The 57,671-nt window shown below is 45.6% G+C and carries 57 protein-coding genes and 2 riboswitches (3 of these 59 cut by a window edge); of the genes, 26 read left to right on the forward strand and 31 right to left on the reverse strand.

Annotated elements, in window-relative coordinates; translation table 11 throughout:
* The 3 genes from ACY2IG_RS16045 to ACY2IG_RS16055 all read right to left on the reverse strand — a co-directional run.
* A protein-coding gene (locus ACY2IG_RS16045; protein ID WP_035411942.1) for a ring-cleaving dioxygenase crosses the window boundary here: on the reverse strand, positions 1 to 547 show its 5' portion. It extends 419 nt beyond the left edge of the window; only the first 547 of its 966 coding nucleotides appear in the window; its start codon is at positions 545 to 547; its stop codon lies beyond the left edge, outside the window.
* Between the two features lie 119 nt (positions 548 to 666).
* Positions 667 to 867, reverse strand: coding sequence for a cold-shock protein (locus ACY2IG_RS16050; protein ID WP_023469752.1), 201 nt, complete (start codon positions 865 to 867; stop codon positions 667 to 669).
* Between the two features lie 274 nt (positions 868 to 1,141).
* Positions 1,142 to 3,529, reverse strand: coding sequence for an immune inhibitor A domain-containing protein (locus ACY2IG_RS16055; RefSeq protein ID WP_329469537.1), 2,388 nt, complete (start codon positions 3,527 to 3,529; stop codon positions 1,142 to 1,144).
* Positions 3,530 to 3,785: 256 nt separating this feature from the next.
* Here ACY2IG_RS16055 and ACY2IG_RS16060 point away from each other — a divergent pair, with 256 nt between their 5' ends.
* The 3 genes from ACY2IG_RS16060 to ACY2IG_RS16070 all read left to right on the forward strand — a co-directional run bounded on the left by ACY2IG_RS16060 (position 3,786) and on the right by ACY2IG_RS16070 (position 7,433).
* Positions 3,786 to 5,273, forward strand: coding sequence for an HD domain-containing phosphohydrolase (locus tag ACY2IG_RS16060; RefSeq protein WP_056064808.1), 1,488 nt, complete (start codon positions 3,786 to 3,788; stop codon positions 5,271 to 5,273).
* Between the two features lie 19 nt (positions 5,274 to 5,292).
* Positions 5,293 to 5,724, forward strand: a complete 432-nt coding sequence (locus tag ACY2IG_RS16065; RefSeq protein ID WP_290774412.1) for a GyrI-like domain-containing protein — start codon at positions 5,293 to 5,295, stop codon at positions 5,722 to 5,724.
* A 173-nt stretch (positions 5,725 to 5,897) separates the two neighbouring features.
* Entirely contained in the window at positions 5,898 to 7,433 is a 1,536-nt protein-coding gene (locus tag ACY2IG_RS16070; protein ID WP_290753598.1) for a M4 family metallopeptidase, read from the forward strand.
* A gap of 108 nt (positions 7,434 to 7,541) precedes the next feature.
* Here the strand turns inward: ACY2IG_RS16070 and ACY2IG_RS16075 are convergent, their stop codons facing one another.
* From ACY2IG_RS16075 to ACY2IG_RS16090, 4 genes are all read right to left on the reverse strand, one after another.
* The gene (locus tag ACY2IG_RS16075; RefSeq protein ID WP_056064797.1) at positions 7,542 to 8,402 is read right to left on the reverse strand and encodes a hypothetical protein; all 861 of its coding nucleotides are present in this window, start codon (positions 8,400 to 8,402) and stop codon (positions 7,542 to 7,544) included.
* A 67-nt stretch (positions 8,403 to 8,469) separates the two neighbouring features.
* A complete protein-coding gene (locus ACY2IG_RS16080) occupies positions 8,470 to 9,453 on the reverse strand; it encodes a YhdH/YhfP family quinone oxidoreductase (RefSeq protein WP_462618198.1) in 984 nt (327 codons plus the stop codon).
* 255 nt (positions 9,454 to 9,708) lie between these two features.
* Positions 9,709 to 10,215 carry a hypothetical protein gene (locus ACY2IG_RS16085; protein WP_035411922.1) on the reverse strand — a complete coding sequence of 169 codons (507 nt, stop codon included), beginning with the start codon at positions 10,213 to 10,215 and terminating at the stop codon, positions 9,709 to 9,711.
* A 49-nt stretch (positions 10,216 to 10,264) separates the two neighbouring features.
* Positions 10,265 to 11,038, reverse strand: coding sequence for a hypothetical protein (locus ACY2IG_RS16090; RefSeq protein WP_462618199.1), 774 nt, complete (start codon positions 11,036 to 11,038; stop codon positions 10,265 to 10,267).
* A 141-nt stretch (positions 11,039 to 11,179) separates the two neighbouring features.
* Between ACY2IG_RS16090 and ACY2IG_RS16095 the strand changes: the two genes are divergently transcribed.
* The gene (locus ACY2IG_RS16095; protein ID WP_329469549.1) at positions 11,180 to 12,817 is read left to right on the forward strand and encodes a glycosyl hydrolase family 28-related protein; all 1,638 of its coding nucleotides are present in this window, start codon (positions 11,180 to 11,182) and stop codon (positions 12,815 to 12,817) included.
* Between the two features lie 39 nt (positions 12,818 to 12,856).
* Here the strand turns inward: ACY2IG_RS16095 and ACY2IG_RS16100 are convergent, their stop codons facing one another.
* The 3 genes from ACY2IG_RS16100 to ACY2IG_RS16110 form a co-directional block, all read right to left on the reverse strand.
* Positions 12,857 to 13,678: a DUF1028 domain-containing protein gene (locus tag ACY2IG_RS16100; RefSeq protein WP_035411914.1), complete on the reverse strand. Its 822-nt coding sequence runs from the start codon at positions 13,676 to 13,678 to the stop codon at positions 12,857 to 12,859.
* 99 nt (positions 13,679 to 13,777) lie between these two features.
* Entirely contained in the window at positions 13,778 to 15,181 is a 1,404-nt protein-coding gene (locus tag ACY2IG_RS16105) for a YfcC family protein (protein ID WP_056064783.1), read from the reverse strand.
* A gap of 237 nt (positions 15,182 to 15,418) precedes the next feature.
* Positions 15,419 to 15,700, reverse strand: a complete 282-nt coding sequence (locus tag ACY2IG_RS16110; RefSeq protein WP_035411908.1) for a putative quinol monooxygenase — start codon at positions 15,698 to 15,700, stop codon at positions 15,419 to 15,421.
* Positions 15,701 to 15,856: 156 nt separating this feature from the next.
* Here ACY2IG_RS16110 and ACY2IG_RS16115 point away from each other — a divergent pair, with 156 nt between their 5' ends.
* The 5 genes from ACY2IG_RS16115 (at position 15,857) to ACY2IG_RS16135 (ending at position 22,090) form a co-directional block, all read left to right on the forward strand.
* Entirely contained in the window at positions 15,857 to 16,342 is a 486-nt protein-coding gene (locus ACY2IG_RS16115) for a cupin domain-containing protein (RefSeq protein WP_290755279.1), read from the forward strand.
* Between the two features lie 87 nt (positions 16,343 to 16,429).
* On the forward strand, positions 16,430 to 17,320 hold the full coding sequence (locus tag ACY2IG_RS16120) for an aldo/keto reductase (RefSeq protein ID WP_329469557.1): 891 nt from the start codon (positions 16,430 to 16,432) through the stop codon (positions 17,318 to 17,320).
* 13 nt (positions 17,321 to 17,333) lie between these two features.
* Positions 17,334 to 18,266, forward strand: coding sequence for an aldo/keto reductase (locus ACY2IG_RS16125; RefSeq protein WP_462618200.1), 933 nt, complete (start codon positions 17,334 to 17,336; stop codon positions 18,264 to 18,266).
* 80 nt (positions 18,267 to 18,346) lie between these two features.
* Positions 18,347 to 18,799: an OsmC family protein gene (locus tag ACY2IG_RS16130; RefSeq protein ID WP_155960205.1), complete on the forward strand. Its 453-nt coding sequence runs from the start codon at positions 18,347 to 18,349 to the stop codon at positions 18,797 to 18,799.
* 126 nt (positions 18,800 to 18,925) lie between these two features.
* Positions 18,926 to 22,090: a DUF3427 domain-containing protein gene (locus ACY2IG_RS16135; RefSeq protein ID WP_462618201.1), complete on the forward strand. Its 3,165-nt coding sequence runs from the start codon at positions 18,926 to 18,928 to the stop codon at positions 22,088 to 22,090.
* Here the strand turns inward: ACY2IG_RS16135 and ACY2IG_RS16140 are convergent.
* Positions 22,065 to 22,469 (reverse strand): (deoxy)nucleoside triphosphate pyrophosphohydrolase, encoded by a 405-nt coding sequence (locus ACY2IG_RS16140; RefSeq protein WP_035411892.1) that lies wholly within the window; start codon positions 22,467 to 22,469, stop codon positions 22,065 to 22,067. The genes ACY2IG_RS16135 and ACY2IG_RS16140 overlap by 26 nt on opposite strands.
* Positions 22,470 to 22,655: 186 nt before the next feature.
* On the opposite strand from ACY2IG_RS16140, the gene ACY2IG_RS16145 reads away from it, so the two are divergent.
* Positions 22,656 to 23,840, forward strand: coding sequence for a class I SAM-dependent rRNA methyltransferase (locus ACY2IG_RS16145; RefSeq protein ID WP_462618202.1), 1,185 nt, complete (start codon positions 22,656 to 22,658; stop codon positions 23,838 to 23,840).
* 90 nt (positions 23,841 to 23,930) lie between these two features.
* On the opposite strand, the gene ACY2IG_RS16150 is transcribed toward ACY2IG_RS16145, so the two are convergent.
* Positions 23,931 to 24,923, reverse strand: coding sequence for a zinc-binding dehydrogenase (locus tag ACY2IG_RS16150; RefSeq protein WP_462618203.1), 993 nt, complete (start codon positions 24,921 to 24,923; stop codon positions 23,931 to 23,933).
* 109 nt (positions 24,924 to 25,032) lie between these two features.
* Between ACY2IG_RS16150 and pepT the strand changes: the two genes are divergently transcribed.
* Positions 25,033 to 26,268, forward strand: coding sequence for a peptidase T (gene pepT, locus ACY2IG_RS16155; RefSeq protein ID WP_462618204.1), 1,236 nt, complete (start codon positions 25,033 to 25,035; stop codon positions 26,266 to 26,268).
* Positions 26,269 to 26,356: 88 nt separating this feature from the next.
* Here the strand turns inward: pepT and ACY2IG_RS16160 are convergent, their stop codons facing one another.
* Positions 26,357 to 27,226, reverse strand: a complete 870-nt coding sequence (locus ACY2IG_RS16160) for a prohibitin family protein (protein WP_058713675.1) — start codon at positions 27,224 to 27,226, stop codon at positions 26,357 to 26,359.
* 299 nt (positions 27,227 to 27,525) lie between these two features.
* Between ACY2IG_RS16160 and ACY2IG_RS16165 the strand changes: the two genes are divergently transcribed.
* Positions 27,526 to 29,148 (forward strand): ABC-F family ATP-binding cassette domain-containing protein, encoded by a 1,623-nt coding sequence (locus ACY2IG_RS16165; protein ID WP_035411871.1) that lies wholly within the window; start codon positions 27,526 to 27,528, stop codon positions 29,146 to 29,148.
* Positions 29,149 to 29,213: 65 nt separating this feature from the next.
* On the forward strand, positions 29,214 to 29,594 hold the full coding sequence (locus ACY2IG_RS16170) for an NUDIX domain-containing protein (RefSeq protein ID WP_052019147.1): 381 nt from the start codon (positions 29,214 to 29,216) through the stop codon (positions 29,592 to 29,594).
* 224 nt (positions 29,595 to 29,818) lie between these two features.
* Here the strand turns inward: ACY2IG_RS16170 and ACY2IG_RS16175 are convergent, their stop codons facing one another.
* From ACY2IG_RS16175 to ACY2IG_RS16195, 5 genes are all read right to left on the reverse strand, one after another.
* A complete protein-coding gene (locus ACY2IG_RS16175) occupies positions 29,819 to 30,286 on the reverse strand; it encodes an SRPBCC family protein (protein WP_056064751.1) in 468 nt (155 codons plus the stop codon).
* 75 nt (positions 30,287 to 30,361) lie between these two features.
* Positions 30,362 to 31,309, reverse strand: coding sequence for an ATP-grasp domain-containing protein (locus ACY2IG_RS16180; protein WP_035411865.1), 948 nt, complete (start codon positions 31,307 to 31,309; stop codon positions 30,362 to 30,364).
* Positions 31,310 to 31,311: 2 nt separating this feature from the next.
* The gene (locus ACY2IG_RS16185; protein WP_462618205.1) at positions 31,312 to 32,364 is read right to left on the reverse strand and encodes an LLM class flavin-dependent oxidoreductase; all 1,053 of its coding nucleotides are present in this window, start codon (positions 32,362 to 32,364) and stop codon (positions 31,312 to 31,314) included.
* Positions 32,365 to 32,439: 75 nt separating this feature from the next.
* A riboswitch (SAM riboswitch) is annotated at positions 32,440 to 32,542 on the reverse strand.
* A 109-nt stretch (positions 32,543 to 32,651) separates the two neighbouring features.
* Complete coding sequence (locus ACY2IG_RS16190) at positions 32,652 to 33,290, reverse strand: DUF975 family protein (RefSeq protein WP_035411859.1); 639 nt, start codon at positions 33,288 to 33,290, stop codon at positions 32,652 to 32,654.
* Between the two features lie 193 nt (positions 33,291 to 33,483).
* Positions 33,484 to 34,269, reverse strand: coding sequence for a DUF817 domain-containing protein (locus ACY2IG_RS16195; RefSeq protein WP_308102313.1), 786 nt, complete (start codon positions 34,267 to 34,269; stop codon positions 33,484 to 33,486).
* Between the two features lie 153 nt (positions 34,270 to 34,422).
* Between ACY2IG_RS16195 and ACY2IG_RS16200 the strand changes: the two genes are divergently transcribed.
* The 5 genes from ACY2IG_RS16200 to ACY2IG_RS16220 all read left to right on the forward strand — a co-directional run bounded on the left by ACY2IG_RS16200 (position 34,423) and on the right by ACY2IG_RS16220 (position 38,416).
* A complete protein-coding gene (locus ACY2IG_RS16200; RefSeq protein ID WP_035411857.1) occupies positions 34,423 to 35,088 on the forward strand; it encodes a YczE/YyaS/YitT family protein in 666 nt (221 codons plus the stop codon).
* Between the two features lie 154 nt (positions 35,089 to 35,242).
* A complete protein-coding gene (locus tag ACY2IG_RS16205; RefSeq protein ID WP_035411854.1) occupies positions 35,243 to 35,698 on the forward strand; it encodes a MarR family winged helix-turn-helix transcriptional regulator in 456 nt (151 codons plus the stop codon).
* Position 35,699: 1 nt separating this feature from the next.
* On the forward strand, positions 35,700 to 36,335 hold the full coding sequence (locus ACY2IG_RS16210) for a nitroreductase family protein (RefSeq protein ID WP_462618206.1): 636 nt from the start codon (positions 35,700 to 35,702) through the stop codon (positions 36,333 to 36,335).
* Between the two features lie 52 nt (positions 36,336 to 36,387).
* A complete protein-coding gene (locus ACY2IG_RS16215; RefSeq protein WP_023469790.1) occupies positions 36,388 to 37,023 on the forward strand; it encodes a nitroreductase family protein in 636 nt (211 codons plus the stop codon).
* 76 nt (positions 37,024 to 37,099) lie between these two features.
* Positions 37,100 to 38,416: an NAD(P)/FAD-dependent oxidoreductase gene (locus ACY2IG_RS16220; protein ID WP_462618207.1), complete on the forward strand. Its 1,317-nt coding sequence runs from the start codon at positions 37,100 to 37,102 to the stop codon at positions 38,414 to 38,416.
* Positions 38,417 to 38,437: 21 nt separating this feature from the next.
* Here the strand turns inward: ACY2IG_RS16220 and ACY2IG_RS16225 are convergent, their stop codons facing one another.
* From ACY2IG_RS16225 to ACY2IG_RS16245, 5 genes are all read right to left on the reverse strand, one after another.
* Positions 38,438 to 39,874: a DEAD/DEAH box helicase gene (locus ACY2IG_RS16225; RefSeq protein ID WP_035411845.1), complete on the reverse strand. Its 1,437-nt coding sequence runs from the start codon at positions 39,872 to 39,874 to the stop codon at positions 38,438 to 38,440.
* A gap of 63 nt (positions 39,875 to 39,937) precedes the next feature.
* Positions 39,938 to 41,011 carry a dual-specificity RNA methyltransferase RlmN gene (rlmN, locus tag ACY2IG_RS16230; RefSeq protein WP_023469793.1) on the reverse strand — a complete coding sequence of 358 codons (1,074 nt, stop codon included), beginning with the start codon at positions 41,009 to 41,011 and terminating at the stop codon, positions 39,938 to 39,940.
* A gap of 124 nt (positions 41,012 to 41,135) precedes the next feature.
* The gene (locus tag ACY2IG_RS16235; protein WP_462618727.1) at positions 41,136 to 41,939 is read right to left on the reverse strand and encodes an ABC transporter permease subunit; all 804 of its coding nucleotides are present in this window, start codon (positions 41,937 to 41,939) and stop codon (positions 41,136 to 41,138) included.
* A complete protein-coding gene (locus ACY2IG_RS16240) occupies positions 41,939 to 42,820 on the reverse strand; it encodes an ABC transporter ATP-binding protein (protein ID WP_462618208.1) in 882 nt (293 codons plus the stop codon). Before ACY2IG_RS16240 ends, ACY2IG_RS16235 begins: the two co-directional genes overlap by 1 nt.
* A gap of 12 nt (positions 42,821 to 42,832) precedes the next feature.
* The gene (locus ACY2IG_RS16245) at positions 42,833 to 43,492 is read right to left on the reverse strand and encodes a methyltransferase (RefSeq protein WP_462618209.1); all 660 of its coding nucleotides are present in this window, start codon (positions 43,490 to 43,492) and stop codon (positions 42,833 to 42,835) included.
* 86 nt (positions 43,493 to 43,578) lie between these two features.
* Here ACY2IG_RS16245 and ACY2IG_RS16250 point away from each other — a divergent pair, with 86 nt between their 5' ends.
* Together ACY2IG_RS16250 and ACY2IG_RS16255 are read left to right on the forward strand one after the other, a co-directional pair.
* Positions 43,579 to 43,902, forward strand: a complete 324-nt coding sequence (locus ACY2IG_RS16250) for a heme oxygenase (protein ID WP_462618210.1) — start codon at positions 43,579 to 43,581, stop codon at positions 43,900 to 43,902.
* A gap of 122 nt (positions 43,903 to 44,024) precedes the next feature.
* Positions 44,025 to 44,798, forward strand: a complete 774-nt coding sequence (locus tag ACY2IG_RS16255) for a uracil-DNA glycosylase family protein (RefSeq protein ID WP_462618211.1) — start codon at positions 44,025 to 44,027, stop codon at positions 44,796 to 44,798.
* Between the two features lie 55 nt (positions 44,799 to 44,853).
* Here the strand turns inward: ACY2IG_RS16255 and htpG are convergent, their stop codons facing one another.
* Both htpG and ACY2IG_RS16265 read right to left on the reverse strand, forming a co-directional pair.
* Positions 44,854 to 46,716 (reverse strand): molecular chaperone HtpG, encoded by a 1,863-nt coding sequence (gene htpG, locus ACY2IG_RS16260; protein WP_462618212.1) that lies wholly within the window; start codon positions 46,714 to 46,716, stop codon positions 44,854 to 44,856.
* Positions 46,717 to 46,798: 82 nt separating this feature from the next.
* Positions 46,799 to 47,668, reverse strand: coding sequence for a hypothetical protein (locus tag ACY2IG_RS16265; protein WP_462618213.1), 870 nt, complete (start codon positions 47,666 to 47,668; stop codon positions 46,799 to 46,801).
* A 135-nt stretch (positions 47,669 to 47,803) separates the two neighbouring features.
* Between ACY2IG_RS16265 and ACY2IG_RS16270 the strand changes: the two genes are divergently transcribed.
* The gene (locus ACY2IG_RS16270) at positions 47,804 to 48,634 is read left to right on the forward strand and encodes an SDR family oxidoreductase (RefSeq protein WP_056064722.1); all 831 of its coding nucleotides are present in this window, start codon (positions 47,804 to 47,806) and stop codon (positions 48,632 to 48,634) included.
* A gap of 140 nt (positions 48,635 to 48,774) precedes the next feature.
* Entirely contained in the window at positions 48,775 to 49,947 is a 1,173-nt protein-coding gene (locus ACY2IG_RS16275; RefSeq protein WP_462618214.1) for a M20 family metallopeptidase, read from the forward strand.
* Positions 49,948 to 50,024: 77 nt separating this feature from the next.
* On the opposite strand, the gene ACY2IG_RS16280 is transcribed toward ACY2IG_RS16275, so the two are convergent.
* Complete coding sequence (locus ACY2IG_RS16280; RefSeq protein WP_462618215.1) at positions 50,025 to 50,372, reverse strand: hypothetical protein; 348 nt, start codon at positions 50,370 to 50,372, stop codon at positions 50,025 to 50,027.
* 85 nt (positions 50,373 to 50,457) lie between these two features.
* On the opposite strand from ACY2IG_RS16280, the gene ACY2IG_RS16285 reads away from it, so the two are divergent.
* Complete coding sequence (locus ACY2IG_RS16285) at positions 50,458 to 50,883, forward strand: DUF1801 domain-containing protein (RefSeq protein WP_462618216.1); 426 nt, start codon at positions 50,458 to 50,460, stop codon at positions 50,881 to 50,883.
* A 52-nt stretch (positions 50,884 to 50,935) separates the two neighbouring features.
* Here ACY2IG_RS16285 and ACY2IG_RS16290 read toward each other — a convergent pair whose 3' ends face one another.
* A complete protein-coding gene (locus tag ACY2IG_RS16290) occupies positions 50,936 to 52,174 on the reverse strand; it encodes an MFS transporter (protein WP_035411817.1) in 1,239 nt (412 codons plus the stop codon).
* 26 nt (positions 52,175 to 52,200) lie between these two features.
* Positions 52,201 to 52,656 (reverse strand): CBS domain-containing protein, encoded by a 456-nt coding sequence (locus tag ACY2IG_RS16295; RefSeq protein WP_035411814.1) that lies wholly within the window; start codon positions 52,654 to 52,656, stop codon positions 52,201 to 52,203.
* Positions 52,657 to 52,838: 182 nt separating this feature from the next.
* Between ACY2IG_RS16295 and ACY2IG_RS16300 the strand changes: the two genes are divergently transcribed.
* Positions 52,839 to 53,261 carry a MarR family winged helix-turn-helix transcriptional regulator gene (locus ACY2IG_RS16300; RefSeq protein WP_035411811.1) on the forward strand — a complete coding sequence of 141 codons (423 nt, stop codon included), beginning with the start codon at positions 52,839 to 52,841 and terminating at the stop codon, positions 53,259 to 53,261.
* A gap of 70 nt (positions 53,262 to 53,331) precedes the next feature.
* On the opposite strand, the gene mmuM is transcribed toward ACY2IG_RS16300, so the two are convergent.
* The 3 genes from mmuM to ACY2IG_RS16315 all read right to left on the reverse strand — a co-directional run bounded on the left by mmuM (position 53,332) and on the right by ACY2IG_RS16315 (position 56,775).
* Positions 53,332 to 54,264 carry a homocysteine S-methyltransferase gene (gene mmuM, locus ACY2IG_RS16305; RefSeq protein ID WP_462618217.1) on the reverse strand — a complete coding sequence of 311 codons (933 nt, stop codon included), beginning with the start codon at positions 54,262 to 54,264 and terminating at the stop codon, positions 53,332 to 53,334.
* On the reverse strand, positions 54,239 to 55,642 hold the full coding sequence (locus ACY2IG_RS16310) for an amino acid permease (RefSeq protein ID WP_290753703.1): 1,404 nt from the start codon (positions 55,640 to 55,642) through the stop codon (positions 54,239 to 54,241). The genes mmuM and ACY2IG_RS16310 overlap by 26 nt, the downstream gene beginning before the upstream one ends.
* Before the next feature lie 77 nt (positions 55,643 to 55,719).
* Positions 55,720 to 55,821, reverse strand: a riboswitch (SAM riboswitch).
* A 36-nt stretch (positions 55,822 to 55,857) separates the two neighbouring features.
* Complete coding sequence (locus ACY2IG_RS16315) at positions 55,858 to 56,775, reverse strand: ketopantoate reductase family protein (RefSeq protein ID WP_462618218.1); 918 nt, start codon at positions 56,773 to 56,775, stop codon at positions 55,858 to 55,860.
* Positions 56,776 to 56,957: 182 nt separating this feature from the next.
* Between ACY2IG_RS16315 and ACY2IG_RS16320 the strand changes: the two genes are divergently transcribed.
* A protein-coding gene (locus ACY2IG_RS16320; RefSeq protein WP_462618219.1) for a GntR family transcriptional regulator crosses the window boundary here: on the forward strand, positions 56,958 to 57,671 show its 5' portion. Its footprint extends 3 nt past the window's final position; only the first 714 of its 717 coding nucleotides appear in the window; its start codon is at positions 56,958 to 56,960; its stop codon lies off the right edge, out of view.
* A protein-coding gene (gene gntK, locus ACY2IG_RS16325; protein ID WP_462618220.1) for a gluconokinase crosses the window boundary here: on the forward strand, positions 57,667 to 57,671 show its start. 1,537 nt of this gene lie beyond the right edge of the window; the window shows 5 of its 1,542 coding nt (coding positions 1–5); the start codon lies at positions 57,667 to 57,669; the stop codon falls past the right edge of the window. Before ACY2IG_RS16320 ends, gntK begins: the two co-directional genes overlap by 8 nt.

Here is a 57,671-nt window from a genome sequence, read left to right on the forward strand (position 1 = left end):
CGTTCCGGAAACCCATCACTTCCGTCAGCACGCGGACCGTTAGTGTCGGATCGTTAACCGTCAATGTCACGGCTCCAAGTCCAACAATGGCATGTTCAGAAGGAATCTCTTCTTGCGGCCATGGGACACCGCCTGCGACACCTACTTCGCCATCTTCCGCGACAAGAATCAAACGCGTTCCTTCCTGATCACGAAACGCCAGTGTCTGTCGTCCAGCACGCTCAATGATTTCGTCATGCTCAACGTCCTTTTCCTCAAACCGTTTTTTCCAAAATTGAAGAGCGGCTGTTGTTTTGACACGAAGAGATGTCGAAGAAATACTCGATGCTCCTGGTACACCCGTTCCAAGATGTGGAATATCGAAAAACGTCAAATCTGTTCCAGGATTCCCTTCCGCATCTCCATAAAACAAATGATACGATGTCGTGTCATCTTGATTTACTGTCTTTTTAATCAAACGCATTCCGAGTACTTTCGTATAAAATTGATAATTTCGCTCTGCCATGCCTGTTAAGATTGATACATGATGAATTCCAAGTAGCTCCATCTTCGTCACTCCCTGTAAATGATTTGGTAATTGAAGTATAACGCACTAATATCTTGAATTCAAGATATTAGTCTAATAAAAAACCGCCCCTCCGAAAAGGGACGATTGAATAGTTGAAATTAAAGTTTTACGACGTTAGCAGCTTGTGCTCCACGTGCGCCTTCAGTGATTTCGAACTCAACTTCTTGACCTTCGTCAAGTGTTTTGAAGCCTTCACCAGTGATTGCTGAGAAATGTACGAATACGTCTTCTCCGCCTTCAACTTCGATGAAACCGAAACCTTTTTCTGCGTTAAACCATTTTACTTTACCTGTGTTCATGGGAACAACCTCCAAAAATAAATTACTTAATACATATGCTGAGCATATGAAAAGAATTCATTATTGTCCCGAAATACATGGAGCAACGAAAAGATTGTTCGTGACACGATGTGAATCCGTAATGACAATAACAATATTAAGCTAACGTAAGTATAAAATGGATGCGCTTTAAAAGTCAAGTTGCCAGACCAATGTTTTTCCAATTGATTCCACTTATTCTACGTAACTCAAACAAAAAACAGGTTCAGCTGAAACTGAACCTGTTCTTCTGTTTTTAACGGTGGATCCAGACTGCTCCAGCAGAGTTATCTTTTGCTTCACCGATGACTTGAATTTTCAATCCATTGTTCGGAAGCAATTTCCCTGCATCCGGAATCAACTGGTTGATATACGATTTTGAATCATCAAACTTCGTCACACCTGGAAGACCTTTATAGTCGTAAAGTCCACGTGATGGCGAATCGATGAGCCATGCAGGTGCTTTATCATAACTGAAAGCAGCATCTGCGATTTGGTAACGTGTGCTTCCTGTCGTGACTGGCTTACCATTAAGTGTTCCAACGATTGCTTCAGGATGCGAGTCAACGACTCCGAGGAATCCTTCACCTGGGTGAATGCCAACCCAGTTATCGTCAAAGCTTGAGTCACCATACCAAACGACAAGACCTGTGTTGTACTTGACGCCACGTGCATGCTCAAGTGCTTTATCCGAGCCTGCATAGTTACGCCATTCGAGGTAGTACGCGTTATCAGCATAAGAGAAACCGTCTGAAGCGATGAAACCATCAAGCGTGAACTTCGGTGTACCTTCAGCATCGTCTTCAAAGACGACTTTTCCGTCAACTGTCAATTTCGCGTTATCTAATGCGAAGCCGTCAAGAGCAAGTCCAGCATCTGTAACATATTCGAATTTCAACGTGACTTTCTTACCAGCAAATTCGCTCAGGTCATATGATTTATCGACCCATGCGCCTTTTGTTGATTCGGCACGTTTGTCGCCATCTGTATCTTGATCACCAATCGTATCGATGACTTTCGATTGACCACCAGCAGTCGCTGTGACTGTCAAGAAGTCATAATCGAATTCAACATCATAGAGTGCTTTGAAGTCGAACTTCGCTTCTTTTGCATTCGTCAAATCGAACTCTGGAGATGTCATTGACGTATGCAAATCATTGCCTTTCGTGCTGTAGTAATACTTTTTACCGAATGCTGGATCGATTCCTTTTACCGGTTTTTTCGGTAAGTTCACTTTAATGATCCCTGGATTTTTTGATTTCGTGACACTCTGATCGAGGTACGAAGCTGTTCCAGCTTTCGTGAGCGAATCAAAATCAATTGTTTGGATGTTTGCCCAGTTTCCACCCATTACATTTTGGAAGAACTCTTTATTTTGTGGCGAGAAACTTGTTGGTTCTGTTCCTGCGACGTTACCGTTCCAGCTACCGCCACTCATGATGGACCATGAAGCAACTGGCTCGCCTTGACCTGTGTACTGTGTATCATACTCATCCGGTAATCCAAGATCATGACCGAATTCATGCGCGAATACACCGACTGCTCCATCTTCCGGTTGGACCGTGTAGTCATAAGCAGCCATTTTTCCGCCCCAGTAATCTACACTTGCTGTCGTATTAGCTACAGGATAAACGCCTCCAAGTGTCCAGCGGTGTGACCAGATCGCGTCATCACCAAGTGTTCCGCCACCCGCTTCTTGTCCAGTACCCGCGTGAATGATCATCAAGTGATCGACGAGACCATCTGGTTCATTTAAGTTACCGTCACCATCCATATCATACTGATCAAATTGATCATATTCTGCTAAGTTAATGCCTGATTTGACAGCAGCATTCAATGCATCTTTAACGAGCCCGCGTGGTCCTTTTGCTCCCGGTAGATTATCGTTCCCGCCTTTTGGATCATCTGAACCGTAATCCTTAGCAGTTCCTGGAACCGTTAGCCAGTTCGAAACCTTCCCGTCAACGGAATAACTTCCACCTGATTGCTCTTCGTAATATTGTTTGAATGTCTTTACTTTTTCACCGTTGAAGAGTTCGAATTCCTTATCTCCGAACATGAGATCTTGATAATGTTTTTGGTTAAAATCATTTGAGTACATATATCCAGGTTCTTGCACGACGTTGTTGTGCTTGAAGTCGCTATACTCGACGAGGAGAACGAGGACTTTATCTGTCCGCGTTGCTCCGTTATAGGCTGCCTGTTTTGCTTTATCAACTTTGACGAAGCCATTCGGATTGCCTTTTTTGTAGTTGTCATGCTTTTTCTTTAATTGTTTAGCCAATTGATCTTTCTGTTTCGACAAGAAATCCTTTGTTTTCTTATCAAACGCTGCTTCCTTACTTGATTCATGATGATCATGATCGGCTGCCGGTTTCCCATTTGCCTTCTTATCAAGATACTTTTGAACAGCTTGTTGCTTCGTCGCAGCTGAAGCTGCTTTTGAAATGACCCCACGTTTTTCAAGCACTTTGACTAAACGATCCTGATCGACCGTATTTAAGTCCATTGGTGCACCAGAGGCTGCTTTTTCTGCTGCTTGTACGGATTTTACCTGCCCACCAGGTAAGACCGGACCGACAGCAAAAGCAGCTGCCGTAATTCCAGACAGTACGGCTAAGCTAAGCTGTTTCTTTTTTCCCACGTGAATTGACCCCCTATGTAGTAGTGAAAAGTAAAAGATTACTATACTTTTCTGAATATTCAAATCTTAGTTTATTTTACTTCCTTAATCAATCTTTTTTAAGATAATTAGTGCTTTATGACCATACCTATTTTTGAGTATTAATTTCAAAAGATTTTCAAAAGATTCTTTCACCTTTTTTTCAAAAAAACATCCTTCCACCGTTTTAGAAAACGGTACGCTGAAAGCACTCTAATTCACTAAAGGGGAGGATACAATGAGCGCTTTACAACGTTTTGAACGCCACTTACTAAGAAACTATCTGCTCGGTTCATTCATCGCGGTGTTCGGCGTCGGGTGTCTGTTTATTTTTGAGACCCTTACCTTCACGAGGAATGAACAGTTGATTTTAATGGGTATCATGGGTTTATCTGTCAGTCTGATGTTCTTACTAGAATATATGATTTATTCTCGGCACATCGGTGCCTTACGACGCTTCTTCCAAAACGAGATTCCTTCACTCGCCTCTTTCCAAGAGGCTTATCAAACGACCCATCACTTTCCGGTTCTGACTGTTCAACGCATCATGGGACCACACTTCTTAGGTCTCTCAGTTCCCGCATCACTCCTGACAGCACTCGCAATCTCTCAAGAGTGGTTAAAGATGCCGTACTACTTGATTGGTCTCGCCTGTTTTGGTGCTGTTCTCGTCGCGATTTTACACGGTCTGATTGAATTTTTTCTAACCTACCGCGTTACGGAGCATATGCTCCTCACGTTAGAGAAGTATGCCTTCGAACATGGCTTTGATGTTCCAAGAAAAACGACGGTCGTCACGTTAAAGCAAAAAATGCTGATCAGCACATTGATTATCGGTGTTTTTCCGATCATGCTGTTCGTGCTCGCCTCAGCCGTTCAGTTAACGGAAAATGAAAGCCTCCGCTCTTATTGGAGCTGGTCGACGCTTATTTTAATCGTCATCTTGTCCGTCGCGACGTTTTGTAGTCTTCTTCTTTATGAGAACATTCGAAAACCGATTGCGATTCTTCAACAAGGCATTCAAGATGTCGAAAACAATCGTCTCGTCTCGTTACCGAATCCGTATTCTGATGAATTCTCGCACCTCGTCTCTGGTTTTAACCTGATGATGGAAGGAATCAAAAAACGCGATGAACAAAATGAGCAATTGCTGGACAGTCTATTTACGTTATTTGCCGCAACACTTGATGCCCGGGATCCTTATACGGCAGGACACTCGCTTCGTGTCGCTGCTTATTCAGTGGAAATCGCTACGGCTGCCAACCTACCTTACGAACAAATCGAGTTATTGCGCAAATCAGCACTATTGCACGATATCGGAAAAATCGGCATTCGTGACGATGTGTTATTAAAAGAAGGTCGCCTGACTGACGAAGAATTTCAGATCATTCAGCAACACCCGGTCATCGGTGTGCATATTCTATCGCAAGTTCAGCTTCCAAAGACGTTATATCCGATTCTTCCTGGGGTAAAGTATCATCACGAACGCTATGACGGAAAGGGGTATCCGGAAGGTCTCGCAGGAGAGGACATTCCACTCTTCGGTCGGATCATGGCGATTGCTGATGCCTACGATGCGATGACATCTGACCGTCCTTATCGTAAGGGAATGCCAGTGGAAAAAGCTTTATCCATTTTAGAAGAGGGCATGGGTACACAATGGGACGCCACTTTTACGCGTCTTTTTCTAGACTTGAAACGTTCGCCGATTGAAGACGTGTCGTAAGTATGGAAAGGAGTTTCTCATGCATCCTAAAATCGTGGAACGTCATGAATTTTATTTTGTTGGTCTTGGACTGACATGTGAAGAAAACGAATTGCATACGTTGATGCCGGAACTCTGGCGTGAATTTTCAAGACGCTCACATGAGATTCCTGCAAAACCAGATAGCTATCCGCTCGATATCTCACTCGAACGAAACGGAACCAAATACTCGCAATGTGTCGGGTATCCGGTCTCGTCACTCGACGATATTCCAAAAGGAATGAAAGGTCACCGTATTCCTGCTGCACGTTATATTTTTTGGAAACATGAAGGACCTGATATCGAAATTTGGAAGTCCTTCGAAAAAATTCAACGTTTTGCCTCTAAACAAGGGATTGAACTTGATCCTAATGACTTTAAGATTGATGAGACACGAGATGATGTCCACCATCTCTACCAACGGATTCGTTGAACCATTCGCTTGAATGGTTCTTTTTTTGCGTTGAAATATCTTTCATACTTAATAATTCAGTACAGGTACTACGGACTATATTCAGAAAATTCGATTTAATTCGAATGACTTATTCTCGCTTTCTTAATTCTTTGGCATAGTTAGACTCAACCCAAACAAGGAGGCGATTTATTTTGAAAAAGTTTCTCGCTACATCGCTTGTCGCAAGTGTACTTGTTGTTCCTACGGTCGTAGGTGCAGAAGGTCTTCAAGCTGGTAAACTCACGAAAGCTTCGTCAGAACCAGCTGCAACAATCGTTAAAGATTTCGTGAACAAAAAAGGTGACTTTGCTGTTCAGAATGTCGAAAAAGACGGATCTTCACAAATCGTACGTCTCCAACAAGAAGTGGATGGCGTCCCTGTCTTTGGTAGTGTCGTCGTCGGGAACGTCGCGAAAGACGGTACTTTGAAAGCAATCGTAAACGATGCGATCAACGTCAAAGGAAAACCAGGTCTCGCGAAAAAAGCAACTCTTTCTGAAAAGAAAGCAATCAAGTTATACCAAAAAGCAATCAAGGCTTCTGAATTCGAAGTCGCTCCAAAAGCAGAACTCGTCATCTATCCTGTTAAAAATGATGCAGTCTATGCGTATAAAGTGACATCGACAGTCCTCGCTGGTAAAGAACCATCACGCTGGACATATTTCATCGATGCAAACTCAGGTAAAGTACTTAATAAGTTCGACCAACTAGCACATGCGAAGCCAGTCAACACAGTTACGGGAACAAATGCAGTCGGTACAGGAACAACAGTTCTTGGCACGAGCGCATCATTTAATACAGTGAAGAGTGGCTCGTACTACTATCTTCAAGATTCAACTCGCGGTAAAGGCATCTACACATATGATGCGAAGAACCGCAACACACTTCCAGGAACACTCTGGTCTGACCTCGATAACCAGTTCAATACGACATATGACCGCGCTGCTGTCAGCGCACATGTCAACGCTGCGAAAACATATGATTTCTACAAAAACACATATGGTCGCAACAGTTATGACAACGCAGGCGCTGCCTTAAACTCATCTGTCCACTATTCAACAAGCTATAACAATGCATTCTGGGATGGAACGAAGATGGTCTACGGTGACGGAGACGGTTCAACGTTCACATACCTCTCAGGCGCACTTGACGTCGTAGCGCATGAATTGACACACGCTGTCACAGAATACACAGCTGGTCTCGTTTATCAAAATGAATCAGGTGCAATCAACGAAGCTGTTTCGGATATCATGGGTACGGTTGCTGAATACTCAGTCGGTTCGAACTTCGACTGGCTCGTAGGAGAAGACATCTACACGCCTGGTGTCAGCGGTGATGCACTCCGTTCAATGTCGAATCCAGCTGCTTACGGCGATCCAGATCACTACTCAAAACGCTACACAGGTACACAAGATAACGGTGGTGTCCACACGAACTCTGGTATCGTCAACAAAGCTGCTTACCTCCTCGGTAATGGTGGAACTCATTACAACGTGACTGTCACAGGTGTCGGCGTACCGAAACTTGGAGCAATCTACTACCGTGCTCTTAGCGTCTATTTGACTCCGAACTCGAACTTCAGCGCACTTCGCGCAGCAGTCGTTCAATCGGCGAAAGACCTTTACGGTTCAACAAGTGCAGAAGCAACAGCTGCAGCGAAATCATTTGATGCAGTAGGCGTCTACTAAGAAAATCTCCTCCCAAAGGATTTTCATATTTCCTCCCGAGTGTCGGACTCGGGAGGTTTTTTTATGCGCAAAAAAGACGGATTCGCTTGGAGCAAATCCGTCTTTCCATTAGTCTTGTCCAGGATCACGGGCAAGACGTAAGCGCATCTTTCCGTTGTCCGGGAATACTTTCAATTGTAAAGATTCTCCCTCGTACCATGTCCCGTAGCTCGTATCGACGACAGGTTCACCGAGCGTTGACAAGGCGTTCGTTGAGGCATTCGTCCAGTCGATCGCTTCAATGATTCCGTCCGAGACGACGAGCAGGTATCCGGCGTTTGAGAAGTAATACGTATTGACCGCGTCCTGTTGCGTATTACCAACAGCACCATATTTTGCTTCGAACTCAGCAATTGGTTTTCCGAGATACTGCTCCGGCTTATCAATCGGTTGGTTGGCAACTGCTTGCGAGAGTGCCGTAAGGACTGCTTTATCTGATGTTCCTTTTGGTGCTTCTAATCGGACATCGGTCTCAGGCAAATACCCTTCGATACTATCGTTTAGTTTCAAGTGGACCATTCCGTCTTTTGCATCCAATACCTCATAGACATCACCTAAATCTGCTTTATAGATGACACTACTTCGACTTGCATCGCGATAGACGTTCGCGAACGGACGTGTCACCCAAGCTGCTTGCGCATACTCTGCCGCCTTTTTCTTTGATTTCTTCTTCTCTTTTTTCGCTTCTTTTGGATCCTTTGTCGAGGCTGCCTCTTTCTTCGACTTTTCGTTTTTCGTTGCTTGATCCGTCGTTTTCGGCTTCTCAAGCGTCGATGTTGCTTGAGAGGCATCGTTATTCGTCAACATATACAACCAGCCACCTACGATGAATAGCGTTGCTAAAATACCGCCAAACGCAATCCCTCGGCGATTACGTTTCTGTTTCCGTCGTTCTTGTCGAGACTGTCGTTCTTGTTGGTGTTCACTCATGTATGGTTCCTCCTGAAAAGTCGACACAGTTTTTCCCCACTATACCACCAATGTTTACTCGAAATATTTAAATTTCGATGACAGTTCGACCACGATGACGAGAAGTCAGCAGAGCTTCTGCGATTTTAGGTAAGTCGTTCAGTGTTTTGACGTCGACTTCTGGTTCAAGATCGACACGCCACTCATCCGCCAGCCGTTGCCATAAGATCTCTCGATATGCAATCGGTGTTTGTACCGCATCGATTCCGATCAAACGAACGCCACGCAGGATGAAGGGATAGACTGTCAGTGTCATCTCTGCCCCACCGACGTTACCACACGTCGTCACGACACCACCATACTGTACGAAGCGAATGACGGATGCGAGCAATGGACCTCCTACCGTATCAATGACACCTGCATACGTTCCTTTTTTTAATGGACGGTCTGTTTCTTCTAAGAACGTAGTGCGGTCTAATACCTCCGCCACACCTTTTTTAAGTAATCGTTCTTGTTCTACTCGTTTCCCGGTTACGGCGTGTACTGTATAGCCTAATCGAATCAGTAAGGCGATCGCAATCGTACCGACACCTCCTGTCGCTCCAGTCACAAGGATGGGTCCTGTCTCCTTTGAGACAATTCGTGACAGTTCATCGACTGATTGCGCTGCTGTCAATCCTGCCGTTCCATGTCGCATCGCTTCTAATGGGCGAATGGATTCTGGAAGTGGCGTCACCCAATCGGCTGGTACGCGTATGTATTCTTGAAATCCGCCCGAGGTATTCATTCCAAAATCAAAGCCATTGACGACGACCGCTTGACCGGTTTGAAACCGTGCATCTGTCGTTTGTTCGATATATCCTGCTGCGTCAACGCCTGGTGTGTGCGGATAGGATTTCGTCACCCCTCGATTACCCGACATCGATAAGGCATCCTTATAATTGACACAGGAATGCGTGACACGAATTAAGACGTCTCCTTCCGGTAAATCATCGACTTGTTTCGCCTCAACCTTCCCTTCATAGTTCCCATCCACCTCTCGTACGACGAATGCTGAAAAAGTGTGTTTCATGATGTCTCTCCTTTCTCTTGTGCTTCTCTATACCCTGTTGTTTCCATCGACACACTAAAAATCCCTGTCGTTTCTCAAAGAAACGACAGGGAGCGGGGACGGAAAAAAACATCAGCGTTCCATAGGTGGTCAAAGGTAACAGGTCAGTCTGTCAATGGTTCATGGTCATCGGTTTGCCGTCGCCATCTCTTCTCCACAGAGGAAAATTGAGGTCCGTCCCCTCTCCTTGACGTGGAGTCTCACCACGTCAAGGAGTTACATATAACGTCCACCATCAAAGTCAATTGTCGTTTGATAGTTCGCGGCATTGATCGCATTCGATACTTTGTGTGCTTGCCGTTCCACTTCCTCCGCTTTTAAGCGATAGGCATCTGGATCGAATAAGGCATGACGAATGATCGTCGTCCCTTCAAATCCGTATTGGAACTCGCGTTTTGGTCGACTTGCGAGCATCTGATAATTTTGTGCCTTTGCCCGCAATTGGGTCGCCCACTCGATTGCTTCGACGAGCGGCATTTCTCCTTCGTCCGTCACGATGACAGTTTCTAGATTCGCCGCATAGACGAGACGATCCAAGACTCGCATATCATGACGCACGATGTCCATGGCGGCTTCGACGTCGGTTAAGCTCCGGCCTTGTTGTGCGGGGAGTGCTTCTCCCTTTTCTAAATCAATGAACGCTACGCGCTCCATTTCTTCAATCAGCTGATCAAGCTGTTTCCTCAGAATACTCTTTAATTTCACGGCATCTGCTAGGTACATCATCAACTCCCCTTTCCTATTCCATTTACGTCATTCCTTTCAAAAGGTTTCAATCAAACTGATGGACGAAGGCTCCAAATTCCCCCTGAATCGTTTGCTTGTCCATCTCCGATATCGTAGTAGCTCGGTCTGTATAGCGTTCTAAGAGATAGGCTTTTATTAGGACATGTGACGGTTGGAATCCGATACGCAGGCACCATTCCTGAAGTGTTTCTGTATCGTGTCGTCGTAAGCGGGTCGGGAGTATGTGATTGAACTGGATGAGTTGTTTACGAATCCAGGCATCTGGCAGATCAATTTGTTTCTCGATCGAAACATAATCGTTGTCTGAAGACTGCAACGGAATATCAGTTCTTATCCATACTTCATCTTGTTTCTTGATCTTTCGACGTTTCCAACAAACGATATAGCCTATTGCGATTAGAAGGAGAACAAGCAGGGGTATAAATACCATCGATGAGGAGGAATTCCCCTTTTCATTCGTACCTCGTTTAGCGTTTTCAACTCCTACAATGATGATCTTGTTCTTTTCCTTTTGGGGTTTGAGGTCTTTCTGCTTTTTGGGCTTTTCATTCGTGTCCCAAACACGTAAATCTTCGTCATTCTTCGTCTGCTTTTTAGGCAACCACGAAAGAAATGGAATGTTTAACAGCTTGCCGTTGTTCTTGCAGTTCGGTTTACACGATCCGTTCGTTTCGACTCCTGACATCTTTATCGCTTGTGGCTTCAATGCTTGAAAAGCCGCTTCCGTCAGCGGCTTACTGATCCCTAATATCAGCAAAATCAATCCGATACCAATTACGAGTCGTTTGCGAAGTGACATCAAAAGCCCTCCTTTTTATAAATCCATTATAATCCAACTGTATAGTTTTAGTGTATTTTTATGGATGTTATGAAACAAGGAATGATTGTTCAATTAGAGGGGAAAAGGTAGACAGACCTATTCAGAGAGGAGAACTATTTCATGTTGAAACTCGATCACACGCATGATCCGTATCAAAATGCGGCGCTGATTCAAGAATACGTTGAAACATCAAGCAACGAACAGGCTGTTCGACAAGCAGAACAACTACTACACGATAGTACATTTATTGCACCACGACGTGATCCTAACCTCAGTCGAACACTTCGTTCGATGATCTCACCGTTATTTTTGACAAACCGTGATAAACATATTTTACCGCTGACACCAGCTTTCGTAACGCCACACGATGAGATTCGACCGAGTTGGTTCGGGCGGCTCAATCATGAGTTCGAACGTTTGATCAGTGAAGTCGAAATCGTTGATATCACTTCCTATGGTGCGGTCGGTGATGGACAGACAGATGATACACAAGCGTTCATCGAAGCGCTCGGTGATGGACATCGACAAGTCCATGTTCCAGCCGGTACGTACATCGTTCGAGGAATTCGTTTACCTAGTTATACGATTTTAACGGGAGCTGGCAAAGGGAAAACGATTATAAAGATGCACGATGACGCACCTAAAGGACGACGTCTTGTGACGAACCAAAATTATCTCCTTGGCAATCATCACCTGCTTGTTGAGAAAATGACGCTTGATTGGAACATCAAACGAATCGGTGACGCAAAGAAAAGTAGCACATGGGGCAATCACTCCAGTTGTCTCACATACGCACATGTCACTTATGGTTGGGTCTTTGATGTCGAAGCTGTCAATCCAGGACTCCATTGTTTTGATATCTCGACACCGTATTACAATTACAACGGGGACGGTGCTCGAGCGAACTTAAGTAGTTCATTCATCTGGTTCGATGGATTAACCGGTTACGGGTTCGGAGACGACGGGATCACGACGCATCATAGTGACCATCTCTTCATCTCGAACTGCTTTATGCATGACCCGAGTGGACGTGCCCATGCAGAAGGTTTTTCCAATTCGAACGGGATTGAAATCGATGATGGGTCACGCGATGTCTGGTTATTCAATAACGCATCAAGTCGTTGCTTCGGTGGACTTGAAATCAAGGCGCATGCGACCTCTTCTGCTGCCTCAACCGTTAAAATCGTTGGTCATTTATCAATTGATGACCACCGTGCCTTTAATTTCCGCCATATCGGGCATCATCAAGCAAGTGATCCAACATCTCAGACGGCTTACAATATCATCGCAACGCGCTTGATTGCTCAGACTCCTCAATATACGGCGCTATATGCGAATTCAAAACCGCGCGCTCTCGTCGTTTCCGCTTATCGTAATGTCGTTATTCATGATTTCACGGTGCTCGGTGATCCGTATTATGACTACCAAGAACAGCCAATGATCGGAATTCAATATAAGGCACGCAATGTTACGATCAGTCAGTTAAAAATGAGTGGATTTCGCCACGCAAAAACGGATATCCAAATCTTTGGTGGAGAAAACGGAGCTGAGGATGTATGCCTTCGGGATATCCGGATCGAGGATTCTGCCAAACACGGGATTACGATCGGTCCTGACATCAATCGCGTCAAGTTAACGAATGTGGCACTAAAAGGAGAGGGGACAGTTGGCTTGAATGCTAAATCGGAACCGGAAATGGAACGGTTCATCGCGACCGGATTTAAAGTACCGATTCGTGCTCAGTCGACGCAAGCATGAACAAAACGACAGGATGGACCGTGGTCCATCCTGTCGTTTTCATTGGGATCGAATGTACGCGAGGACACGTGTATCAATCGCACGATCCGCTTGTTCGCGCATCTCAAAGTTTTCCGTATGCAGATATGTCCGGAGCGCTTCTTCGAAATCACCGCGGTAGCCAAGTGTCAATAATTTATCCATCAACTCCGACTCTAACGCATCATCGATGGGCTTGATTTCTTCCGGCTTACTCGGTTGTAGGTAAAGTGTGTGCAATTGATAGATACGTTCGAGTTCTTCAATTGGATTCGGGTGATCATCAACACGTAGATCAATATAGCGATCGTTGAATCCACCGTACCCGCCACCTTCCTTAACGACGAGCAGTGCTGCTGATTGCATCCCACGCGAGTCCCCGCCTGCTGCTTGCCCCGCAGCCAACGCACGCAACAACCGTTCTGCAAGTGGCCCTTGCGTCGATTCAAAGACACGTGCCATCTCTTTGACCGTATTGCCATCTACAAGAATATTCCCTTGCGCCGCAAAATGTTTCCCCGCAATTCCGCCTGCCCAGTCGTTACATCTCTCTCCCGTAAAAGTCGCACTTTTGCCCTGCGCATCGATGATTCCGACTTGACGATCTGCTCGCCCTTCATCCGCTTCCGTTAATCGACGGAGCACTTCATCCGCTGAAGCGCCTTGTTCGATCATCTGCAACCCTTCAGGGCCATACGTCGTATTTGCAAATGATTGTGTCGCTACAGCACCTACTCCCGCTTTCGCAAACGGAACAGCACTCCCAACAGCTAAAAATTTCGATTGGACAGCAACACCCCACGCTTGTTCTTTTTCGCAATAACCAACGATTGAATATGTCACTTCAGTTCCCCCTTTAATCACTTCTCTACCCGTTCGTGATAACGCTTCCCGATTCCTGCAACAGAAAAACCTTCCGGACAGATGTCCGAAAGGTCGACTTCATTGAATACCGAGCGTCACAGCAAGTAATAAGGCGGCACATGCTAAAGCAATCCAAATCGCGAAGAGTTTCCAGACGAAACGTAACCATTGCTCATACGGAATACCTGCGATCGCAAGAAACGCCATCAAATGCGCACTTGTCGGAAAAATCATGTTCGTCAATCCATCTCCGTATTGAAATGCTAAAACAGCTACTTGACGCTCGATACCGAGTAAGTCAGATAAAGGTGCCATGATTGGCATCGTTGTCGCGGCTTGCCCGCTCCCCGATGGAATGAAGAAATTCGTGATCAGTTGTACGATGTACATTCCGATGACAGCGAAGAACGTTGGTAAATGTCCTACGGCATTCGATAAGCCGTAAATGACCGTGTCAATGACACGACCTTCTTCAAGAATGACGACAATGGCACGGGCAAAGCCAACGATCAATGCACCGAACGTCACGGCTTTCGCCCCGTCAATCAGACTCTCAAAAGTACCGTTCACACCGAGTGTGATGATCCCAGCAATCAATCCAATGATCAAGAACGAGGCTGTCAGTTCTGTCAAATACCAGCCCCACTCGAAAATTCCGATGACGTTGAGCGTGATTCCACCGATCAAAATCAGTAAAACAAAAGCATGACGTTTCGAAAAGCGTGAAATCGTCGTTGCTGCTTCTTCCGCACGACGTTGTTCGAGATCATAAACGAGGCTACGCGTTGGATCCTGTTTGACTTTCCGTGCGTAAGTCATGACATAAAGAATCGTTACGACTAAGAAAACGATATAAACGGCGGTTCGATAACCAAGACCGCTAAAGAGTGGAACTTCCGCGATCGATTGAGCAACACCTACCGTAAACGGATTCAGCATCCCGCCAGCAAAACCAACCGCCGCTCCTAAACTAACGATTGCAGCTCCTGTCATCGCGTCATAACCGAGTGCACGCGCGAGCATGATACCAATCGGTACAAAGATGATTGTTTCCTCTGCCATCCCGATTGTTGCTCCGGCAATCGAAAAGACGAACATCGTCATCGGAATCATGATGTGTCCCTTTTGACCAAACCGACGAATCAATTGATTGATTCCTGCTTCGATGGCACCCGTTTGACGAATGATGCCAAAGACACCACCGACTAAGAAAATGTAAAAGATGATCGCAGCGCCTGCTTCCATTCCTTTCGGGATCGCTTCGAATAAACCAAAGAAATTGACAGGTGCAGACTCCACCGCGCGATAGGTACCATCGATAACGACGGTCTGACCATCCTGTTTTTCACGGTCGAATTGTCCTGCTGGAAGCGTGTACGTCAAGATGACTGAAATAATGAGAATCGCCATGATGATGGCATATGTATGAGGCATCTTGAAGAATGATTGCTTCGACTGTGTGGCATCTGTTCGATCATTCATGATAAAGGCCTCCTTTTCGTGTCTTTATAAGAATAATGCCCTATTCAGGGAAAAACTAACAGTTTTAATGAAATGTTATGTGATTGTAAAAGAAAAGTGGAACATTTTTAATCAAATCTTCATCTGAAGATAAACTAGCGAAGGAGCGCGTTGTATAAAACAAAAAAGAAAGATATCCTAGATCACAAAACCTAGAATACCTTCCTTATGTGTTACATTCGCTTCTAACTCGTTTCATTATGCTTGGAATGATTGAACGTCCAATGGTTTAGCAAGAGCTGTTTGAGCAAATGCAACGAATTGTCCGAAATGTGCACTTGTGTTATGAGCTTCGATCGCAGCTTGGTCTTCCCATTTTTCAATCATCATGAAGACATTTTCGTCTTCTGTACTTTGGAACAGATCGTAGCTGATGTTTCCAGCTTCAGCACGCGATCCTTCTACTAATGTTTTAGTTGCTGCTAAAAATTCTTCTCGTTTTGCGGGTTGTACTTCTAACTTTGCTTCGATGGCGATCATCGGAAAGCCTCCTTTGTAATTTCGTTAACTTAAGCATCGTAGCACCTCCCGATTCGTTACGCCATAAAGATGCTCGGACGATTGATGATATTTAATTACGGGTAATTATAGAGGGAATTATTACTTTGTACCACATCAGAGAAGGGAGCAACGAAGATGCGTGTTGAGGTATTTTACTTTGAGGATGACGGACATATTCCGAATAACCCTAATTTTCCGGTGTTGATTTATCGGCATGCATTTGAAGAACCGTCACGCATCGAACAGACTTTCCATTCACATGACTGGCGCAATAGCTGGGTAGATGGCATTTTTGATTTTCATCATTATCATAGCATCGCCCATGAAGTGATTGGTATTCTCGAAGGACATGCGACCGTCCAACTCGGTGGTCCACTCGGTAAGACCTTCACCTTGACGAGTGGAGATGTTCTCTTACTTCCTGCAGGCACAGGACACAAAGCACTTGATACAAGTCGACACTTCCGTGTGATCGGTGCCTATCCGAATGGTCAAGACTACGACACACTGACAGGCCAAACAAGTGAACGTCCGGAAAATCTTCAACGGATTCGTCAGGTGATACGTCCCGGTCAAGATCCTGTACTCGGTGATCACGGTCCTTTATTTGAGCATTGGTGACATCTCCTTCTTGTGAAGAAGACGTTTTTGTTCGGAGTTCGCGTGGTAAACCCTACTATTGTCTCTCTATTTAAAGGAGGAAGAACGATGAACACAACAGAAAAGACGTTGATACTTGCTGCATTAAAGCAAAAAACAGTGACGTTTCCCGATCAGACACATGTGCGCGCACTCGGACAAGGCACGTGGCGGATGGGGGAAGAGTCGGAGAAGCACGAAGCAGAAATCGAAGCACTCCGTGTCGGTCTCGATAGCGGAATGGAACTCATCGATACGGCAGAGATGTACGGGGAAGGCGCCTCTGAAGAATTAATTCGCGACGCGATCGCTGATCGACGAGAAGAAGTCTTTCTTGTCTCGAAAGTCTATCCGCATCACGCTGGTGGGGAAGCGTTAAAAAAAGCTTGTTCCAAATCGCTTGAACGTCTCGGTACGGATTATCTTGATCTCTATCTTCTTCACTGGCGTGGCGACATTCCACTAAAGGAAACCGTTGAAGGACTGGAAGCCTTAAAACAAGAGGGCAAGATTCGCCGTTGGGGTGTATCGAACTTTGACGTATCAGACATGAAAGAACTGTTGACACTACCAAACGGTGACCAGTGTGCTGTCAATCAGGTACTCTATCACCTCGGCTCACGCGGAATCGAGTATGAACTGCTCCCGTTACTACGCGAACATGGTATTCCAGTAATGGCGTATTGCCCACTAGCTGAAGGTGGTTCACTGCGTGATCAACTCCTGAATCATCCGACCGTCGAGGAACTCGCTGAGACACATGGTGTTGAACCGGCACAGATCTTACTTGCTTGGACTATGCGTGAAGGTGACGTCATCGCAATTCCTAAAGCAGGACAAGCACATCATGTCGAAGCCAACGGTCGCGCCGCACTTTTGAATTTAACAAAAGAAGAGCTAGCTGCACTTGATCAAGCGTTCCCAGCACCAACAAAAAAAGAACCACTCGATATCGTTTAAGGAGGTCATTGTCATGACAAAACATGTTCAACTCGGTCAATCTAACCTATTCGTTCACCCAATCGGTCTCGGTACGAATGCTGTCGGTGGACACAACTTGTATCCAAATCTCGATGAGCAAGCAGGACGCGATCTCGTTCGTGTCGCGTTACAGCAAGGGATCAATTTCCTCGACACAGCTTTCATCTATGGACCAGAACGTTCGGAGGAACTCGTCGGTGAAGTCTGGCACGACACGGTCGCTCGAGAAGATGTCGTCCTCGCGACGAAAGGTGCACATCAGTTCGTTGACGGAAACGTCGTCATGAACAACTCACCTGACTTTCTCCGTCAATCGGTCGAAGAGAGTTTAAAACGTCTTAAAACAGACTATATCGATTTATATTACATCCATTTCCCAGATGAATCGACACCGAAGGATGAAGCCGTCGCTGCACTTGCTGAACTGAAAAAAGAAGGAAAAATTCGCGCGATTGGTGTCTCGAATTTTTCACTCGAACAACTGAAGGAAGCGAATAAGGACGGACATGTCGACGTCTATCAAGGAGAATACAATCTGTTTAAACGGGATGCGGAAAAAGAGTTACTCCCATATATCGTTGAGAACGGTATGTCCTTCGTTCCGTACTTCCCACTCGCCGCTGGGTTATTGGCAGGGAAATATACGAAAGAGACGACGTTTGATGATTTACGAAAAAAAGACCCGTTGTTCCAAAAAGACGTCTTTGAACAAAACCTCGCAAAAGTCGATCAACTGCGTCCGATCGCAGAAGCACACGATGCGGAAGTCGCACACGTCGTACTCGCGTGGTATTTGGCACAAGATGGAATCGATGCCATCATTCCTGGTGCGAAACGCCCGGATCAGGTGACAGATACGTTGCGTACGTTAGACGTTCAGTTATCGCAAGAGGATATCGAAAAAATCGACCAAATTTTTAGCTGATCGTTCTCTTCTTATGCACATGAGCAGAATAGGCGAAAAATCATGCTGAACTTCGTATGATGGAGGCATGGAGGCGATTGATCATGAAGCACCATTTTCATTTAACTGCAGACTGGCCGGGAAATCGCAATGATGTTGGTCAGATCGAGACAGGTGAGTTAAAAACAAAAATTTCAATTCCGGACGCCATGGATGGTCCAGGGGTTGGCACGAATCCAGATGAGATGTTGCTTGGGGCAGCTGCTACATGCTATATCATCACGCTTGCCGCAATGCTTGAGCGTAGTAACATCCCAAAAGTCTCCTTAACGATGGAATCTGAAGGCATCGTTGATGTTACGAACGGCGTCTTCACATACGATGCGATTATTCATCGTCCGAAACTCTTATTACCAGCCGATCTGTCGGATCGTGATGTGGAGAAGGCGCAACGTCTCGCTGAAAAAGCAGAAGGTTCGTGTATGATTACGCGGGCACTGGCTGGTAATGTCAAAGTATCGCTTGAGGCTGTGGTAGAGAGAATCTCAAATTAACAAACAAAAATCATCGTTTAACTTTTTAGTTGAACGATGATTTTTTACTTTATTTATCTACTTATTGGTATATTATTGATGATTTAATCATTCTAAATACCATTTACTATTATTCGGAGGATAACCATGTCTTATTATGAAACATTACGTTCTTCAACTGAAACTAACTCACAATCCGATGCAATAAGTGTATCTGTACCAGCACATGACTACACAACAGAATTACTTACACACCTCAATCAAGTACTGTATCAATCTTTAGACCATTTCCAAAAACAAGATAAACCTGATCAAATGGTTGAAACGGTCAATGAATGGCTCATGCATTTAAATCAACCTCTGATCGACTTGCCACTTCATCGTGAACTCACTACTAGCACAACACATGCTTTACCTACACAATATAAAAATTCTTTGCGTGCTTGGGAACTCATTGCTCCTGGCCAACTGGAACAAGAACAGTTATTGCATCATATTAGTCAAGAATTATGGACAGCATCTGCTGCCGATTGGATGGTGAGTTTTACACGTCATTCTGGAGTACAGACGCTTGTCCCAGCTTTGAAGGAAGCAGAAGCTCAAAGCAAATCAATCCGCATTTTGACTTCATTTTATATGAATATTACAGAAGCGAAGGCTATCCGACAGTTGATGGAATTCAGAAATATTGAAGTAAAAATTTATGAACCGATAAAAAAAAATCATGCGTTCCATCCGAAAGCCTATTTATTTTCTCGTCCTGATCAGTTGGATAGTGCTATTGTTGGGTCCTCTAATTTATCAAAGTCGGCTTTAACGCACGGTATGGAATGGAATATTCGTATACCTTCTACACCCGTCACAACATTAGTCACTCAAGCGAAAAACTTATTTGAACAACTTTGGAACAGCCCAGAAGCGACTATTTGTACAGAAGAATTATTACTTCAATACGAACAGTACCAACAAGAAACACCACCTATAAAATCATTTTCTATCCGCGATACAATTGCCGAACCCGCTGTCGATTACAACGTTATTGAACCGAACCTCATGCAGATTCCGGCTTTAGAAGAACTGGATCGTTTACGCGAGCGAAAAGAAACAAAAGCAATGGTCATTGCGGCAACTGGAACTGGAAAAACGTATTTAGCAGCATTTGATGTCCGTCAAACTCAGGCTAAAAAAGTATTATTTGTTGCACATCGTGGAAAATTACTATCACAAGCTGAGCATACATTTAAACAAGTTTTTTCAAATGAAAATTATACATTTGGTAGATATTCAGGATCACAACAAATTCAAGATGCACAATTTACCTTTGCTACCGTTCAAACACTTTCAAAAGAGGTTCACCTTAATCAATTTTTACGGGATGCGTTTGACTACATCATTATTGATGAATTCCATCACGCTTCATCTGCTTCTTACCAAAACATTCTTGACTATTTTACGCCTCAATTTTTGCTTGGAGTAACAGCAACACCAGAGCGTATGGATGGTCAAAATATCTTCCAGCTTGTTGACTATAATATTGCTTACGAAGTTCGTCTGTATGATGCCTTAGCACAAGATTTACTTTCACCATTCCATTATTTTGGCATTCAAGATGATGAATCGATTGATTATTCTCTTATTCCTCAACAAAACGGCTTTTATGTAGAACAGGATCTGGTTGTTGCACTCGAACGCTCAACGCGAACAGATTATATTGTTGAAATGATTCGTAAATTTGGGTTCAGTGGTAATCAGGCTGTTGGATTAGGATTCTGTGTCAATATCAATCATGCAGAGTTTATGGAGAAGGAATTTAAACGACATCAGATTGAAGCAATGGCTGTTACAAGTAAACAGTCCGAAGAAGCACGCGAAGAAGCCATTCGCCGACTAGAGGATGATCAAGACCCACTGCAATATATTTTTACCGTTGACTTGTTTAACGAAGGAGTCGATATTCCAAAAGTCAATCTAATGCTATTTTTACGTCCAACGGAATCCCCTACTATTTTTATTCAACAATTGGGTCGAGGCTTACGTAAACACAGCTCAAAAGAATTTGTTACGATTTTAGATTTTATCGGAAATAGTCAAAAAGCTTTTGTTGCACCACTTGTGTTAGCTGGTCAACAATCGTTTCATTCTATTGATCGTTATAAAATTGCTACTGCTGTAAAACAACATTTTCCGATTCTACCCGAAGGATCTTTAGCTATTCTGGATTCAATTACAGAAAGATTTATTATTGAACAAATGAAAAAAATAGAGTTTTCAGCTAGCAAACAGCTTCGTGAAAGTTATCAACGATTGACACGTATGATCGGAAATCCTCCGAGTTTAAATGATTTAGTTACGCACAAAGACGCACCAGCTATTGAGAGTATTGTTCAGCAATGGAGAAGTACATTACGTCTTAAACAACTTGAAAAACATGCTACCGATGAAGAACTACGTTTACTGCAAGATGATACTACACGCAAAATTGTTGAACAGCTCGAAGGACTATTCCCAATTCGTGAGCCTTTCAGCTTACTGATTTTAAAACAGTTACTGCGTCATTCTTCTGCTTCAGTACAAGATATTGAACAAGAAGTTTTCAAAGAATTTGCCTTATCGACGAAGCATTCTTTTTCAAAGCGCCCTATTATTCATCATCTTTTTAAACGCTGGTCTACTGCGTTAAAAAATGATCGTATTCAATTACTAGATGCTGTATCAGAAGAGCACTATCGCTTTTCAAATACAGTCGTCCAAGCACTTCAGCAATCAACTGAATTGCGTTCATATATGATGCATTTTATCCAAGCAGGTCTACTTGCATTTCATCAACTACCAGATCGAATTAATTGGTTGATCGAAGACCAGGCGTTTCTATTACATCAAACATACAATCGTTCTGTTATCCAACGTCTTCTATGTTCACCAAGTCAGGAAGGTTCTTGGCGTGAAGGTGTAGCTCAAGCTGGTAACGACTACATTTTATTTGTGAATTTACACAAAGATGAAGCCATTGATGAGCAACTGAAATATAACGATTATTTCTTAGATCAATATCGTTTCCATTGGCAGTCTCAAAGTAATGCAACTGCTACAGGTAAAGCGGGTACTTTATATCAAAACCATGAGAGCGAAGGAATTCGTATTCATTTGTTTATGCGTAAAGCAGATAAAGAACAAGGAAAAACGCTACCGTTCACATACTTTGGCCAGTTAAAGCATCTTCAAAGTACAGGTTCTAAACCGATTAGTGTGACTTGGTCACTTCATTCTCCACTATCAATTGAACTGTTTAAGGAGTGGCAAACTCTTTCTTAATGTACTCAACTGCAGGAATATCGGCAGGAGCCCATTCAAGCTGATCAAGGTCTGAAACAGCCACCCAGCGAAGCTCTGCATGTTCTACGGCAATCGGTTCTCCTGTTACGATTTCAGCTTCAAACGTATGCAATGTAACAATAATAGCATCGTACTCGTAAGTCGTTTTTTCGATTGGTTGCTTGACCTTAATATTACATTTTAATTCTTCATTGATTTCACGAACTAACGACTGTGATGGCGTTTCATGTAACTCAATTTTCCCACCAGGAAACTCCCATAAGTTGGGCAATGACATTTGGCTACTACGAAGTGCACATAATATTTCATTATGATCGTTGCGAATGACAGCACCTACAACTTGAACTTGTTTTTTCATTTTTTATGTTTCACTCCAAATCATTATAGATTTTTTAGTTCTCTGCTTATCATAACAAAAACCGTTATTCCTTTGACTTATGCAAAGAATAGCGGTTTTATTTATATACCAGTTATCCACATGTGGATAACTCCATTTATGGTATAATTATGCCACTTATCCACAAGTAGAAATGAGGAAACTTACATGTCTCGTGAACTTTATCCGATCGTTGTCAAACCAGAATGGATTGAATCGATTCGAAGCGGGTATCCCGCGTTACGCAAGGAAATGTTCGAAGCCTTACAACATGTCAAAGAGGCAGGCGGACTGCTCCATCTGATGACAGAACATAAAGAATACCTCGCGACTGGTTATTTTGGCAAGCAAGAAAAAGGTGTCGGTTGGACTCTCTCAATGGACGAGCAAGAAGCGATTGATGTCGCTTTCTTTAAACAACTTTTTGAACAAGCGTTAGACAAACGAAACGAATTTTTTGAAGAGTATTCAGAGGCCTTCCGTATCTTTAACGGTGCAGGAGATGGTATCGGTGGTTTGACAATTGATTGTTATGATCATCATTATCTCATTACATTCGAAAATGAAGGCATCTATACATTCCGTCCACTGATTCTTGAAGCTCTTGAATCACTACTGAATTATAGAAGCATTTATGAAAAACGAAATTTCCTCGTCGATCTTCAACCGGTCAAAGGCGACGACTTTTTGAAAGGGGAACGAGGCGATTTTCCTGAAGTCGCACAAGAATACGGTGTGTTGTATGAATATGACTTGGATGCTGGTATGCGGACTGGTTTTGACATTGCCCAACGTGAACTTCGCCGAATCCTTCTCGATTCCGTCGAACGAAAAACCGTACTTAATCTCTTTTCTGATACAGGAACATTAACGGTAGCTGCCCTTTATGGTGAGGCTGCTCAAACGACAAGTGTTGATTTCTCGACACGTAGTCGAAATAAGACAAAAGATAATCTTGTGTTGAACAGTTTTACTCCTGAGAAACAGAAGATTTTAGTTCAGGATGCGTTCGATTACATCGAACAAGCGGATAAGAAGACTCGTTTTGACGTCGTCTTGTTCCATCCGCCCGTACAAGTCAATACACGAACACGTCAGTTTCGGACCGAACAGGATCTCGCTCTTTGGATCCAAAAAGTCATTCATTTGACGAATCGCGGAGGACTGCTTGCGATTACGACAGATAGTCCCGCTCTTGATGCGTCACAATTGAAAAAAGCTGTGGAGCAGGCGTTCAACAAGTTGCGTCAAAAATTTGAAGTCGTATGGGAGCAGCCGGAGCAGAAAGATTTCCCGACTCCTCCTTCCATGCCACAACTCAATCCAAAAAGTATTCTTGTTCGCCGTAAATGACGTGTTATCTAAAAAATCCGCTACTGAATTTTTCAGTAACGGATTTTTTATATTTTTAACAGGAAATGTAAAATGAATGAAGAATCATTTTTAATGGGTTGGATATACACTCACTTTACCAAAGTGTGATTTTTGATCAAATCGTTGATAGAGATCGTTCAACGCATCGCGTTCATAGGGAATCTGCTCTTCAATCCGAATCTCAATCGTTCTCTCTTTCACTAAATGAATGAGTTCTGATAAGTGACGTTGCTGTTGCTTCATCTCCTCTACTTTTCCTTTCAGCAACGGAAGCGCGACGAACACAGCTTCAAGTGACAAGGCTTTACTATGCATCATCGTTAAATCTTGTGTCGTCCGTGTCGCGATCGAAATGATGCGTCCCCGCTCTTTTGCGAGTATGAACGATTCTTGTAAATGGTCACCACCAACTGTATCAATGATGACGTCGAATCCATCCAGATCGAGTCGTTTGAGCAATGTTTCAGCTGATTCTTCCTTGTACCGGTGAACGTGAATCCCTTTTGCTTCTAGCCAAGCTGCCTTCTCGTCAGAAGAGGCGCTCGCTGTAACGTCACATCCATAATGACGAGCAAGTTGAACGGTAAGATGTCCTACTCCACCCGTTCCGCCTGCTACATATACGCGGATTCCTGGGGTAATCGCGATTCGCTCTTTTAAAATTTCCATTGCTGTCAATCCAATCACCGGTAAACAACCAGCAACCTCAGCCGATACCCCTTCCGGTCGTAAGACTGCCATTTGTTCAGGCACAAGCATTTCTTCCGCTAACGCACCGGCGCGTTTTCCAAGTCCACCGCCGAATGCGACGATGCGATCGCCGACAGAAAAAGACGTCACACCCTCCCCGATTTCAATCACTTTCCCCGTTACATCACCCTGGAGAATTCCAGTCGTTGAAGCCGCCGCCACATGTCCGAAAAACATCTTCGTATCAAGTGGATTGATGCTTGACCCCTCGATTTGAACCCGTAATTCGTACTTCCCCGCTTTTTCGGGTGTGACGTCTTTTTCTGTAAGTGATGCATTTTTTCCGTACTGATCGACTACGAATGCTCTCATGAAGAATTCCCCCTTTTTCAATATTAGTCTATCATGATTCAGAATTCTCTCACATTAGTCGTTCATGCTATGATGAAGATATCTTATGACGAGAAGGGACGTTTTTGATTTGAAACAAGAATTGATTGATCGTCTAACTACATACGTGAAAGTCGATACACAGTCGAACTATGAGAGTATGACTGTTCCAACGACAGAAGGGCAATGGACACTAGCTCGTTTGCTCGTAGAAGAATTAAAGACAATTGGCATGGAAGAAGTCACCGTTGATGATAATGGTTATGTCATGGCGACATTACCTGCCAATACAGACGCAGACATTCCAACAATCGGTTTTCTCGCTCATCTCGATACAGCGACAGACTTCACAGGTACGAATGTCCGTCCACAACTCGTGGAAGCGTATGACGGACATCCCATCACGTTAAGTGAAGTGCCGTCCGTCACTCTATCACCAACTGATTTTCCTGCACTGCACAACTATGTCGGTCACACCTTGATGACGACGGATGGGACGACATTACTCGGAGCCGATAATAAAGCCGGAATCGCAGAAATCATGACAGCCATGCACCATTTGATTTCACATCCGGAAATTAAGCATGGTCGCATTCGTGTTGCCTTCACACCTGACGAAGAGATTGGTCGTGGACCACATCACTTTAATGTCGAAGCGTTCGATGCCACGTATGCTTATACGGTCGACGGCGGTCCGCTTGGTGAGCTTGAATACGAGAGCTTTAATGCGGCGGCGGCTAAAATCGTCTTCCACGGAACAAATGTCCATCCGGGAACAGCAAAAGATAAGATGGTCAATTCGCAGAAACATGCGATGGCGTTCCACGATCGTCTTCCCGGAGAAGAGTCTCCTGAATTCACGGATGGTTTTGAAGGATTCTTCCATCTGATTTCATTTGACGGTTCGGTCGAAAAAACGACGCTTGACTACATCATTCGTGATTTTGATCGTGAAGCCTTCGAGGGACGGAAACACTTCTTGTCTGCCCTTGTCGATGAGTGGAACAAAAAGTATGGTGCTGGTAGTGTGGAAATCGACTTACACGATCAGTACTACAACATGCGTGAAAAAATCGAGCCCCACATGCACATCGTTGATATTGCTCATGCAGCGATGGAGTCGCTTGATATTACGCCAATCGTTAAACCGATTCGTGGTGGAACAGATGGATCACAACTCTCATACATGGGACTTCCGACACCGAACATTTTTACCGGCGGTGAGAACTATCATGGCAAGTTCGAGTTCATCTCTGTGGATAACATGGTGAAAGCAACACAAGTCATCATTGCCATCGCTCAAGGTTTTGAACAAGCTTCGCACTAATCAAAAAGCAGATTCTCAGCGCTGAGAATCTGCTTTTTTCACGTCTGCCGTTGTGGTCTTTAAGCGGTTTATCTTAGACATATTTCAATTAGTTTTTTTCTTGTGTCGTACCGTCAGGAATCGGTAGTTGAACCATACTCCCTGATCCACTGACAAGTGGTGATTTCCCGTCCCACTTCTTGACAGCTTCGTATTGAATCATTTCTTTCGTCAACGTCTTCTGTAATTCTTTTTGTGCTTTTGCCAACCCTTGAGCTTCGATCAAACGCGCATCGGCTGCTCCTTTTGCTTCTACGCGAAGACGTTCTGCCTCTGCTTTAGCGATTTCAAGATCCGTTTTCTTTTTATCGAGTTCCTGCGACGCTTTGACACGCGCATCGATTGCTTCCTGTGTCTTTTCATCTGGTTTTGGTGCACCGAGTGCGACATCCTCGATGATGAAACCGATGTCCTTGACGTCTTCTGCAAACTGCGTCTGAATGCTCGTCGAGACGTTTCCTGATTTTTCACCGAACAGTTCAAGGACAGTAACTTTCGAGATTTGCTCACGCGACGCATCATAGAGTCGTTGTTTCAAGTAACCTTTGGCAATCTCATCGATTTCGATCGGTCCGAACTTGTTGAAGACTTTTGTCACCTTATCCGGCGAAACGGAGAAGCTGTATGTAAAGTCGACGACGATGTTCTTTCCGTCTTTAGTCGCAAGCGTCATATTATCAAGCGATTTCGTCTGTGTACGGATCGGATACTCCGTCACCCGTGTGATTGGTGAAACGACATGCCAGCCTTGTGATAACGTCTCATCTTTGACACCGCTTGACGGGGTATAAACGACACCAACTTGTCCGGGTTCGATTTGTTCGACGACGAACGGCGTTGTAGCCAGCAGGGCTAATACAAGTACACCGGCGATGATCATCGATGGACGAATTTTTTTCTTCGGTTTGATTTCTCTCATTCTGAATCTCCTTTATCAATCTTTTCTTGGATATAGCGATAGAGTTCCATGCCAAGCAAAACGATGAGGGCGAAAAACAATAACGTGAAAAAGATGGCCATCTAACCCCTCCTCTAGCGAATTCCTTACTTTCTTCTACGCATCCATCTGGAAAATGTTTCATTATTTTAAATATCCGGTTGCTTATTTTTAATTTCTGTCCTAATATGGAAAGAACTTTGCCTGCTCTACGACAGATCATGATTTGTGGTACACTCGAATGAGCACATCACTTACTAGAAACGAGGGTTCATCTCTATATGATTACAGTACAAAACGTCGGTCTTCGCTTTGCGGACCGAAAATTATTCGAAGACGTTAACATCAAGTTCACGCCAGGTAACTGTTACGGTCTGATCGGTGCGAACGGTGCCGGTAAATCAACGTTCTTGAAAATTCTCGCTGGTGACATTGAAGCACAACAAGGCGATGTCATCATCACACCAGGCGAACGCTTAGGCGTCCTTCGCCAGAACCATTACGAATACGAAGAATTCCAAGTCATCGAAACAGTCATGATGGGACACAAACGTCTCTATGAAGTCATGAAAGAAAAAGATGCGATTTATATGAAAGAAGATTTTTCAGATGAGGACGGCATGCGTGCTGCTGAACTCGAAGGTGAATTCGCTGAAATGAACGGTTGGGAAGCGGAGTCGGAAGCAGCGATGCTTCTACAAGGACTTGGCATCAAGGAAGACCTTCACTCGAAAACGATGGCTGAGCTGACAGGATCTGAAAAAGTCAAAGTCTTGCTCGCACAAGCGTTGTTCGGTAAACCTGACATTCTTTTACTCGATGAGCCGACAAACGGACTCGACCTGAAAGCTGTCAAATGGCTTGAAGAATTCTTGATCGGATTCGAAAACACGGTCATCGTCATTTCCCACGACCGTCACTTCTTGAACAACGTCTGTACGCACATGGCGGATCTTGATTACGGTAAGATCCAACTGTATATCGGAAACTATGATTTCTGGTATGAATCAAGTCAGCTTGCTTCGCGTATGGCAAGTGACCAAAACAAGAAAAAAGAAGAGAAGATTAAAGAACTTCAAGCCTTCATCGCACGTTTCAGCTCAAACGCTTCGAAAGCGAAACAAGCGACGTCACGGAAGAAATTGCTTGATAAAATCACACTCGACGACATTCGTCCATCATCACGTCGTTATCCGTTCGTTGGCTTTACGCCAGAACGCGAAATCGGAAATGACCTCTTGATGGTCGATGGTCTCTCGAAGACGATCGATGGCGTCAAAGTCCTTGATAATGTCCGCTTCTCGTTGAACAAGACGGATAAAGTCGCGTTCATCAGCCAGAGCGATATCGCGATCACGACACTATTCAAAATCCTTATGGGTGAGATGGAACCGGACAGCGGTACATTCAAATGGGGCGTCACGACTTCCCAATCATACTTGCCGAAAGATAACTCGGAATTCTTCGAAGGCTCGGATAAGACGATCCTCGATTGGCTCCGTCAGTATTCACCGGCAGATGAGAGCGATACGTTCCTCCGTGGATTCCTCGGTCGGATGCTCTTCTCAGGAGAAGAAGTCATGAAAAAAGCATCTGTCTTATCTGGGGGGGAAAAAGTCCGTTGTATGCTTTCAAAAGCGATGCTCAGTGGTGCTAATGTCCTTGTACTCGACGATCCAACGAACCACTTGGATCTCGAATCGATCACGGCACTCAACGATGGTTTGATCGCTTATAAAGGCGCAATGCTCTTCAGCTCGCATGACCACCAGTTCGTCGAAACGATTGCGAACCGCATCATCGAGTTGACACCAAACGGTATTGTCGATAAAGAAACGACATACGATGAGTATTTGAACAACGATACGATCCAACAGCAATTAACAGCGTTATACGCACAATGATTTTAAAAGAGACCGGAACTGTCGTTTCGGTCTCTTTTTTGAACACGTTGAAGGAGGAATGCGATATGCGACATCGCGTATGCGCTGCGTTGATTGAAGAGCAACAGATTCTAATGGTCGAGTTACATACCCCTTCCCGGACATTTTGGACGTTACCCGGCGGAGGTGTCGAGAACGGTGAAACTAAAGAGCATGCCGTCGTGCGAGAAGTGTTAGAAGAAACGCATCTTCACGTCACGGTCGAACGGAAACTTTACGAGATTTCAATGGATCAAGGAACAGAGACATGTTTTCTCGTTCGCCGTGTCTTAGATAGTCCTGAACCTCGACTCGGGATCGATCCTGAACTATCGCTTGATCAACAAGAATTACGAGCTGTTCGGTTTCGACCATTAAAGGAGCTTCAAGATGATTCACAGATTTCTCGTTTGCGTCGACTATCGTAACGATATAATCTTTGATTTAAATGAAAATTTAATAACCGTATTTATACTTAAAAATAGTAGTCGGTAACTAAGCTTTTTGATAATCCAAAATCGCTCGATCCAGCGATAGAAAACGAGAACGTTATCAAGGTGTCGACTCTATCCGTTTTACCGAGTGGTCACAAATCGTATACGAATCGATAAGATATGAAAAAACGGATTCTCAGGCGCGGGAATCCGTTTTTTCATGCATTGTTCTTCTTTTGTTTCGCTGCCTCTTCTTCGACACGTTGCAACAAGCCCTGAACAATTTTCTCGTTTTCTCGTTCGCCACCGAGTGACAAGAGACTTTTCCCAACGAAGTTTGCCCCTTCATTTTTTCCTGTATAAATCAACAGACAACGAGCGTGTCCAAGTGGTTTGAGCGTAAACGTCATCTCAATCTTAAATATTTTAGCTAACGTGAATCCAATCGTATTTTGTTTAAAGTCCGGCTCATTCGTATAGGCTAAATCGGTCACGATGTAGGTTTCGAGTCGGTTGCCCTGCATGTACGTTTGACGATACGTCGAACCGACGACACCCGGTTTTCGTTCAATCACCTCATGCTGGACGACGTTCGGAATCAGACGTTGCAGCCGCGTGTGATCAAACAAGTGCCATGCTTCCTCAATAGGGATATCGAGCTGTCGTTCTTCTCTCCACGTAATCATAGATCCGCCCCCTTTCTATAGAAATACCCCGTCATCCGGTCTTTTAACGTCCGGTGACAGGGCGGGAGCCGATTCTTATTTTACTGTGCTTGTTTCAAGTGCAGCTCCGAGGAACTTTGCCAGTTCGAGCATGCCGTAGCGTCCTGCAGCTGCCTCAGCATCCGAATTGTAATTTGTATTCGTATTGACGTCATACGTATAGATCGTACCTGACGCATCCTTGATGAACTCGATACCTGCGACCGCGATCTGGTTCGCTTGGAGGAACGCTTCGTACTTTTCAATGATTGGATCATCGAAGCCTTCAACGATTTGGAACTTCATCGGTGTTTGCGGCGCTTCTTCACCAACTGGGCAAAACAAGTCATCAATCACACACGCATCAGCTGGGCAAAGTTCGAATCCTTCCGACGTATCGACTCGGACCGCATAGACGAATTTTCCACCTACGAACTCACACCGCGTGATGTAAGGTTCTGGTGCTTGGATGTACTCTTGAATCAACGTGATGCCATCGACTGGTTCGTCGAATGTCGAACCATCGAGATAAGCTTCAAGTGCTTCAATCGAATGGAATAACTGGACGCCGAGACCTTTCCCGGCACGGTTATGTTTCGTGATGAATGACGAAACACCGATTTCTTTTGCTGCTTGTACGATTTGATCACGTCCGACAGCAGCCGTTGTCTTTGGTACACGAATCCCAGCCTTACGTAACGCTGTGTATTGATTAACTTTGCTGACTTCAAGACGGAGCGCACGCGTTCCGTTAAAGACAGTCCGGTCATGCTCTTCTAACCAAGCGAGGACCCCTTCCGTCAACTCTGGCGCATAACGATGCCCCCGCGTATGCGAAGACGCACTCATACGACTGTAAAAGACACCTTCTGGCGGCAGTTCATCTAACGGTACGATTCCTTCATTCAAGTGCCACTGCTCGTACGGCAACTTGAGTTCTTCGAGACGTTTGATGAGATGATCCGTCCATTCTTGGTTTTCGTGGAGAATATGAATTTTTGTCATGATTATTGACCTACCTTTCGTTTCGCTTCGACCAGTGGCATTACGTCACGGGCAAAGCGTTCCATTTCTTCAAGTTGTGGTGAGAATTGTAACAAGAGCAACGTGACACCAACGGCTTCGAACGCTAGAATCCGTTCGGCAATCTGTTCTGGTGTTCCGATCAAGTTCGGTCGCAGACCACGGTTCGAGACGGAATAATCATTTCGTTCGACCTGTTGTTCGAGTTGCGATTTACTGATGAAATCTTGATAACCGGCATAACCGGCGCTGTCTTCCTTAACGTCCGTGATGCGTTGCCACTCAAGAAGCGCTTCTTCTTCCGTATCCCGACAAATGATGTAGGCAGCAAGACCGAAGCTCTCAAGCGGTGCGTGTCCCGTCGCTTCCCGGCGTACTTTCATATCATTGATTTTATGAGCTACTTCTTCAACAGTGCCTCCATGCATGACGTAGGCATCACAATGTTCGACGATCGTCCGTTTTCCGGCTTCACTCTCTCCACCAGCGTAGAGCTTAATCCCCGGACGCTGGACGGGTTTCGGATGGAGTTCTGCCTGTTCGATCGTGTAGTGATTGCCGGAGAAGCTGTACGGTGACGCATCTGCCCATAGTCCTTTCATGACCGTGACGAACTCTTCCGTTCGGGCATAGCGTTCATCGTGTGCAGTAAAAATACCGTTGTATTGTTTTGCTTCTTCTGCCCACCAGGCTGAGACGACATTGAGCGTAAATCGCCCTCCACTCAACTGATCGATGTTTGCCGCCATCTTCGCCGTCGTCGCTGGATTATGGAACCCGGAACGAACCGCTGTCATGATTTCAAGGCGTTCTGTTGTTGCAGCAATCGCCGCTGCCGTTGTCCATGCCTCAAGACTCGGTTCCTTGATGCCTTTGATATCGTTCAAGTTCAATTCCGCAATCAACGTCGTCGAGAAGCCGATGCGTTCAGCTGTTTGTGCGACTTGTTTCGCATAATCGAATGTCGCTGGCATCTGTTCATCCTCGACGTTACGTAACCATCCCCCAAAAATCGGTAACCAAAAACCATACTCCACTCCATCGTCCCCCTTATCATAAAAAAAACGCTCTTTTCGAAGTTCGAAAAGAGCGACGGTATCTTGTCCTGTCCGCTCTTATCTTCAGAAGGTATTCCTTCCTGGAAGTAGCACCTTCCGCCATAGCGGGGTTGCTGAAGTGTCTTCGGGCCAGTCCCTCGACTTCTCTAGATAAGATGTGTTGCATTCATCGTACAGAATTCATTGAACTAAAGCAACCATTAAACCGTCTTTTCCTATCGGATTTATTCCAAAGAAAAATCCCGACGTAGTGTCGGGATTCGGAATTAGTATGGTGCGACGAAATCTGATGTCTGCTCTGGCGCCTGCTCCCCACGAATACGATCGTAGAATTTGGCAAGCGTGACACTGAAGTATGGTCCGACCCATAGGACAGCAAGACCAAGCGTAACGATAACAAGCAACGCCCAACCGATAAACGATAAGAAGAGCAAGAATGCTTCCATCTTGTGTCCATCCATGAGTTGCCGTGAGCGTGTAATTGCTTCGAGAATACCGATTGACGGCTCATCCCGAAGGATGTAGTACGTCAACAAGTAAGAGAATGACTTGATGATACCAGGGATGATTAAGAGTAACGTCCAGAGCGCGATAAAGATGAACTGAACAATGGCCAGCCCCACCACTTTCAGGAACATACCATATGGCTCAAACAAATCCGTCACTTTCGTTTCTTCGCCACGAGCAATCGACATGGCAATCCATGTCCAACCGACTCCTACTGGAATCAATAAAATCGACACCAATGATACAACGAGATCTATACTACTAGACGGCTCATCGATATCCGATCCAAATAAATTAGGAACACCCTGAATAATACTAAACAGCAGAAAAGCTAGGACTGCAAATCCCCAACGACCGCTGAGCGACTCCTTCGCTGCTTTTTTTAATTGAGATGACATGAGTAAGGTCCTCCTTGAAAAATAAGTTCTCACCTTACTCTACGGCTTAAAACTTCTAATGTTTCACTCTTTTTTCAATAATTTCCCGTCTCGTCACTGGTTGAGCCAAACACGCTCAAGTTGTCGTCCACATGTTAGAACGAACGTTGAACATCGAAGCGCTCCATCACAAACGAAATGTCATGTTTTTTATCTATGTACGCTGATATATCTCCACAGCCGGATCCCGTTGCTTGTATTTCGCGACGATGACGATCAGGACCGTGATGATCACAAGCAGGAACCAAGAAGACAACTTTCCGAGATCAACGACTTCCCATCCTCTTTCCTGATGCGGATAGACCCACCCTTTAAAGAACGTCACGATATTCTCAGCGATCCAAATAAAGAACGCGATCAGTAAAAAAGACAGGACGAGCGGCATCCGGTAGATCGTCTGCTCGATCGTAAAATGAACCCATGACTTATAGAAGACAAGGACGACGAGGACCATCAATAGCCAGCGTGCATCGAAGATCCAGTGGTGGGTGAAGAAGTTGAGATAGACGAGACTGCCTACGCTGATCGCAAGCCAAGGTGGTGGGAATGCTGTGAAGCGTAAATGAAATCTTCGGAACGCTTGACAGACATAACTTGCGACACTTGCATACATGAATCCTGCATACAAAGGAACACCAGCCACTTTCGTTAGAGCCTGTTCCGGATAACTCCAAGACCCAACGTTCACTTTGAACAGTTCAAGTGCTAGACCAATCACGTGAAAGAGTAAGATCAGTTTGAACTCTTCCAGCGTTTCATAACGCGTGACAAGTAAGACGATTTGGACGAGAAGACACCATAGCAACAGGAGATCGTATCGAGCGACCGGTTCAGCAGGAAGATAACGTGAAAGAGCAAGCGCTGCGAAAATCATGACGGGAAAGACGCAACAGACGGCTTCTATGTATGTAAAACGAATCAGGTGTCGGATCGCTTTCATCCTGTCATCTCCTTTTTTCTTCAGTATACGTTTCTCTTTCGACCTTCCCCTCCTTCTTAAGATGGAAAAAACGGAAAATTTCGTCTTTCTTCTTCTACTTTCCTCATGATACAGTTAACGAATCAATTATTTTTAAGAAATGAGGTGTTAGACATGACGCGTCATCGTGCTTCCTGGTTATTACGCGCTACGTTAAAGTGGGGACTCTTCCTACTCGGTTTATTTTTACTCGCTCTCGGCTCATCGATGATGATCACGGCTGAACTCGGTGTCTCGACGTGGGATGTATTGCATCTCGGTCTCCAAAAGAAAACACCACTGTCCGTCGGAACGATTATTTTGCTCGTTGGTCTATTACTCGTGTTCGTTAAGTACACATTAGACCGCGTCACACCACAAATTGGAACACTCGTCAACGCGATTTTCGTCGGTGTCTTCATGAATCTTGTCCTTAATTCTCATCTCTTACCCTCTTTTGAGTCGATCTGGTTGAATACGATCTGGTTGATTTTCGGCATCTTCATCATCGGCATGGGGGCAGGTCTTTATGTTGCTGTCGGATATGGAGCCGGTCCACGCGATGGGTTGACGCTGACACTTGCAGAGCGATTTGGAACGTCGATTCGTCTGATGCGGACGATCATGGAGGTCACGGCATGCGGCATTGGCTGGTTGCTCGGTGGTCCTGTTTTCTTCGGTACAATCCTCTCGATTTTCTTAATCGGACCATTCCTACAATTTTGGTTGTTCTATTTCCGTCGGATCATTGCAGCGATCGATGCAAAAGGAATTCCAGCGTCTAAACGCCAAATTAGCTAAGTCGCCTGACTCGATATCATTCCGCGTGAATGATATCTCTTTTTATGTTAAAAGCAAATAAGTTGCGCCATCAAATTAAACACGTTATATTCGTTTACATATCAATCTTTGATACGTCAAAGGTTTCTTCGAACGAAGGGAAGGATGTGATGGATTGAGTATCTCCTGCACTGAAAAAGGACGGTTGATCTATGCACTCGTTTCTGTCAATAAGACGATTGCTCAAAAATTCGATCTCTGTACGGATGGTTTTAGTCAGACTCGAATGGATCTACTCGCTCAACTACAAGTCGATCAAACGATTAGCCAAAAAGAGTTACAAAAACGCGTTAATGTGGATCATGCGGCAGTGACCCGTCATCTCAAGCACCTGGAATCGACCGGGATGATTGCTCGCGAGCGTTCAGCTGCTGACAATCGGGTGATTCTTGTTTCTTTAACGGAACAAGGGGCGACGCGCATCGCTCAATTACGCGAACAAAAAGATGAGTTTCTCGAGGATCTACTCGAAGGATTCTCTGCTGAAGAACAACGGACGTTAGCTGAGATGATTCAGCGCATCGAAGCAAACGCTGACGCATTACCTAAACTAAAAGAGGAGTCGATTTAATATGGCAACGCAAACTCAAACAGACTTCATGGAAATCGTTAAAGGACGTCGCTCGATTCGTAACTACGACACGAACGTAAAAATTTCAAAAGAAGAAATGACACAAATCCTTGAAGAAGCAACACTTGCACCATCTTCCGTCAACATGCAACCATGGCGTTTCCTCGTCATCGATAGCGAAGAAGGAAAAGCAACACTTGCACCACTCGCGAAATTCAACCAAGTCCAAGTCGAGACATCTTCTGCTGTCATCGCTGTCTTCGGTGACATGAACGCAGTCGATCAACTCGAAAACATCTACGACACAGCTGTTGCGAAAGGGCTCATGCCACAAGAAGTACGCGATCGCCAAGTACCTGCAATCCAAGGCATGTACAGCAGTATCTCAGCAAACGATTTGAAAGATAGCATCATGATCGACTCAGGTCTCGTTTCGATGCAATTGATGCTCGTCGCTCGTGCGCACGGATATGATACGAACCCAATCGGTGGTTACGAAAAAGATCAAATCGCAGAAGCATTCGGTCTTGAAAAAGAGCGTTACCTCCCAGTCATGTTGCTTTCAATCGGTAAAGCAGTAGATGCAGGATACCCATCGGTTCGCCTACCGATCAACGACATCGCAGACTGGAAATAAGTTTTTCACACCACAAAAAAGAAAAAACATACACAAGGGAGATTGAATAATTATGACTACTCAAACAACAACGGACTTCATGGAAATCGTTAAAGGACGTCGCTCGATTCGTAACTACGACACGAACGTAAAAATTTCAAAAGAAGAAATGACACAAATCCTTGAAGAAGCAACACTTGCACCTTCTTCTGTCAACATGCAACCATGGCGTTTCCTCGTCATCGATAGCGAAGAAGGAAAAGCAACACTTGCACCACTCGCGAAATTCAACCAAGTCCAAGTCGAGACATCTTCTGCTGTCATCGCTGTCTTCGGTGACATGAACGCGGTCGATAGCATCGAGACAATCTACGATATGGCTGTTGAAAAAGGTCTCATGCCACAAGAAGTACGCGATCGCCAAGTACCAGCCATCAAAGGTTTCTACCGTCCAGAAGACGTTGAAACATTACGTGACAGCATCTTGATCGACTCAGGTCTCGTTTCGATGCAATTGATGCTCGTCGCTCGTGCGCACGGTTACGACACAAACCCAATCGGCGGTTACGAAAAAGATCAAATCGCGGAAGCATTCGGTCTTGAAAAAGAGCGTTACCTCCCAGTCATGTTGCTTTCAATCGGTAAAGCAGTAGATGCAGGATACCCATCGGTTCGTCTACCAATCGCTGACATCGCAGAATGGAAATAAGCGATCTCACTCAGTCCGGATTCCTTTTATAGGAATCCGGCTTTTTTGTATACTCAGAGAAAAGGAGGCGTCTGTAATGTATGATGTGACGATTATCGGAGCCGGTGTAGCGGGAATCTTCCTTGCTCATCAGCTCGTTGAAGATGGGCAATGCGTCTTACTGCTCGATGCCGGAAAACCAATCCGCAAGCGAACAGTAGAAGATGCGTATCTTGGATTTGCAGGGCTTGGAAAATCAGAAGGAAAATTCAATTATGCGATGGGATTCGGCGGAGAGCTCGTCTCAAAAATCGGTGAAGAGACGACACGACGACTGTTCCAAGAAGTCGATAATCTTTTATGTACATACGGTGCCGATATGATCGAGACCTACTCGACGCATTCACCTGCTGTCGCAATTCGCGCCCGTCGTGCTGGTCTCCATACGGTCGAGACGACCGTCCGTCATTTAGGCACAGCACGGACAGTTGGCGTCTTCACGGCGTTTGAGGATGCTTTATTGCCACGACTCGATGCTCGTTTCGAAACGACGATCGAACAGATCACGAAGTCGGAGGCGTTTACGATTAAAACAGCGGACGAAACCTTCGTAAGTCGACGGATCGTGTTCGCGACAGGTCGTTCCGGTGCAGACTTTACGTTGCAACAGTTAGCGACGCTTGGTGTCATCCCACAGCGGACCCGACTTGATCTCGGAGTGCGGGTCGAGACGGATGAGGCACTATTTCGAACATTACTACAGGAGACGTTCGAGACAAAGCTCGGTTACGACTCACCTTATGGTAAAGCCGTCACCTATTGCATGAATCCACGCGGACGGATCATCCGCAAATATCAAGAAGGACTCGTCATGCCGGACGGTCAAAACGTCCATGAGACGGCAGATGGATCAACGAATTTGAACTTTACACTGTTTCTCCCGCGTTATTTTTCGACGTTAGCACAAGCCAATGCATACGCCACACGCGTTATCGGAGGAATCAATCAAGGACAGGATCGCATCGTTGTCCAGCGCCTCAGTGACTTTCGAAAATCGCGAGCGACAACAACGGATCAATTGCTTCATAACGGAATCATCCCTTCGTTAGCTGCTTCCCCTGGAGATTTACACGCGGAAGTACCTGTGGAAGACCTCCTCGTCTTGGAAGGTTTTTTAAAACGCCTCGAGCGACTCCTTGAGACGGAACTTCCAGCAGATACGTTACTTTATGGACTAGATGGTAAGTTTTACGCACCGATGCTTGAGACGTCAGAAACATTTGAGACGACATGCTCCGGTGTCTATGCGATCGGTGATTGCTCTGGTGCAACGCACTCTCTTGCCCAAGCAGCCGCTAGCGGACTTCATCTCGGACATGCTTTGACGAAAACAAGCCGGTCCCTCTTCGCCTAAGCGGAGATGGACCGGCTTGTTTTACTTCTTGAATGCTTCATACACCTTCAATTGTTTCCCTTTGACTTTCGTCGTCTTCATCGCTCGTAAGACAAGCGGACCTTTGCCGTTCAGGATATCGACATACGTCAACGTATCCTGAATCGAGATAATCCCGATATCGTCTGCTGTGACGCCTTCAATCTTCGCGATCGTTCCAACGAAGTCGACGGCACGAAGTTTCTTTTTCTTTCCGCCGTTAAAGAACAACTTCATGATGTCGGCATCGAGCTGTTCCGTTTTCGACGAACGCGTATCTGCCGTCGCCATTTTCTCTTCGAACGCATCCGCTGTCCGCATCAAGTCCTTTTCCGTCGGTGCTTGGCGGCGTGTCAGCTTCCCGTGATATTGCTCGATTTCCTTCAGGCGACGTTCGTCTGCTGGTGTGACGAGACTAATTGCTTGTCCAGTTGCTCCTGCACGACCCGTCCGACCGGTCCGGTGAACGTAGCTTTCTCGTTCGACAGGGAGATCATACTGGATGACATGCGTGATGTTCTCGATATCGATACCGCGTGCTGCGACGTCTGTTGCAACGAGAATCCGGAATTTACCGGCACGGAACGCCTTCATCGCATCAAGTCGATCGTCTTGTTCCATTCCTCCGTGAATCGCTTCAACCGGATAGTCATGTGCACGGAGACCATTTGCAACGAAATCGACATGTTCTTTCGTCCGACAGAAAATCATACAGCGATCCGGGTTTTCAGCGACGAGGACATCTTTTAGAATCGCGAATTTCGTCTTATCCGTCACCGGAATATAACTATGCGTAATCGTTGAGACGACGGTTTCACCCGCTTCGATTCGTTTCGGTGCATCCATGTAACGATTGCTCAACTGTGCGATATCTTCCGGGAAGGTCGCAGAGAATAAGAGTGTCATCCGATCTTTTGGTAACTCGGACAAGATGGCGTCGACTTGATCGAGGAAGCCCATATTCAGCATTTCATCGGCTTCATCCAAGACGACATAACGGATTTTCTCAAGCGATAGCGTGCCCCGCTCGATATGATCGCGTACACGTCCCGGTGTACCGACGACGACGTGTGTCTTTTGTTTGAGTTCCGTGACTTGTCCACGGAACGGTTGCTTGCCGAAGACGGCCGTCGCTTTGATCCGCTTATAGCGTCCGATGTTCATGATGTCTTCTTTGACCTGCAAAGCAAGCTCACGTGTTGGCGTCAAGACTAAGACTTGTGGTTTGTTTTCTTCCCATTCGACGAGTTCACAAAGGGGGATTGCGAAGGAAGCCGTCTTCCCACTTCCTGTGCGTGATTTGACGATGACGTCTTTTCCGGATAATACGACGGGAATGACCGATTGCTGGACTTCGGTTGGTGCCGTGTATCCGAGTTGCTCGATCGAGTCGAGAATCGGTGTGCTTAAGTTAAAATCATTGAATCGTATACGTGTCATAGGATGTCCTCATTTCTTATCGTAAAAAAAGCTTCCCACCGAAACGATGAGAAGCCCAACGAATTATTTGGATGCTACTTTATCTTTTTTGATTTGCTTACTACGTAATTGACCACACGCAGCATCGATATCTGTTCCGTGCTCAAGACGAACACCACAGTTCAAGCCGTTCTTCTTCAACGTATCGTAGAACGTCGTGATATCTTCAGACGTACTGCGTTGATATTGACCGTGCTCATCGACTGGGTTGTACGGAATCAAGTTGACATACGTCAGGTGACGTTTGTCTTCAAACAATTTCGCGAGTTCGACCGCGTGTTCTTTTTGGTCGTTGACGCCACGAAGCAAGATATACTCGATCGTGATTTTACGGTTCGTTGTTTGAACGTAATAATCGATTGCTGGCATCAATTTCTCAAGCGGAATCGCCCGGTTGATTTTCATGATTTGCGTACGCAATTCATTGTTTGGTGCGTGAAGCGAGATAGCTAAGTTGACTTGGAGTTTTAAGTCAGCGAACTTGTAGATCTTGTCTGCCAAACCACTTGTTGAAACCGTGATGTGACGCGCACCGATTGCAAGACCATTGTGGTCCTTGATGACGTTCAAGAAATCGACCATGTTGTCGAAGTTATCGAACGGTTCACCGATACCCATGACGACGACGTGGCTGACACGTTCTTCGTTTCCGACTGCATCGAGGTGATGTTGAACGTTCATGATCTGCTCAACGATTTCGCCTGCTGACAAGTCGCGGCTCTTCTTGATGAGACCACTTGCACAGAAGCTACAGCCGATGTTACAGCCAACCTGTGTCGTAACACAGACAGAAAGACCGTATTTATGACGCATCAAAACCGTTTCGATCAAGTTGCCATCATATAATTTGAAGAGGAACTTGATTGTTCCGTCTGCTGATTCTTGCTTGACCGCTTCTGTCATCGAGTCAATCGTAAAACTCTGATCTAACAACTCAAGGCAATCCTTGTTGACATTCGTCATTTCCGCGAAAGTCGTGACACGTTTACGGTAGAGCCAATCCCATACTTGTTTGGCACGGAATGGTTTGTGCCCTTGATTCGATAACCATTCTGTCATCTGCTCAAGCGTTAATCCATAAATGGATGGTTTATTCATTTCAAAAGACCTCATTTCTTTTTCCAGAACTACAACATTCCTTTATCTTAGTAAAAATCAGCGCGTGACGCAACGTTCAAATCCTAAATGTTCAGTTTCTGTAAATTTTTTTCGTCACTTTCGATCAAATCGACAGACTTCGACGCCCGAATTGAACGAATGCTCCAGTCAAGAAAATGAGAAATAGGACGAATAGGATGACCGAATGGAGCAGAAAATGATTCGTTCCTTCTAGTAATTGCGTCGTATTGAATAAGGAGAAGACGGATAGATAACGGAGCCACTCTGTCTTGTCACTCAGTTCAGACAGAATCGTCAAGACGATCGATAGGACGAGTACACTACCAGCAAGCGAAAAAGCACGTCGTTCTTCATCGAATAACGTCGCAATGAATAACGTAAATGTACCAATTGCAAAGAGTAACATTAGCGCATTGAGTTGAATTCGCCATAATACCATAGTATCGATCGTAATTCCGCTCATCCACCAATCCGCTACCATCAATACGAGACCGTTCAGCGTGACGAAAAGAAGACTAGCGAGTCCGATGACGCTTGCAACTGCTAACGTATAGTCATTTCGTGTGATCGGTGCCGCTAGGTAGACGATCAATTCTCCATTGTCGATTGGTCGCGCGACGAGTCGTGCTGCTAGCGAGAGTAAAAATAGACTCGCGATGACTTGGAAGATCAATCCGTAATAATTCCCACCGAGCAGATCAAGCACATTATTGAACCCTGTCACCTTATCGTATTGAAAGGCTTTCAAGACTTCCGGAGGTAACGCTTCTAGCTTTGCTTCTAGTAAACCTGTCTTCATCATCGATGGATAAAGCAACGCAAGCATCAACAAATAAAGACTCGTTCCAATCGCATAAGCAAGAACAGGCTTTCTGACTTGCTTGAATAAAGAGCGGATTAGCAACATCACGATGGCTCCTCCTCGCCGTAATAATGCAAAAAGACCTGTTCTAGATCATCCGCCGATTGTCGGATCAATCGCACATCATACTGCGTTAAATAAGCAATCACCTGATTTAAGGTCAACGTCTCATCCGTTTGAAAACTGACTTCTGTCCGCTTTGGTTCAACGCCGACTTGCCTCGCGAATTGCGCCGCCTCCGTCTCGCTTTGAAAAACGATCGTGTACACCTTTCGACTCGATCGAATCAACGCATGAATATCGGATTCGACGATGATGCGGCCCGCTTTGATTAAAGCGGCTCGATCACACGACTTTTCCATCTCTGGAAAGTGATGCGAACTCATCAAGATCGCTTTTCCCGCTTGTTTCTCCTGTTCAATCCACTCTAAAAAACGCTCTTGCATCAAGGGATCAAGTCCACTTGTCGGTTCATCGAGTAGGTAGACCGGCGCATCCTTCATGAAACAACCGACAAGTGCCAGTTTTTGTTTCATTCCTTTTGACATCTTTCGGATTTTTGTCTTCGTCTCAAAGGGAAACCGTTTCAACAACAATTGCCGCCGTGCCGGATCGCTGCCGTGTAGTCGCTGCATCAAATCCAGCATGTCTGCTCCTGTCATGTCTCCAGGCAGACTAATTTCACCCGGTAAATAACCGACCAACTGTTTTACTTCTTTACTTTGATTCCAGCAATCAAAACCGCCGACGGTTGCTTTTCCATCGTCCGCAGCCAGTAGTCCCATCAAATGCCGGAGCGTCGTTGATTTTCCGGATCCATTTGGTCCGATAAAACCGAATATCATACCCGGCTCAACTGTAAAACTGACATCGAATATCCCGCGTCCCGGCGCAAATTCCTTCGTCACATGCTCCAAACGGATCATCATCCGACCTCCTCATCTCTTATTTCGCTCATCACTGTATTCATACCCGTTTTGAAGCAGTTTGTTCGGATCAAAACGATAGATGACGAACCGTTCATCATGATTTTTTTCATAGAAGTCTCGTAATCGAATCTCATCGACTTGCTCGAATACGGTATGGCGCTCCAGGTACTCCCGGTATTCATCGGTCGGGTAATACAAGATGAGATCAACTGAACGCGGGGAACGTTCGACCGAACTTAAAATGTGATCGACTATTTTCATGAAAATTTGCGAAGAGAATGGATTGAAAAAATAAAACTTGTTTGCCTCATCCGGAATGACGTACTGCTCGGCATACGCCTGTTCAAATCGTAAACCTCCGGAACGCCGCTTCCGTCGACTTTGGTAGTTCCCCATATTCCGGATCGCGTCTTCGTAAAATTGTCCGTTCATCTCGATTCCGATGACGGAGCAGTCAAAACGGTCGTGTAAGTAAAAGTTCAAGCGCCCTTTCCCACATCCGAAGTCAATGACAGTATCCTGTTTTTGAAACAAATACGTTTCGCACAGTTCGTCTAATGCTGCATAGGGCGTTGGTTCATATCGATTGTAGTGACTAAACACACTATAAAGATGTTGCATCTCAATGGTCTCAATTCGTAGTCGTTGATCGTATTCCTGTTCATTCATCGTTTGTTCCTTCTTTCCGGCATTCTTGCCTTCATCGTACTATACTGAAGAAGTACATTATTTGTTTTTTGAAAGGGGATTTCATAATGATCGTCGTTACGAACCGTATTAAAGTCAAAAAAGGCATGGCTGCTGCCCTCGCTCCTCGTTTTACACGTCCAAGTGGACTTGATATGATGGATGGATTCGTCCGCGTCGAGGTCTTGTTGACACAAAACATCGAAGAACATGATGAAATGAACGTCAACATGTACTGGGAAGATATGAAGAGTTTCCAAGCATGGCGGGAAAGTGACGATTTCAAAGCGTCCCATAGTCGACCGGCGAATAGTGAAGCGGGAGGATCGCCAATGCTCGGTAGCGAGATTCTGACGTACGAAGTCGCTTCGGTCAAAGAACGTGCGCAATAAACTAAAAAGGACTCGTCTTGAGTCCTTTTTGTGTGCCCATATCAAAATAGTGAAAGGGTGTATTTGTCTCAAATGGTATTATTTGTTATTATAGTGCCAATACAGAGAGAAGAGGACCTTTCATGAATTCGTTAACTATATTTGAACAAGTCATTCGTAGCTTACCTGACGATCGTACGTTACGACGTGATGAATTATGGACGGATGATTTTTTATTGCAACAGGAGAATAATCTAACCGTCTATTATTCTCCGATCGGTGAATATATCAATACTGAGGCTAAAGTCGTCATCGTCGGGATCACACCTGGCTTTGAACAGATGCGAATCGCCTTTGAGGAAGCGACGAATGCGCTCCATCATGGTGCTTCGCTAGAAGAGACGGATGCGCTCCATCATGGTGCTTCGCTAGAAGAGACGGCTCGGCTCGTCAAATATACAGCCAGTTTTGCTGGAACGATGCGACGTAATCTCGTCCAGATGTTAGATGCACTTGAGCTTCCAGCATTGCTTGGAATCGAGACGACGGCTAGCTTATTTCATCAACATCAGGAATTATTACATCCGACGTCACTGTTAAAGCAACCCGTCTTCTATCGGGAAAAAAATTATTCGGGGCATCAACCGAAAATCAGTCGCAGTCCTTTATTGAGACATTATGCGGAGGAACACTTCGTCGCTGAAATCAATCAGCTACGAAAACCGACACTGTTGATTCCACTTGGTCGTGTCGTCGAAGCACAAGTCCGTAGTTTGATTCATGATGGACGAATCGAACAGCATCAGCTTCTTTCAGGCTTCCCTCATCCATCTGGTGCGAATGGTCATCGGAAAAAACAGTTTGAAGAGAATCAACCGTACTTAATGAAACAGCTCATTCAGCATTTTGCGGAGTAGCTCATTCTTTTTTTGAAAAATGACGCCATCCTCATACGGATAGCGTCATTTCAATTTAAACCATTAATAAACACACATCATTCGCGAATGCTACTGGATCCTCGAGTGGGAGTCCTTCGACAAGCAATGCTTGTTGATACATCAGTTTTGTATAGCGCTCAAATTTCGAACGGTCGTTTTGATAAGCTGATTCAAGAGATTTAAACACCAGGTGTGACGGGTTCAACTCGAGAATCTTGACCGCTTCTACCCCTTCATTATTCGGCATCGCTTTCAAGATTTTCTCCATCTCGATTGAGACGGCGCCGTCTGTCGCAAAGCAGACAGGATGCGATTTTAGACGCGTCGATGCTTTGACTTCCTTGACCTGTCCACTTAAGATCTCCTGCATCGCTTGGAACATTTCTACTTGTGCCTCTGTCGTCTCTGCTTCTTCTGCTTCGATTCCTAAGTCACTGCTCGTAACCGATTTGAATGTTTTCTCGTCATACGTCATCAGCATCTGAATCGCGAACTCATCGATCTCTTCCGTGAAGTACAAGATGTCATATCCTTTATCACGGACGAGCTCGGATTGCGGTAATTTATCCAAACGATTTGTGCTCTCACCAGCGGCGTAGTAGATATGCGCTTGGTCTTCCGGCATCGCTGCGACGTATTCTGCGAGCGTGATCAACTTCTTCTCCTTCGCTGAGTAGAAGAGGATCAGGTCCTGTACCTGTTCTTTATGCATGCCGTAATCATTGTACATACCAAACTTCAGCTGACGTCCGAACGCTTGATAGAACGTTTCGTACTTCGCGCGATCTTCGCGCAAAAGTGCTTCGAGTTGTGTTTTAATTTTACTTTGGATATTTTTCGCGATCAGTTTCAATTGACGATCGTGTTGCAACAACTCGCGCGAGATGTTAAGCGATAAGTCCTCCGAGTCGACCATTCCTTTGACGAAACTGAAGTGATCCGGCAACAAATCACTGCATTTTTCCATGATCAAGACACCATTCGCGTAAAGCTCGAGTCCTTTTTCAAATTCTTTCGAATAATAATCGTACGGTGCCTGTTCCGGAATGAATAAGATCGATTGATAACGAACGGCGCCATCGACGCTGATATGAATGTGTTTTGCCGGTTTGTCGAAACCATAACGCTTCTCTTGGTAGAAGTTCGTATAGTCCTCGTCTGTCAATTCCCGTTTGTTCTTCCGCCAGATCGGCACCATACTGTTGATCGTCTTGACGACTTCGACCTCTTCCGTCTCGTCACTGCCTTCGATCGGCTGACGTTCGAGTTCCTTCATCTCAATCGGATAACGAATGAAATCCGAGTATTTTTTGATGATGCTGCGCAAACGATACGTCTCGAGGTATTCGTCATACGATTCTTCTTCCTCGTTCGCCTTGATGTGGAGTGTAATCTCCGTTCCGACGGTTTCCTTGTCGACTTCCTCGATCGTATAACCTTCGACACCACGCGATTCCCATTTATAAGCGACTGCACTGCCGAACGGTTTCGTAACGACAGTGACGACGTCTGCGACCATGAAGGCAGAATAGAATCCGACACCGAATTGACCGATGATATCATGACCATCTTGTGCTTCATTCTCTGCCTTGAAGGCAAGCGACCCACTCTTCGCGATCGTACCGAGATTCTCTTCTAGTTCTTCCTTCGTCATTCCGATTCCCGTATCACGAATGATGAGTTGACGCGCTTCTTTATTTGGTTCGATCGTAATTTTGTAGTGTTCCTTTTCGAACGAAATCGTCTCGTCCGTCAATGCTTTGTAGTACATCTTATCCATGGCGTCACTAGCATTCGAGATCAATTCGCGCAGGAAAATCTCCTTATGCGTATAGATGGAATGAATCATCATCTCCAGCAATCGTTTTGATTCCGCCTTAAATTGTTTCGTTTCCATGCTCATTCTGCCTCCCTTTTTTAGCACTCAATCATACAGAGTGCTAATTCATCTCCTATTATTAGGGAGTTCGAAATATCTGTCAATCACCTTTTTCACTGTATGTCGCGACTTTTTCACGGACGATTTTTCCGATTTGACGTAAGTGTTCCGCTGACCCATAGGTGCCATGGCTGACGCCTTTTTCATCCTTTCGATTACCGAGACCGATGAACTGCTCACTCGGTTTGAAGTGGAGTCCGACGACGGGGACCTGAAATCGTGACGAGAAGCCGATTTGAAAAATCGCGTCTGGATAATCCGTTGGTCGATAGGTTGTCCAATCGATATCTGGTTCGAGCTTCGCAAATCGTTTCGTGTGTTCCTTCCCGAGCAGGATGATTCCTTTTATCGAAAACAGTTCAAGCAGGCGCATTAGAAATGTTTGACCGAACGGACTATCTTCCAACACGCTGCGTTCTTTGATCGCTCCCATGTAATGGTGTGTCGGAAACGGGAAAAAATCCAAGTGAATGACTGGATCAAACGTCTTTTCGTAAAACGACGCACCGAGTCCGTTCAAGAATCCTTCGAGCTTACCGCCACCAGGTCGACCGAACCAGGTCCGGTACACATTTGGTTGTTTAAAGTAACGATTGAAGCGCCGGATTGAATCTGTCAGCGTCTCCTCCTGGAGATAATCCTCCCATGACATCGACTTCGGACGAATAAAGAGCGGACCGGTCTCGTCGAATCGTAATGCGCCCGTCCGGTCTAAAAACTGCGTTCGGGATGGGTTCGTCGCGATCGTCACCCAACTGCTACGCGTCGCATCACCAAACCAAAGGACAGGTGTCGTTTGATCAATCAGTTGATCTGCGAACGTACTTTTCTCGAGCGTCATTTGATACTCGACAGCTTCCTGTAATAATTTTTTAGCAAGTTGCCATTGATCGGATGTCAGCGTTCTCATCTCCCTTTTTACAGCGATTATGCTGTTGTAGATGTACCCCTTATCTTCTATTACTAGACGCATCGATGGGTTTAATCTCCATTTCTCCGGGAATGTTTCATAAGGTGAACGATACGACTTAGGAGGGATTTAGCAATGGGTAGACTGGATCAAAAAATAGCTGTCATTACCGGCTCGGCAACAGGGATTGGACAAGCGACTGCGCTTGTATTCGCAGAACAAGGAGCAACGGTCGTTTGTGCCGATGTCTCACTTGAAAAAGCACAACAAACAGTAGAACAGATTACACAACAAGGCGGGAAAGCGGAAGCCGTCCATGTTGACGTCTCAGACGTCGAGAGTGTTGAGCAACTTGCGAAGCATGTCAAAGAGACATACGGTACGGTCGACGTCCTCTTCAACAATGCCGGAATCGATGAACAAGGCGGGAAAGTCCACGAGTATCCAATCGATCTCTTCGACCGGATCATCGCTGTCGATTTACGCGGTACATTCCTCGTCAGTAAATTCTTGATTCCACTCATGCTGGATAACGGTGGTTCGATCATCAACACGTCATCGATGTCGGGTCGCGCAGCTGACTTGAACCGGTCTGGTTATAACGCAGCGAAAGGCGGAATCGCGAACTTCACTCGCGCGATGGCAATCGATTACGCGCGTCATGGTATTCGTGTCAATTCGTTATCGCCAGGAACGATTGAAACACCACTCATCGATACACTCGTCGGTGAAAAAGAAAAAGAACAAGGCAAACAGTTCCGCGATGCGAACGCCTGGATCACACCACTCGGTCGACTCGGTAAACCACGCGAGATGGCAACGGTCGCCCTCTTCCTTGCTTCTGACGACAGCTCATATGTCACAGGTGAGGACATCACGGCGGATGGCGGCATCATGGCTTATACATGGCCGGGAGAGATGTTAATCGATTCGAAGTGGAAAGACGAAGCAGAAAAAAGTGAATGAGCAATGCGCGGTGTAACCCTTTAGTTGCACCGCTTTTCTTTTACCTCAAGACGTTCAGTACCGTAAATTATTTTCTGAATTAGTTTACCTCCCTGAAGTATTTTTATCAGGGTACACTACAGGTAAAGGGGGAAAAATTCATGCAAACAGCGATTACTTACTTACAACGGTGTCTTCAAATTCCAAGTGTCAATCCGATGGATGGAGAAGAAGCCGTCGCACGTTACGTATACGATGTATTGGTCGATCATCAGATCTCGACAGAATGGATTGAAGTTTCACCAAAACGAATTTGTCTCGTCGCGACCGTCCCTGCGAGCGAGGATGTTTCACGTCCTGCCGTCCTCGGTCTATCTGGTCATCTCGATACGGTTCCAGTTCAAGAAGACGGCTGGACGAAAGATCCATATGGTGGCGAAATCGAAGACGGCCGCATCTATGGTCGTGGGGCTTCTGATATGAAATCAGGTGTCATGGCAATGGTGCAAGCACTGATTAAATATAGAGAACGTCAAGAACGACCAAACACTATCAAACTTCTGATTACATCCGATGAGGAGAATGGAATGACGGGTGCTCGTCATTTGACCGAACAAGGACACGCGGATGATTTAGACGCTTTACTGATCACAGAACCAACAAGCGGAATGATCGGTTATGCACAAAAAGGTGTCGTTGGGATCGAAGTGACATGTCGTGGGAAAAGTGCACACAGCTCTGCCCCTCAACTCGGACGTAATGCGATCGATGACGTCTATCGCGTCATCCAGGAAGTGAAGTCGGAACGCTTCTCGATTACGACGAATCATCATCCGGCGCTTGGTCCGGTCGTTGCGTCGATCACCTCGATTTCAGGAGGCGAAGGACCGAATGTCGTTCCGAGTCAGGCTTCCTTTTATATGGATATCCGGACGATTCCCGGGTTCGGTCGAGCGGACGTTCTTGCTGCCTTTACAGCTATCGAGCGTCGTCTTGTAGCAGAAGATTCCGAGTTTGATATGAACGTGACCGTCATCAAGGATATTCCTTCTTGTGAAACCGATGAACAGGCGCCTTTCTTGCAACAGGTCGCGGATACGATGGAGCAGGTTAGCGGCGTGACACCACGAAAAATCGCTATTCCAGGTGGAACGGATGGTGCGATGTTCAGCCAAGCGAAAAAGTCATTTCCAATCGCAATCGCTTCATTCCATGATTTCCGTCTCGCACACCAAGTGGATGAATCGATTCCGTTATCCGAATATGAACAAACGATTGCGTTTTGCTTCAACTTGATCAACACACCATTACATCAATCGCTCCCATCACATTAAAAAAAGAAGGAACGACATTCGATATTGTAACCGAATGTCGTCCCTTCTTTTTGTGTTAGCGCCTTTCATCAGCTGATTCAGTAGACGCCAAGTTGTGCTAACGCCTCACTTAAATAACTTTGATCACTGCGAAACTGGTGACTCGTTTGTCCGTCAGACCAACTGATGAAGACACGACCAAGTCGGTCATAGCGTAAGCGGAGTCGAATTACTCCCTGCTCGAATACGACTTCACCGTGTAACGACTCATGGACGTGAGCAAAGTTACGGATGAACGCATCATATTGATTGAATGTAACTGAAAACTGGTGTTCACTATTCCGCCCTACCATCTGAATCGTTAGTTCTTCTTGCGTTGGATATACGTATAAGATGTTCCATGATACACTGCTTTCTTCTCCTCGAAACACGATACGATGCTTCATTCGATTTCCACCTCTGAGCCACAGGATATTTACTAGCACTTCTCGAAAGTAACCCATATCTTCTTCATCCGAAAGGAGTCTGCTTATGCCTGATACGCCAAAGACAGGTCCTACCGAACAGTCCGTTGATGCTTTTCTGGCACAAGTCGAACCGCCGCAACGTCAAGCAGATGGTATCACACTACGTCAGTTCTTCGAAGATGTCACGGGATATGAAGCCGTCCTTTGGGGTTCATCCTTGATTGGTTTTGGTTCCTACCATTACCGTTACGCCTCCGGCCGCGAGGGCGACAGCTTTTATGTCGGCTTTTCTCCGCGGAAGACGAACCTCGTCCTTTATCTCGCGCTTGGTGAAGACGCAGTCTCAGAACGACTGCTTGCCAGTCTCGGTACGTATCGACGCGGTAAGTCCTGCATTTACGTCAAACGACTGACTGACATCGACTTAGGCGTACTTCGGGAAATGATCGAGCACTCGATCCGCACGTTAAGAACCATGTACCCCTCTTGATTTCAATCAAAAACAGCCGAAGCGAATGCGCTTCGGCTGTCTTGTTATCGAATTAATGTCCGCCTTCCGTCCGGTCGATATGGCGAATGTGTTTGAGATTGACCCCGATGATGATGACGGATAAGAGGACGAAGCCACTTCCGACATAAAACGGTAGATTTGCGTTGAAGATTTCAGCCAATTTACCGGCCATGAATGGCGCGATGGCTGCCCCGAGAAAACGTAGGAAACTGTATGCCGCAGATGCTGTCGAACGTTCGACAGGTGCTGCATCCATGACAGCTGTCGTGATGAGCGTGTTGTTATTCCCAAGCACAGCTCCCGCCAAGATGACACAGACGATGACGACGGCTGGAGTTTCCGTGAAGATTCCCATTAAAAGAAGCAAGATCGCGAATGTGATCAACATCATGATCATCGCTTTGATCGTTCCGAACCATTGTTTCAGTTTCGGAGCCGTTAAGACTGATGTGATCGCAAGCAACATCCCCCAACCGAGGAAGACGAATCCGAGTCCTTTCGCTGGTAGTTTCATGACGAATGGTGCATAGGCCATGATCGTAAAGAAACCAACGTTATAAAGCGCCGCAACGATTCCGAGTGTCAAGAGCGAACGATGCTTCATCGCTTGGAACGGTGCTTTTAATGATAACTTTTGTTTTGGTGCAGCAGATGCTGCTGGTTTTGGCATCAAGAAGAGCAAGACGAGAAACGCGATGACCATGATTGTCGCAACACCCATGAATGGGGCGCGCCATGTGATCGAACCGAGTGTTCCGCCTAATAGCGGTCCAATCGAAATCCCAAGACCAACGGCTGCTTCATACAAAATGATGGCTTTTGCTGTTCCGCCTGACGACAGCGAAACGATCGCAGCCAGTGCGGTTGCGACGAACAAAGCGTTCCCAAGTCCCCATCCACCGCGTAACGCGACGAGCGTCCAAATGCTGTCTGCTTGTGAAGCAAAACCAGCAACAGTTGCGATGACGGCGATCCCGAGCATTAATGTTCCTTTTTGACCAATCCGTGATGAGATCGCGCCTGTAATTAACATCGCGAATGCCATGACGGCGTTATAACTTGTAAATAAGAGCGTTACTTCACTTTTGGACGCTTCTAAATTCTCGGCAATCGTCGGTAACACGGGATTGACGAGTCCCATTCCCATGAATGCTGTAATACTGGCGAAAAAGACTGCCCAAACAGCAACCGGTTGATGGAATAATCCATGTTTGCTTTCCGCTAATACCGTTTCCGGCTCAAGCGTCGTTGTTTTTTCAGCAAGTGCCATAGTGTCCCTTCTTTCTATTGAATGTATTATATGAACTGTTTAAACGAATGGCGGATGACGTCGCCTCGACTAATGATCCCAACAAGACGTCCTGCCTTAAGGATTGGAAGCTTTTTGATCCGTTTTGAACCGAGCGTTGCTGCAATCTCTTCCATTTCTGTATCAGCGTCTGCTGTTACAACCTTCCGGCGTGCAAGTTCCATGACAGGTCGATTCAAGATATGACGAATTCGATCTTCATAATCTTCTTCGTCTCCTTTGATGACATCTACATATAAGAATGTATCGACGATGATGTCCTTGTGTTTTCCGATCGCGCGCATGATATCTCCGTCACTGATATAACCGACGACCTCTTGCTCGGCATTGATGACGGGTACGCCGCTAATACCAGATTGAATGAATCGTTCGATGACCGTACGAATCAGATCTGTATCGTTTACCGTAATGACCTCTTGTTTCATCGATTCATAAGCTTTCATCTGAATTCTCCTTTGTCGTTCGTTTCTCATCTACGAAAGTTGTATGATACAATTAAAAGAACAAAAATGATTGTATAATACAACTACAACTCTGTCAAGCCTCCTGCTTTTCGCATTGACAGCTTATCCACATTGGGTAATCATGAGGGACAGAGAGACTTTTTTGAAAGGGGAGATACCCGATGTCTCAACAATCACTCGAAACCATTGAACTCGAGTTAGCGATCCTGATCCGGCGCTTAACGACGGCGACGGCAGACAATCGTAATTTGGACCGTGCTTCTTATCTCTTACTGCGACAATTAGCGGATTCCGGCAACGTCGGTGTTAAAACACTTGCCCGTGAACTTCAGCTCGATGTCTCGACCGTCAGTCGCCAAGCAGCGGCACTCGATCAGAAGCAACTCGTTGAAAAAGTAAAAGATCCGACAGATGGGCGAGCCTTTTTCTATCATATTACAGATAAAGGACAACAAGAACTCACCATCTACCGAACCGCACGTCTCGCGAGCATCGAACGTCTACTGACAGACTGGCCAGCGGATGATGCAGAAGATTTCGGACGCCTATTGCAACAATTCAATCGCGCCTTGCGCGAACGGTAATGGAATCACACCATTAAAAAAACGGACGCGAAATCGATTGATTTCGTGTCCGTTTTTTCGTCATCATTCATCACGTATGAGAAACCTGGCAAACCGAACGAATTTGCGCGATATGTTCCGGTGAAGTTCTACAACAACCGCCAATCAATCGTGCTCCAGCTTCATACCATGTCTTTGCGATGGCTTGGAACGACGTGCACTGATTCGTACCCGACCACGTCTTTGCGACCGGATCATAGACTTCACCGGAGTTCGGATAGACAATGATTGGAACACTCGTCAACGTCTTAACTTGACGGATGAAGTCGGTCGCGTAGGATGCCGGAAAACAATTTGCACCGATTGCTGCAAGTTGCGGATGCTGTCCGATTGTCTCGATGCATATCGCAAGCGGTGTTCCCTCACTGATGTGCGTCGCATCTTGAAGCGAGAACGTCAGCCAAGCAGATACTTCCGGGAACGCTTCGAGAATCCCGAACAACACGACAGCTTCCTCAAGCGACGGAATCGTCTCGAATGCCAGCAGATCAGCCCCCGCTTCAATCAATGCTTCGATGCGCGGTCTGTGGAAGGCTTCTAGCACATCTGCTGACACACCATAATGACCGCGATACTCAGAACCATCTGCTAAGTAGGCACCATAAGGACCAACTGATCCCGCGATCAATGCGGCACTCTTTCCGCTACGCGTCCGTGCATCTTGCGCTAAGGTAACCGTTTGTCGAATTAACGCTTGTGCTTCCTCGGTCGTGATGTGACGTTGCTTGAATCCTTCGATACTTGCTTGATAGCTTGAGGTGATCGCAACATCGGCGCCTACTTCAAAGTAATCGTGATGGACACGCTCAATCTGTTCCGGTGCTTCGATTAAGAGGCGTGCTGACCAGAGTGGATCGTTCAGGTCGAATCCCTTTTGTTCGAGTTCAGTCGCAAGCGCACCATCTAAAATTAGGAAAGGAACTTCCTGTAATCGTTGATCAACTGGATTTTTGATTCGGGACATCTTCAACACTCCGTTTCTGAGAAGAATTCGTGAACGCATGAACGACATAACAGATCACGATGAATGGGATACCGCAATACAAGGCGACTCGTTGCGTCGGATCAAATCCGATACCAATCAGGGAAATCAAACAGACGACGAAAGCGGCGATCGGTACCAATGGAAAGAGTGGTGTACGATAGACCAATTCGTCGACCGTATGCCCTTCGCGGAGGAATTGTTTCCGGAAGCGATACTGCGCAACGCTGATACTCATCCAGACGACGACGACAGCAAGGCCGGAAATCGAGACGAGCGCAATATAGACACTTCCTGCTGCATAGATGCTAGACAGCAAAGCAAGTCCTCCGCCAAGCATGCTGAACAATACAGCTCGAAGTGGAACCCCACTTGGCGTCACCTGGGCGAAGAAGCGCGGAATCATGCGTTCGTTCGCAAGCGACCAAAGCATCCGGGAGGCAGCGTAAAGCCCAGAGTTCGCTGCCGACAAGATCGCTGTCAGAATGACGAAGTTCATCACGTCTGCCGCATACGGAATTCCGATTCGTTCGAACACCGCAACGAACGGACTTTCGAGCACGCCCTTCCCTTCCGTTGGCAATAAGACGGCTAATACGATGATCGTACCGACGAAAAAGAGGACGAGTCGCAAAATCGTTGTTCGGATCGCAAGCGGAATCGTCCGCTTCGGATCGACCGCTTCACCCGCTGCGACGCCGATCAATTCCGTTCCTGAGTAAGCAAAGTTCACAGCAAGCATCGTCATGAAGATCGCAAATGCTCCATTTGGAAACAATCCTCCTTCCGTTAAGGAAGAAAAGAATGGTGCTGGGCTACCATCTTGTAATGGGATGAAGCCAACGATGGCTCCCGCACCAAGTAAAATGAAAGCAATGATCGTTACGACCTTAATGGCGGAGAACCAAAACTCGACTTCAGCAAATACGCGGACCTTCAAGACGTTGATACCAAGGATCATCGCAGCGAATAATGCACTGAACACCCAGACTGGAATCGACGGGAACCAACGTTGCATTAAAATGCCTGCTGCCGTGAATTCTGAACCAAGGGCGACCGTCCACGTCAGCCAGTAGAGCCAGGCCACCGTATAACCGGTACCGGGTCCGATATACTTCGTTGCGTACTTATGGAATGATCCGGTTTCCGGCATGTGTACAGCGAGTTCGCCAAGACTTAGCATGACTAAGTAGACGACGACGGCTCCGATCAAATACGACAAAATCGTTCCGACACGTCCCGCTTGTTCCAACGTATAACCTGTACTTAAAAATAATCCTGTTCCAATGACGCCTCCTAACGACAGCATGATCAGATGACGTGATTCCATCTTGCGTCGAAACGCTCCGCTCGTTTTCATGAATCCATTTCCTCCTCGTTCCCCCTATTTCAAACAAAAAACGCATCCTCACGGATGCGTCGGTCGACAATTCGGAAATCTTATCGATCGGGTGCAGCACCCGCAGGAATTAGCACAGTATCTTTCGACCTGTTGCTGAGGTTTCATAGGGCCAGTCCCTCCACCTCTCTGGATAAGTATGTAATTGTTCCTAACCATATCAGAATGCAGATAATTCAGTCAACAGGCATTTCCCGATTTTTTTGATAGATCCATAAATTAGATTCAATCAGTTGAAGATGACGTGAAGAGCGTGTTTCGAGCAACGTACTAAAGAAATGTTTCACTTCGACGGGCTGACCCTTTTCCATGTCCCGTAACATTGACGATTTCATCGTGTCTTCCATTGCATGCATCTGCTTCAGCAAGACCGCTTCTACATCGTCATTAAAGACTGCGCCTTGTTCTTCCATCGCTTGCTTCGCTTCCTTCATGACGTCTTGAATCATCTGATGACCAATTGGGTCCTTGCGAATTGGACCGATGGCAGAGCGAAATAGTGTCGTCACGCCCGCAAATGTCGAAATGAAGAGGTACTTTTGCCACATGTCATCCATGATATGCATCGAGTACGCCATCAGTGCCTTCGCTTTCGCAAAACGTGTTGCAATCTCCTCTAAACGCGCTGTTGGTTTACCGGTTCGTGAACCAAACAATAGCCGATGCGACGGGCTTGTCTGTACAATACGCCCTTCTGCATCAAGCGTCGATTCAATGAAGCAAAGCCCGCCCAGTACTCGATCTTCTCCGAAGACTTCTGTTAACCGTCGTATATGCTGCATGCCGTTCAACAAAGGAATGATGTACGTCTCGCTCGAAACAAATGGCGCAAGATCCTGTAGGACATCATCCAAGTGATAGGCTTTCGTCGAAAGTAAGACGACATCAAATGTGTGATTCAGTCGCATGTCTCGTGTCACTAACTGAGGCGTGATCATAACATCACCATGAGGACTAGTGATCTGTAACCCTGTCTTTTGTAATTGTTCATAGCGCTTCGGACGAACAAGGAATGTCACCTGTTCCCCTTGCTCAGCAAGACGTCCCCCGAAATAACCTCCAACTGCTCCGGCACCTACGACTAAAACATGCATATGCATTACCTCCTTTTTAACTAATCGATTCGTTACTTACTCCTTCACCCTAACATATCGGAAACCATTTTCCTGATTCCTGCTTGAATCACTAAAATGTAAGTTAAGCGTTTGCATTTTAGAAAAAAACGTTTATACTAACTTGTATACAAGTATACTCACTTTAGAAATCAGGTGATTCCATGTCAGAACTGTTATACCCCTTGAAGTGGTTAGCAAAAGCTTCCGCTGGAGATCGTGTCGCACACGAGCTACGGATGCGCATCATTTCAGGAAATATTGAAAGCGGTACCATTTTATCCGAAAACAAATTAGCCTCTGATTTTTCAGTCAGTCGCTCGCCCGTCCGTGATGCGTTAAAGGTCCTTGCAGCCGAACAGTTGATTCGTCTCGAACGAATGGGGGCGGTCGTCGTCGGTTTATCCGAGCGCGACATTCAAGAAATCTATGATGTCCGGTTACTCATCGAAACGTTCGTCTTCGAGCGACTTGTTAAGGTCGAACGGGCAGAACTCGTCCGTGAACTCAGCAAAATTCTCGAAATGATGAAGGTTGCCGTCAAATATAAGGATGCTGATGAATTCTCTTTCCAAGACGTACTGTTTCATGAAACAATCATCCGCTCGATTGATCATGGGTATGTCAGCATGATTTGGCAAAATCTCAAACCAGTCATGGAAAGTTTCATCCTCCTATCGATGCGGGTACGATTCGAGGAAGACATCGAAGACTTTGAACGCATCCTCGCGAACCATGCCTTGTATATCGAAGCGATCGAGACAGGAGATCGTGAACGGATGGTTGCTTCCTTACATCAGAACTTTGATGATGTTCAGGAAGTCGAAGATCTCTGGAAAACGCAACAAATGATGTCGAAAGGAGTCGATTCACATGAC

The sequence above is a fragment of the Exiguobacterium sp. EF_C8 genome, assembly GCF_054956715.1.

Bases quoted from the DNA above. Each gene is read 5' to 3' on its own strand.
- ACY2IG_RS16050 (WP_023469752.1), bottom strand. From the start codon at position 867: ATGAACACAGGTAAAGTAAAATGGTTTAACGCAGAAAAAGGTTTCGGT.
- ACY2IG_RS16060 (WP_056064808.1), top strand. From the start codon at position 3,786: ATGAGCGCTTTACAACGTTTTGAACGCCACTTACTAAGAAACTATCTG.
- ACY2IG_RS16065 (WP_290774412.1), top strand. From the start codon at position 5,293: ATGCATCCTAAAATCGTGGAACGTCATGAATTTTATTTTGTTGGTCTT.
- ACY2IG_RS16075 (WP_056064797.1), bottom strand. From the start codon at position 8,402: ATGAGTGAACACCAACAAGAACGACAGTCTCGACAAGAACGACGGAAA.
- ACY2IG_RS16080 (WP_462618198.1), bottom strand. From the start codon at position 9,453: ATGAAACACACTTTTTCAGCATTCGTCGTACGAGAGGTGGATGGGAAC.
- ACY2IG_RS16085 (WP_035411922.1), bottom strand. From the start codon at position 10,215: ATGTACCTAGCAGATGCCGTGAAATTAAAGAGTATTCTGAGGAAACAG.
- ACY2IG_RS16090 (WP_462618199.1), bottom strand. From the start codon at position 11,038: ATGTCACTTCGCAAACGACTCGTAATTGGTATCGGATTGATTTTGCTG.
- ACY2IG_RS16095 (WP_329469549.1), top strand. From the start codon at position 11,180: ATGTTGAAACTCGATCACACGCATGATCCGTATCAAAATGCGGCGCTG.
- ACY2IG_RS16105 (WP_056064783.1), bottom strand. From the start codon at position 15,181: ATGAATGATCGAACAGATGCCACACAGTCGAAGCAATCATTCTTCAAG.
- ACY2IG_RS16110 (WP_035411908.1), bottom strand. From the start codon at position 15,700: ATGATCGCCATCGAAGCAAAGTTAGAAGTACAACCCGCAAAACGAGAA.
- ACY2IG_RS16115 (WP_290755279.1), top strand. From the start codon at position 15,857: ATGCGTGTTGAGGTATTTTACTTTGAGGATGACGGACATATTCCGAAT.
- ACY2IG_RS16120 (WP_329469557.1), top strand. From the start codon at position 16,430: ATGAACACAACAGAAAAGACGTTGATACTTGCTGCATTAAAGCAAAAA.
- ACY2IG_RS16125 (WP_462618200.1), top strand. From the start codon at position 17,334: ATGACAAAACATGTTCAACTCGGTCAATCTAACCTATTCGTTCACCCA.
- ACY2IG_RS16135 (WP_462618201.1), top strand. From the start codon at position 18,926: ATGTCTTATTATGAAACATTACGTTCTTCAACTGAAACTAACTCACAA.
- ACY2IG_RS16140 (WP_035411892.1), bottom strand. From the start codon at position 22,469: ATGAAAAAACAAGTTCAAGTTGTAGGTGCTGTCATTCGCAACGATCAT.
- ACY2IG_RS16145 (WP_462618202.1), top strand. From the start codon at position 22,656: ATGTCTCGTGAACTTTATCCGATCGTTGTCAAACCAGAATGGATTGAA.
- ACY2IG_RS16150 (WP_462618203.1), bottom strand. From the start codon at position 24,923: ATGAGAGCATTCGTAGTCGATCAGTACGGAAAAAATGCATCACTTACA.
- ACY2IG_RS16160 (WP_058713675.1), bottom strand. From the start codon at position 27,226: ATGAGAGAAATCAAACCGAAGAAAAAAATTCGTCCATCGATGATCATC.
- ACY2IG_RS16165 (WP_035411871.1), top strand. From the start codon at position 27,526: ATGATTACAGTACAAAACGTCGGTCTTCGCTTTGCGGACCGAAAATTA.
- ACY2IG_RS16170 (WP_052019147.1), top strand. From the start codon at position 29,214: ATGCGACATCGCGTATGCGCTGCGTTGATTGAAGAGCAACAGATTCTA.
- ACY2IG_RS16175 (WP_056064751.1), bottom strand. From the start codon at position 30,286: ATGATTACGTGGAGAGAAGAACGACAGCTCGATATCCCTATTGAGGAA.
- ACY2IG_RS16180 (WP_035411865.1), bottom strand. From the start codon at position 31,309: ATGACAAAAATTCATATTCTCCACGAAAACCAAGAATGGACGGATCAT.
- ACY2IG_RS16190 (WP_035411859.1), bottom strand. From the start codon at position 33,290: ATGTCATCTCAATTAAAAAAAGCAGCGAAGGAGTCGCTCAGCGGTCGT.
- ACY2IG_RS16195 (WP_308102313.1), bottom strand. From the start codon at position 34,269: ATGAAAGCGATCCGACACCTGATTCGTTTTACATACATAGAAGCCGTC.
- ACY2IG_RS16200 (WP_035411857.1), top strand. From the start codon at position 34,423: ATGACGCGTCATCGTGCTTCCTGGTTATTACGCGCTACGTTAAAGTGG.
- ACY2IG_RS16210 (WP_462618206.1), top strand. From the start codon at position 35,700: ATGGCAACGCAAACTCAAACAGACTTCATGGAAATCGTTAAAGGACGT.
- ACY2IG_RS16215 (WP_023469790.1), top strand. From the start codon at position 36,388: ATGACTACTCAAACAACAACGGACTTCATGGAAATCGTTAAAGGACGT.
- ACY2IG_RS16220 (WP_462618207.1), top strand. From the start codon at position 37,100: ATGTATGATGTGACGATTATCGGAGCCGGTGTAGCGGGAATCTTCCTT.
- ACY2IG_RS16225 (WP_035411845.1), bottom strand. From the start codon at position 39,874: ATGACACGTATACGATTCAATGATTTTAACTTAAGCACACCGATTCTC.
- rlmN (WP_023469793.1), bottom strand. From the start codon at position 41,011: ATGAATAAACCATCCATTTATGGATTAACGCTTGAGCAGATGACAGAA.
- ACY2IG_RS16235 (WP_462618727.1), bottom strand. From the start codon at position 41,939: ATGTTGCTAATCCGCTCTTTATTCAAGCAAGTCAGAAAGCCTGTTCTT.
- ACY2IG_RS16240 (WP_462618208.1), bottom strand. From the start codon at position 42,820: ATGATCCGTTTGGAGCATGTGACGAAGGAATTTGCGCCGGGACGCGGG.
- ACY2IG_RS16245 (WP_462618209.1), bottom strand. From the start codon at position 43,492: ATGAATGAACAGGAATACGATCAACGACTACGAATTGAGACCATTGAG.
- ACY2IG_RS16250 (WP_462618210.1), top strand. From the start codon at position 43,579: ATGATCGTCGTTACGAACCGTATTAAAGTCAAAAAAGGCATGGCTGCT.
- ACY2IG_RS16255 (WP_462618211.1), top strand. From the start codon at position 44,025: ATGAATTCGTTAACTATATTTGAACAAGTCATTCGTAGCTTACCTGAC.
- htpG (WP_462618212.1), bottom strand. From the start codon at position 46,716: ATGGAAACGAAACAATTTAAGGCGGAATCAAAACGATTGCTGGAGATG.
- ACY2IG_RS16265 (WP_462618213.1), bottom strand. From the start codon at position 47,668: ATGAGAACGCTGACATCCGATCAATGGCAACTTGCTAAAAAATTATTA.
- ACY2IG_RS16270 (WP_056064722.1), top strand. From the start codon at position 47,804: ATGGGTAGACTGGATCAAAAAATAGCTGTCATTACCGGCTCGGCAACA.
- ACY2IG_RS16275 (WP_462618214.1), top strand. From the start codon at position 48,775: ATGCAAACAGCGATTACTTACTTACAACGGTGTCTTCAAATTCCAAGT.
- ACY2IG_RS16280 (WP_462618215.1), bottom strand. From the start codon at position 50,372: ATGAAGCATCGTATCGTGTTTCGAGGAGAAGAAAGCAGTGTATCATGG.
- ACY2IG_RS16285 (WP_462618216.1), top strand. From the start codon at position 50,458: ATGCCTGATACGCCAAAGACAGGTCCTACCGAACAGTCCGTTGATGCT.
- ACY2IG_RS16290 (WP_035411817.1), bottom strand. From the start codon at position 52,174: ATGGCACTTGCTGAAAAAACAACGACGCTTGAGCCGGAAACGGTATTA.
- ACY2IG_RS16295 (WP_035411814.1), bottom strand. From the start codon at position 52,656: ATGAAAGCTTATGAATCGATGAAACAAGAGGTCATTACGGTAAACGAT.
- ACY2IG_RS16300 (WP_035411811.1), top strand. From the start codon at position 52,839: ATGTCTCAACAATCACTCGAAACCATTGAACTCGAGTTAGCGATCCTG.
- mmuM (WP_462618217.1), bottom strand. From the start codon at position 54,264: ATGTCCCGAATCAAAAATCCAGTTGATCAACGATTACAGGAAGTTCCT.
- ACY2IG_RS16310 (WP_290753703.1), bottom strand. From the start codon at position 55,642: ATGAAAACGAGCGGAGCGTTTCGACGCAAGATGGAATCACGTCATCTG.
- ACY2IG_RS16315 (WP_462618218.1), bottom strand. From the start codon at position 56,775: ATGCATGTTTTAGTCGTAGGTGCCGGAGCAGTTGGAGGTTATTTCGGG.